General features: G+C 41.4%; 52 protein-coding genes and 1 pseudogene. 32 read left to right on the top strand and 21 right to left on the bottom strand.

What is annotated here, in order from left to right:
• Positions 1-259: 259 nt before the first annotated feature.
• The 5 genes from H6G97_RS18720 to topA form a co-directional block, all read right to left on the bottom strand.
• Entirely contained in the window at positions 260-2,971 is a 2,712-nt protein-coding gene (locus H6G97_RS18720) for an HD family phosphohydrolase (protein ID WP_190942220.1), read from the bottom strand.
• Positions 2,972-3,090: 119 nt separating this feature from the next.
• The gene (locus tag H6G97_RS18715) at positions 3,091-4,041 is read right to left on the bottom strand and encodes an ADP-ribosylglycohydrolase family protein (RefSeq protein WP_190942219.1); all 951 of its coding nucleotides are present in this window, start codon (positions 4,039-4,041) and stop codon (positions 3,091-3,093) included.
• A 72-nt stretch (positions 4,042-4,113) separates the two neighbouring features.
• Positions 4,114-4,563, bottom strand: a complete 450-nt coding sequence (gene aroQ, locus H6G97_RS18710) for a type II 3-dehydroquinate dehydratase (RefSeq protein WP_190942234.1) — start codon at positions 4,561-4,563, stop codon at positions 4,114-4,116.
• Between the two features lie 22 nt (positions 4,564-4,585).
• Entirely contained in the window at positions 4,586-4,726 is a 141-nt protein-coding gene (locus H6G97_RS18705; protein ID WP_012410890.1) for a hypothetical protein, read from the bottom strand.
• Between the two features lie 251 nt (positions 4,727-4,977).
• Positions 4,978-7,629: a type I DNA topoisomerase gene (gene topA, locus H6G97_RS18700; protein ID WP_190942218.1), complete on the bottom strand. Its 2,652-nt coding sequence runs from the start codon at positions 7,627-7,629 to the stop codon at positions 4,978-4,980.
• A 427-nt stretch (positions 7,630-8,056) separates the two neighbouring features.
• On the opposite strand from topA, the gene H6G97_RS18695 reads away from it, so the two are divergent.
• The 5 genes from H6G97_RS18695 (at position 8,057) to H6G97_RS18675 (ending at position 12,245) form a co-directional block, all read left to right on the top strand.
• Positions 8,057-8,350, top strand: a complete 294-nt coding sequence (locus H6G97_RS18695; protein WP_190942217.1) for a hypothetical protein — start codon at positions 8,057-8,059, stop codon at positions 8,348-8,350.
• Positions 8,337-9,440, top strand: a complete 1,104-nt coding sequence (locus H6G97_RS18690; RefSeq protein ID WP_190942216.1) for a DUF6745 domain-containing protein — start codon at positions 8,337-8,339, stop codon at positions 9,438-9,440. Before H6G97_RS18695 ends, H6G97_RS18690 begins: the two co-directional genes overlap by 14 nt.
• Before the next feature lie 361 nt (positions 9,441-9,801).
• Positions 9,802-11,328 (top strand): ferredoxin:protochlorophyllide reductase (ATP-dependent) subunit B, encoded by a 1,527-nt coding sequence (bchB, locus tag H6G97_RS18685; RefSeq protein WP_190942215.1) that lies wholly within the window; start codon positions 9,802-9,804, stop codon positions 11,326-11,328.
• Positions 11,329-11,560: 232 nt separating this feature from the next.
• Positions 11,561-11,875, top strand: coding sequence for a hypothetical protein (locus H6G97_RS18680; RefSeq protein ID WP_242054988.1), 315 nt, complete (start codon positions 11,561-11,563; stop codon positions 11,873-11,875).
• Positions 11,876-11,891: 16 nt separating this feature from the next.
• Positions 11,892-12,245 carry a hypothetical protein gene (locus H6G97_RS18675; protein WP_190942214.1) on the top strand — a complete coding sequence of 118 codons (354 nt, stop codon included), beginning with the start codon at positions 11,892-11,894 and terminating at the stop codon, positions 12,243-12,245.
• A gap of 182 nt (positions 12,246-12,427) precedes the next feature.
• Here H6G97_RS18675 and H6G97_RS18670 read toward each other — a convergent pair whose 3' ends face one another.
• The 4 genes from H6G97_RS18670 to H6G97_RS18655 form a co-directional block, all read right to left on the bottom strand.
• On the bottom strand, positions 12,428-12,853 hold the full coding sequence (locus tag H6G97_RS18670; protein ID WP_190942213.1) for a type II toxin-antitoxin system VapC family toxin: 426 nt from the start codon (positions 12,851-12,853) through the stop codon (positions 12,428-12,430).
• Positions 12,843-13,100, bottom strand: coding sequence for a hypothetical protein (locus H6G97_RS18665; RefSeq protein WP_190942212.1), 258 nt, complete (start codon positions 13,098-13,100; stop codon positions 12,843-12,845). The genes H6G97_RS18670 and H6G97_RS18665 overlap by 11 nt, the downstream gene beginning before the upstream one ends.
• Positions 13,101-13,577: 477 nt before the next feature.
• Complete coding sequence (locus tag H6G97_RS18660; protein WP_190942211.1) at positions 13,578-13,913, bottom strand: hypothetical protein; 336 nt, start codon at positions 13,911-13,913, stop codon at positions 13,578-13,580.
• A gap of 127 nt (positions 13,914-14,040) precedes the next feature.
• Positions 14,041-14,541 (bottom strand): hypothetical protein, encoded by a 501-nt coding sequence (locus H6G97_RS18655; protein ID WP_190942210.1) that lies wholly within the window; start codon positions 14,539-14,541, stop codon positions 14,041-14,043.
• A gap of 582 nt (positions 14,542-15,123) precedes the next feature.
• Between H6G97_RS18655 and H6G97_RS18650 the strand changes: the two genes are divergently transcribed.
• A complete protein-coding gene (locus H6G97_RS18650) occupies positions 15,124-18,291 on the top strand; it encodes a plasmid replication protein, CyRepA1 family (RefSeq protein ID WP_190942209.1) in 3,168 nt (1,055 codons plus the stop codon).
• A 231-nt stretch (positions 18,292-18,522) separates the two neighbouring features.
• Complete coding sequence (locus H6G97_RS18645; protein ID WP_190942208.1) at positions 18,523-20,340, top strand: tetratricopeptide repeat protein; 1,818 nt, start codon at positions 18,523-18,525, stop codon at positions 20,338-20,340.
• Between the two features lie 68 nt (positions 20,341-20,408).
• On the opposite strand, the gene H6G97_RS18640 is transcribed toward H6G97_RS18645, so the two are convergent.
• Together H6G97_RS18640 and H6G97_RS18635 are read right to left on the bottom strand one after the other, a co-directional pair.
• Complete coding sequence (locus H6G97_RS18640; protein WP_190942207.1) at positions 20,409-21,200, bottom strand: Crp/Fnr family transcriptional regulator; 792 nt, start codon at positions 21,198-21,200, stop codon at positions 20,409-20,411.
• A 266-nt stretch (positions 21,201-21,466) separates the two neighbouring features.
• Positions 21,467-22,678 (bottom strand): FAD-dependent oxidoreductase, encoded by a 1,212-nt coding sequence (locus H6G97_RS18635; RefSeq protein ID WP_190942233.1) that lies wholly within the window; start codon positions 22,676-22,678, stop codon positions 21,467-21,469.
• A 283-nt stretch (positions 22,679-22,961) separates the two neighbouring features.
• Between H6G97_RS18635 and H6G97_RS18630 the strand changes: the two genes are divergently transcribed.
• From H6G97_RS18630 to H6G97_RS18600, 7 genes are all read left to right on the top strand, one after another.
• Positions 22,962-23,672: a pentapeptide repeat-containing protein gene (locus tag H6G97_RS18630; protein WP_190942206.1), complete on the top strand. Its 711-nt coding sequence runs from the start codon at positions 22,962-22,964 to the stop codon at positions 23,670-23,672.
• 298 nt (positions 23,673-23,970) lie between these two features.
• Complete coding sequence (locus H6G97_RS18625; RefSeq protein WP_190942205.1) at positions 23,971-25,446, top strand: pentapeptide repeat-containing protein; 1,476 nt, start codon at positions 23,971-23,973, stop codon at positions 25,444-25,446.
• Positions 25,447-25,954: 508 nt separating this feature from the next.
• The gene (locus tag H6G97_RS18620; protein WP_190942204.1) at positions 25,955-26,320 is read left to right on the top strand and encodes a hypothetical protein; all 366 of its coding nucleotides are present in this window, start codon (positions 25,955-25,957) and stop codon (positions 26,318-26,320) included.
• 105 nt (positions 26,321-26,425) lie between these two features.
• Positions 26,426-26,665 carry a helix-turn-helix domain-containing protein gene (locus tag H6G97_RS18615; RefSeq protein WP_190942203.1) on the top strand — a complete coding sequence of 80 codons (240 nt, stop codon included), beginning with the start codon at positions 26,426-26,428 and terminating at the stop codon, positions 26,663-26,665.
• A gap of 4 nt (positions 26,666-26,669) precedes the next feature.
• A complete protein-coding gene (locus tag H6G97_RS18610) occupies positions 26,670-29,102 on the top strand; it encodes a PAS domain S-box protein (protein WP_242054987.1) in 2,433 nt (810 codons plus the stop codon).
• Positions 29,071-29,547 carry a response regulator gene (locus H6G97_RS18605; protein ID WP_190942202.1) on the top strand — a complete coding sequence of 159 codons (477 nt, stop codon included), beginning with the start codon at positions 29,071-29,073 and terminating at the stop codon, positions 29,545-29,547. The genes H6G97_RS18610 and H6G97_RS18605 overlap by 32 nt, the downstream gene beginning before the upstream one ends.
• Positions 29,547-31,514, top strand: coding sequence for a hybrid sensor histidine kinase/response regulator (locus H6G97_RS18600; RefSeq protein ID WP_190942201.1), 1,968 nt, complete (start codon positions 29,547-29,549; stop codon positions 31,512-31,514). Before H6G97_RS18605 ends, H6G97_RS18600 begins: the two co-directional genes overlap by 1 nt.
• A 37-nt stretch (positions 31,515-31,551) precedes the next feature.
• Here H6G97_RS18600 and H6G97_RS18595 read toward each other — a convergent pair whose 3' ends face one another.
• From H6G97_RS18595 to H6G97_RS18585, 3 genes are all read right to left on the bottom strand, one after another.
• Positions 31,552-32,808 (bottom strand): putative bifunctional diguanylate cyclase/phosphodiesterase, encoded by a 1,257-nt coding sequence (locus H6G97_RS18595; protein ID WP_190942231.1) that lies wholly within the window; start codon positions 32,806-32,808, stop codon positions 31,552-31,554.
• The gene (locus tag H6G97_RS18590; protein ID WP_190942200.1) at positions 32,763-33,533 is read right to left on the bottom strand and encodes a PAS domain S-box protein; all 771 of its coding nucleotides are present in this window, start codon (positions 33,531-33,533) and stop codon (positions 32,763-32,765) included. The genes H6G97_RS18595 and H6G97_RS18590 overlap by 46 nt, the downstream gene beginning before the upstream one ends.
• Before the next feature lie 660 nt (positions 33,534-34,193).
• A complete protein-coding gene (locus H6G97_RS18585; protein WP_190942199.1) occupies positions 34,194-35,141 on the bottom strand; it encodes an NAD-dependent epimerase/dehydratase family protein in 948 nt (315 codons plus the stop codon).
• Positions 35,142-35,726: 585 nt separating this feature from the next.
• Here H6G97_RS18585 and purD point away from each other — a divergent pair.
• The 4 genes from purD to H6G97_RS18565 all read left to right on the top strand — a co-directional run bounded on the left by purD (position 35,727) and on the right by H6G97_RS18565 (position 40,237).
• Positions 35,727-37,025: a phosphoribosylamine--glycine ligase gene (gene purD, locus H6G97_RS18580; protein ID WP_190942198.1), complete on the top strand. Its 1,299-nt coding sequence runs from the start codon at positions 35,727-35,729 to the stop codon at positions 37,023-37,025.
• 468 nt (positions 37,026-37,493) lie between these two features.
• Positions 37,494-39,440 (top strand): two-component system sensor histidine kinase NblS, encoded by a 1,947-nt coding sequence (gene nblS / locus H6G97_RS18575; protein ID WP_190942197.1) that lies wholly within the window; start codon positions 37,494-37,496, stop codon positions 39,438-39,440.
• Between the two features lie 181 nt (positions 39,441-39,621).
• On the top strand, positions 39,622-39,867 hold the full coding sequence (locus tag H6G97_RS18570; RefSeq protein ID WP_190727335.1) for a type II toxin-antitoxin system RelN family antitoxin: 246 nt from the start codon (positions 39,622-39,624) through the stop codon (positions 39,865-39,867).
• Positions 39,857-40,237 (top strand): type II toxin-antitoxin system RelE family toxin, encoded by a 381-nt coding sequence (locus tag H6G97_RS18565; protein ID WP_190942196.1) that lies wholly within the window; start codon positions 39,857-39,859, stop codon positions 40,235-40,237. The genes H6G97_RS18570 and H6G97_RS18565 overlap by 11 nt, the downstream gene beginning before the upstream one ends.
• Positions 40,238-40,378: 141 nt before the next feature.
• Here the strand turns inward: H6G97_RS18565 and H6G97_RS18560 are convergent, their stop codons facing one another.
• Positions 40,379-40,750 carry a zinc ribbon domain-containing protein gene (locus H6G97_RS18560; RefSeq protein WP_190942195.1) on the bottom strand — a complete coding sequence of 124 codons (372 nt, stop codon included), beginning with the start codon at positions 40,748-40,750 and terminating at the stop codon, positions 40,379-40,381.
• Between the two features lie 357 nt (positions 40,751-41,107).
• On the opposite strand from H6G97_RS18560, the gene H6G97_RS18555 reads away from it, so the two are divergent.
• Together H6G97_RS18555 and H6G97_RS18550 are read left to right on the top strand one after the other, a co-directional pair.
• A complete protein-coding gene (locus tag H6G97_RS18555; protein ID WP_190942194.1) occupies positions 41,108-42,490 on the top strand; it encodes an AAA family ATPase in 1,383 nt (460 codons plus the stop codon).
• Positions 42,490-43,206, top strand: a complete 717-nt coding sequence (locus H6G97_RS18550) for a ParB N-terminal domain-containing protein (protein WP_190942193.1) — start codon at positions 42,490-42,492, stop codon at positions 43,204-43,206. The genes H6G97_RS18555 and H6G97_RS18550 overlap by 1 nt, the downstream gene beginning before the upstream one ends.
• Before the next feature lie 209 nt (positions 43,207-43,415).
• Here H6G97_RS18550 and H6G97_RS18545 read toward each other — a convergent pair whose 3' ends face one another.
• The gene (locus H6G97_RS18545; RefSeq protein ID WP_190942192.1) at positions 43,416-44,363 is read right to left on the bottom strand and encodes a glycosyltransferase family 2 protein; all 948 of its coding nucleotides are present in this window, start codon (positions 44,361-44,363) and stop codon (positions 43,416-43,418) included.
• A gap of 206 nt (positions 44,364-44,569) precedes the next feature.
• Between H6G97_RS18545 and H6G97_RS18540 the strand changes: the two genes are divergently transcribed.
• Positions 44,570-44,890 (top strand): hypothetical protein, encoded by a 321-nt coding sequence (locus tag H6G97_RS18540; protein WP_190942191.1) that lies wholly within the window; start codon positions 44,570-44,572, stop codon positions 44,888-44,890.
• 207 nt (positions 44,891-45,097) lie between these two features.
• Here H6G97_RS18540 and H6G97_RS18535 read toward each other — a convergent pair whose 3' ends face one another.
• Both H6G97_RS18535 and H6G97_RS18530 read right to left on the bottom strand, forming a co-directional pair.
• On the bottom strand, positions 45,098-45,295 hold the full coding sequence (locus tag H6G97_RS18535; protein ID WP_190942190.1) for a DUF2283 domain-containing protein: 198 nt from the start codon (positions 45,293-45,295) through the stop codon (positions 45,098-45,100).
• A complete protein-coding gene (locus tag H6G97_RS18530; protein WP_190942189.1) occupies positions 45,292-45,552 on the bottom strand; it encodes a DUF4258 domain-containing protein in 261 nt (86 codons plus the stop codon). The genes H6G97_RS18535 and H6G97_RS18530 overlap by 4 nt, the downstream gene beginning before the upstream one ends.
• A gap of 518 nt (positions 45,553-46,070) precedes the next feature.
• On the opposite strand from H6G97_RS18530, the gene H6G97_RS18525 reads away from it, so the two are divergent.
• Positions 46,071-50,054 (top strand): magnesium chelatase subunit H, encoded by a 3,984-nt coding sequence (locus tag H6G97_RS18525; protein ID WP_190942188.1) that lies wholly within the window; start codon positions 46,071-46,073, stop codon positions 50,052-50,054.
• A gap of 251 nt (positions 50,055-50,305) precedes the next feature.
• Here the strand turns inward: H6G97_RS18525 and H6G97_RS18520 are convergent, their stop codons facing one another.
• On the bottom strand, positions 50,306-51,742 hold the full coding sequence (locus H6G97_RS18520; RefSeq protein WP_190942187.1) for a caspase family protein: 1,437 nt from the start codon (positions 51,740-51,742) through the stop codon (positions 50,306-50,308).
• A gap of 229 nt (positions 51,743-51,971) precedes the next feature.
• On the opposite strand from H6G97_RS18520, the gene H6G97_RS18515 reads away from it, so the two are divergent.
• The 10 genes and pseudogenes from H6G97_RS18515 to H6G97_RS18470 all read left to right on the top strand — a co-directional run bounded on the left by H6G97_RS18515 (position 51,972) and on the right by H6G97_RS18470 (position 55,841).
• Positions 51,972-52,193, top strand: a complete 222-nt coding sequence (locus tag H6G97_RS18515; RefSeq protein WP_190942186.1) for a hypothetical protein — start codon at positions 51,972-51,974, stop codon at positions 52,191-52,193.
• 85 nt (positions 52,194-52,278) lie between these two features.
• Entirely contained in the window at positions 52,279-52,488 is a 210-nt protein-coding gene (locus H6G97_RS18510; RefSeq protein WP_190942185.1) for a hypothetical protein, read from the top strand.
• Positions 52,475-52,693 carry a hypothetical protein gene (locus tag H6G97_RS18505; protein WP_242054986.1) on the top strand — a complete coding sequence of 73 codons (219 nt, stop codon included), beginning with the start codon at positions 52,475-52,477 and terminating at the stop codon, positions 52,691-52,693. The genes H6G97_RS18510 and H6G97_RS18505 overlap by 14 nt, the downstream gene beginning before the upstream one ends.
• Positions 52,677-53,006: a type II toxin-antitoxin system PemK/MazF family toxin gene (locus tag H6G97_RS18500; RefSeq protein WP_190891626.1), complete on the top strand. Its 330-nt coding sequence runs from the start codon at positions 52,677-52,679 to the stop codon at positions 53,004-53,006. Before H6G97_RS18505 ends, H6G97_RS18500 begins: the two co-directional genes overlap by 17 nt.
• A gap of 244 nt (positions 53,007-53,250) precedes the next feature.
• On the top strand, positions 53,251-53,475 hold the full coding sequence (locus H6G97_RS18495) for an addiction module protein (RefSeq protein WP_190942184.1): 225 nt from the start codon (positions 53,251-53,253) through the stop codon (positions 53,473-53,475).
• Positions 53,472-53,768 carry a type II toxin-antitoxin system RelE/ParE family toxin gene (locus H6G97_RS18490; RefSeq protein ID WP_190942183.1) on the top strand — a complete coding sequence of 99 codons (297 nt, stop codon included), beginning with the start codon at positions 53,472-53,474 and terminating at the stop codon, positions 53,766-53,768. The genes H6G97_RS18495 and H6G97_RS18490 overlap by 4 nt, the downstream gene beginning before the upstream one ends.
• A gap of 276 nt (positions 53,769-54,044) precedes the next feature.
• A pseudogene (locus tag H6G97_RS18485) lies at positions 54,045-54,191 on the top strand (toxin-antitoxin system HicB family antitoxin); the annotation flags it as partial.
• A gap of 269 nt (positions 54,192-54,460) precedes the next feature.
• The gene (locus H6G97_RS18480; protein WP_190942182.1) at positions 54,461-55,036 is read left to right on the top strand and encodes a Uma2 family endonuclease; all 576 of its coding nucleotides are present in this window, start codon (positions 54,461-54,463) and stop codon (positions 55,034-55,036) included.
• A gap of 1 nt (position 55,037) precedes the next feature.
• Positions 55,038-55,298: a hypothetical protein gene (locus H6G97_RS18475; RefSeq protein WP_190942181.1), complete on the top strand. Its 261-nt coding sequence runs from the start codon at positions 55,038-55,040 to the stop codon at positions 55,296-55,298.
• A 117-nt stretch (positions 55,299-55,415) separates the two neighbouring features.
• On the top strand, positions 55,416-55,841 hold the full coding sequence (locus H6G97_RS18470; RefSeq protein ID WP_190942180.1) for a hypothetical protein: 426 nt from the start codon (positions 55,416-55,418) through the stop codon (positions 55,839-55,841).
• Between the two features lie 69 nt (positions 55,842-55,910).
• Here the strand turns inward: H6G97_RS18470 and H6G97_RS18465 are convergent, their stop codons facing one another.
• On the bottom strand, positions 55,911-56,534 hold the full coding sequence (locus H6G97_RS18465) for a TenA family protein (RefSeq protein WP_190942179.1): 624 nt from the start codon (positions 56,532-56,534) through the stop codon (positions 55,911-55,913).
• Between the two features lie 36 nt (positions 56,535-56,570).
• Entirely contained in the window at positions 56,571-57,341 is a 771-nt protein-coding gene (locus H6G97_RS18460) for a pentapeptide repeat-containing protein (protein ID WP_190942178.1), read from the bottom strand.
• Positions 57,342-57,671: the final 330 nt, after the last annotated feature.

Here is a 57,671-nt window from a genome sequence, read left to right as displayed (position 1 = left end):
ATGTGTAGGTTGGGTTGAGGAACGAAACCCAACATTTTGCGGGGTTTGTTGGGTTTCACTTCGTTCAACTCAACCTACAAATATTCTTAACCGAACCGTATTGGTTGTGCCCCTACCTATCTGTCGCATTCTTTTTTCAAATTGGTATATATAAGTCCTAAAATAGTTTTTAATCGAACCCCTCCAGACGTGGAGAACATAGAGAGAGCAAAAACAGACATTTTCACAAATGATTTAGGACTGCTATATTTATGATGAATTACGAATTCCGCACAGCATTACTAGCCTTCAACTTCGGATAAGCAATCCGTTTGTGATGAAATTGCTGCCAAACATCTACAAATATCTGGGCAATTTTTGACATTTCTTCTCGTGTTAGTCCTGAATCTACCAGCTGATTGTCTTGCCATTTGGAACGCAGGATATTATTTAACATTGCTAAAGCTTGATCGGTGGAAACATCTTTGAGTGATGGCTTTTTTCCCAGAGGTTTCGCCGATGCTTCGAGCGATCGCAGCGCTGCTTCGCAAGAATCTGCTAACATAACAATTCCGGTTTCGCGTGATTGGGGAATTGGGCCATCGTAGCGAAAATCTGCGTCGTCTACTGTTAAACTTGAATCTTCTTGAGCCATTTGCTGCGCTTGATGATGGAAATAGGCAATCAGCATTGTTCCCTGATGCTCTGGAATAAAAGCTTGAATTGCTGTAGGCAAAAGGTGTTTACGTGCCATCACCAATCCTTCAGTTACGTGCTTTTTGATAATTTCTGCACTCTTCCAAGGGTCTTTAATCTCTGTATCATGTTTATTCGGCCCCCCCATTTGATTTTCAATAAAGCCAAGGGGGTCGTGCATTTTGCCAATATCGTGATATAAGGTGCCAGCCCTGACTAACTCAACATTGCATCCTAGTTCTTTGGCAGCAGCTTCGGCAAGGGTAGCGACAAACAGCGTGTGTTGAAAAGTTCCGGGAGTTTCAGTAGCGAGTCGTTTTAACAAAGGGCGGTTAGGGTTTGCCAACTCTGCTAGGCGGATTGGGGTAACTAAATCAAAAACTTTTTCTAGATAAGGACTCAAGCCCAAGGCGACAACACTCCAGCCTAAACCGGATAAAGCGAATAATCCGGCTTCTCGGAGGACGAGATACCAAGTTGAACCAAATACTTGACCAATTAAGATTTTAACAACTAGGTAAATGCCGCCCTGAGTTAAAGCGATCGCAACACCCAGTAATGCCAATTCCTCACGCGATCGCAATCGTTGCGCTATGTAACTACCTAATATTCCTCCTGCGGCACCAGCTAAAAGCGCAGCCTTGCTTATATCCAAGCTAATGCCTAATATTGGCAGCAGCAGTCCGACAACTGTCAACCCCAAAGTGGGGCCGTAAAAGCTTCCCAACAATAAACCAAGGGCACTCCAGGTGGTATAAGGCAATCCGATCACAATTACTCCTGGCACACTCAAAGTTAGCAATAACACCAATAGGCGATCGCGTTGTCGCAATTCGTAATCTACATGCCGTTCTACCCAGACAACAATGCCAATGGCGATCGCAATAACACCTGCTAACTTCCCTAACTCGTGCCATTTTACCTCCCGGCGAACCAGGTGATAATGCTCCAGCACCTTAAAGTTCCATGCAGTAATCTGCGCTCCTCTTTTGACAATCACCTCACCGCGTCGTACCTTCACCATCACGGGCGGCACACCAGCAGCTGCCTTTTGAGCGTTTTCTCTGGTTTGTTCTTCATCTTTTTGCAAATTCGGCTTGAGTACAGCTAACAACAACTTCTTTGCCAAAGTTTCAGCGGATTCTGGTACAAAGGTCTGCAATTGTAAACTCACCGCATCTTGTAAAATATTTTTTGGCAGCCCTTGCGGAATACCTTGGGTAAGAATCCGCTCTGCACTCTGATGGATTCCTGTTTGTGTTTTTTCCCATTCCACATCTGACAAATCCAAAAAAAGAGATTCCTCGTATATTGCTTCTGGGATAACAGTCTCTAACTGTAAAAGTTTGGCATTAGCTTGGGTGTATCTTTGGCGTGTTTGGGAAATTTGGGCAATCAGTAAGGACAAGCTTTTATCAGAACTAGTGACGCGGTAAGATTCTAGTTCTGCTACGGCTTGAGTAAAGTCAGTGTTTTGAGAAAAATCAACAGGGTTTGTCTTCTGTGGCGTTGTTGTACGCGGTTGGCGTTCCTGATTGGGTGCAGCTATAGATGATGGACGTGATGAGGCGGCGGTTTGTCTTTTTTGTTGATTTTTACTATTCTCTATAGTCAATAGCACTGCTTGCCATTCTGATTCAGGATAAGAGCGGAGGTAACGTTGGGTAGAGATGGACAAAATTACAGGATCAAAAAAAGGAAAAGCTCCAGCAACGGTGCGAATTTCGTTGCCATCATCCAGAAGTTTTTGCAAATTTTCATTGATTTGTTCGTTCATTCGCGCATCAAGCATCAGCACTTGTAAGGAGCTTGTACTAACAGCTTTGCGCTCGGCTTCTGTTTTTTTCTGATCTTCGATACTAGCTGCGTAAGGCGCTGTAATTGTCTGGGGCGCAGGATTTCCTACTTGGAGTTGCGTCTGGTTGTATAATCTATGCCCAATAACGCCAGTGAGAGATACTAGAGCGATCGCTAAAATTACCAAAGAACGCTGTTCATGCACCCAATCTAAACAGACTGCATAAATAGTACTTTTAGTTTTGACCGATTTTGTTTTTGACTGGAGCGCTATTTCTTGTTTTCGGCGATGCCTACGGCGAGCTACGTCTACGCTTTTATCGTTAGTTTTTGAGAAAAATAAGATTATATTCTTCAGCACAGTGCTTAGAAGTTCCCTTCTATGGCTTTTGCTTTTGGGACTTCTCATTAACTTTCCCTTACGGCGTAGTCCTTTGTACTGTCGCCGCGAGTTAGCCAATTGCTGGGTTAAGAACTGCAAAAATTGCTGCATTTTCATTATCTCTGCCTGCAATTGCCGACTTTGATACCTCAAAAAAAGACAATCATCAGGGAAATTTGATTTGCGGCTGCTGCAAATACGGTGGCGGGCGCTAATTACAAAATTACGAATTATTGTTAACGCGACCGAATAACGCGAGGAGCTGCATAAACTGAAAGCGGAGCCTCTTCACATCCCTCCTCTGTGAACTCCTTTGGATTTAAGGTAACATTATACACTCCTGACCACACTGCCACAAATCCATCGGTCAATTCTAACATTTGGGAAAAAGTAGTTAGTCCCCATTCTGGAGAATTCTTTTGCAAGAGCAAGACTTGCCAATTTACAGGAATTCCACTTATACCGTTATATGCTCCTGATAAAGCACCAGTAATTGCACCTGTAGCCTGGGAGATTAGAGACGTACCATTTTGCACTTGAGAATTGTCGTTGTAAGTAGCCCGCAAAACTGCAAGGCGAAAGTCCTCCAAAGTACTCAAAAAGCAATAAAATGCCATCGCAATAGTGTTACTGAGTTTTTCTTCCTTGGCAAACTCAGCCTGCGCCGTTGACAATCCAGCTCCTTGCTCTAATAAATTCTGGATTCTTAATAATTTTTTTGGTATTGATGTTGGTGTTTCTCCGAGAAAAGTGATTGTTTGCGGGATGAGGGTTAAAGGGTTGAGTTTTTCAGTTAAAGCAAGAGCGATCGCATATCCTACTGCTAGTGTTCCATCCCGTACTACTGGGTCATCCTCCCAGATTTTTAGCACACGCAGCAAATTTTGTTGCAGCTTAATGGGACTTTCATGAAAAAATAGTATTACTGGTAGCGTGGCAATAATTATTTTTATAGATATTGATATGTCATCAGTTGCTGCGAAATAAGGCGATTCTTCTTGCTGACGCTTTATCCAATCATCTAAATCTAATTTACCCAAGGCAATGAAACTCTGGATACCCAGAACCGTCATTTTGCCCAAATCTAGGCAACTTTGAAACTGTATTTCACCACCAGAGGCTAAACTTCCCCCCAGGAATGCTCCGAGTAAAGTACCTTTAAAGCGATTTATAGGAGAGTGACGCATAAATTATGTAGTTAAAAGTGAGGAGTTAATCAAAGATTGCTAATTCCTAACTTTACTACCAACTACCAATTGCTAACTCCTAACCCTTAAATGATCTACCAAAGCTTGTAAGCCCAACAAGTAACTTTGAACGCCAAAACCGCTTATTTGCCCGATCGCTACTGGAGCAATATATGAATGATGGCGAAAATCTTCCCGGCGATAGATGTTACTTAAATGTACTTCTACTGTGGGCAAATTAACAGCCGCGATCGCATCCCGCAATGCCACACTTGTGTGGGTATACGCGCCTGCATTAATCAGAATTCCCTGATGTTGCCCTAATGCGCCATGAATAGTGTCTACCAAAATTCCTTCATGATTTGACTGCACAGAAAAAACTTTCGCCTGTAACTTGAATGCTTTTTCTTCTAACAGGCGGTTAATTTCAGCTAGTGTCAACGAACCATAAATTCCGGGTTCTCTTTGTCCTAGCAAATTTAAGTTTGGCCCATGCAGTGCCAGAATGCTTAAGGGTTGCAAAGTCGAGTTCAGCACTTGGGGATTAGTGCCGACGGCGTGAGCGATCGTTCACAGGAATCGGAATCAGTTCCGGTTCCGGTTCAGCCTCTGGCCCTAACAGGCTCTCAATTAGCCTACGAGCTAATTCCTTAAGCTTTTCCAGCACCTTTTCTATATAGTCCATGAACAGACCGCTCCTGAGATACTACCTCAATTTTTGATTAACAGGTACGCAAAAAATGGCATATTTTCGCACCTCTGGCTTCCAATCGGGCTGATACACAATCCCGTATTTGGGACATAAGCCACTTCTAAAATTTGGCGTTGTGTTTTCCCTTACCTTTTAGACTATCATACTTGCAACCTATCGAACTGTATCCTATCAAGGATAAGTCTTAAGGGTCAAGAGTCAGACTTTGGACTCTTGACTTGCAACTAGCTTTCTGTAGCCTTTTTTTTCGCAGCAGTGGTTGATGATTTAGCAGTTGACTTAGATTTGGAACTGGTTGATTTACTCGTTTTGCGAGTCGATTTCCCGGTTGATGCCTTAGCTGCCAACAAATTCAGCGCCTCGGCCAGCGTTATATTTTCCACCGATTGACCTTCTGGGATACTTACATTAGTTTTGCCATGCTTAATGTAAGGGCCATAAGGGCCATCGTAGATGTTAATTGTTTCCCCGTCCTCTGGATGCGTACCCAATTCGCGTAAAGCTGCCTTAGACTTGCTGTTAGTGGAACTGCGTCCTTTTTTTGGTTCAGACAACAATTCCAATGCACGTTCCAGGGTAATTGTCAATACATTATCAGCAGCTTTTAGGGAGCGGTAATCTTTTCCCTCCTTACCCTGGTCATGAACCACATAAGGCCCAAAGCGTCCTAAACTTGCTTGGATTTTGCCGCCAGTAACTGGGTGCACTCCCAATGTTCGGGGTAGCGCCAACAGACCAACAGCCATTTCCAGGGTAACGGTTTCTGGGGTGACACCTTTGAGTAGGGAGGCTTGTTTCGGTTTGGGGTTTTCGTCGGTTTTATCACCCAATTGAACATAAGGCCCATAAGCACCAATTTTCACATAAATCGGTTCACCAGTTTCGGGATGGCGACCTACCTGGTCAGGGCCAGTAGTTTTTTGCCGCAGCAAGACTTCTACCTGTTTGGGGTCGAGGTCAGATGGTGTTAGGTCTTTGGGAATTGAAGCGGTGATCACTCCGTCGCCATTTACAACTTCAATGTAGGGGCCATATTTCCCAATGCGGACTTTGGCATCTAGATTCTCCAGTTCTACAGTCCTAGCTTTGGTGGCATCAATTTGACTTTCCCGTTCTTTTACCAGGGTTTCCAGCCCTTTTTCTCCTAAATAAAATTGCTGCAAGTAGGGCAGCCATTTCGCTTCACCCGTAGCAATGTCATCAAGAGTTTGCTCCATCTTCGAGGTGAAGCTGGGATCAACGATGTCTGGGAAATGTTTTTCCAGCAAGTCGGTGACGGCGAAAGCGGTGAAGGTGGGAATGAGAGCGTTACTTACCAAATGGGCGTAACCCTTGTCGATAATTGTGCCAATGATGCTGGCGTAGGTACTGGGACGACCGATACCTTCGCTTTCTAAGGTTTTCACCAAAGTTGCTTCGGTGTATCTAGCTGGCGGTTGAGTTTCGTGCCCAACGGCTTCTAACTCTGTACAATTCGGATGATCTCCCACTTTCAGATTCGGTAAAATTACTTCCTGATCTTCCAGTGCTGCTTCCGGGTCGTCTGAACCTTCGACGTAGGCACGTAAATATCCTGGAAATTCAATCCTTTTGCCAGAAGAACGGAATCCAGCATCCTCAACTTGCAATTGCACGGTAATTTGAGTTTGGCGAGAATCAGCCATTTGACAAGCGACAGTCCGCTTCCAAATCAAATCGTAAATGGCGAGTTCTCGACCGCCCAAACCAGTTTCTTGGGGGGTGCGGAAGCTGCTACCTGCTGGACGAATTGCTTCGTGCGCCTCTTGTGCGCCTTTAGATTTGGTGGTGTATTGCCGGGGTTGGGGACTAAGGTATTGTTGACCGTAGAGCTTTTCTACACAACTACGGGCAGCTGCGATCGCTTGATCTGACAAATGTACAGAATCTGTCCGCATATAGGTAATATACCCCTGCTCGTACAAATTCTGGGCAACCCGCATTGTGTCACGCGCTGAGAGGCGCAATTTCCGGTTAGATTCTTGTTGCAGCGTCGAGGTGGTGAACGGTGGCGCAGGTTTGCGCGTCACTGGGCGTTCCTCCATCTCGGTAACACTCCAGGTTTTACCAGTTAGGCGTTCCTTGAGCGCTACAGCTTGTTCTTCGTTGAGCAACAAGACATTGCGACCTGCGGTAATTTGTCCGGTGGCTGCATCAAAATCGCTGCCGTTAGCGATTTTGGTTCCTGCCAATGTTACCAATTGGGCACCAAAGGGGGTTTTTTCCTTTGACAAACTAGCTTTCAGATCCCAGTACGTACCCTCATGGAAAGCGCGACGTTGGCGTTCCCTAGTCACTAAAACTCGCACAGCTACAGATTGCACTCGCCCAGCAGATAATCCCCAGGCGATTTTTTTCCATAGCAGGGGAGATAGGGTATAACCGACCAGCCGATCTAAAATCCGCCGTGTTTCTTGGGCGCGAACCAACTGCTCATTAATATTGCGGCAGTCTTTCAGAGCTTTTTTGATCGCCTCTTGGGTAATTTCGTGAAACACCATCCGCTTAGTCGGAACTTTCGGCTTGAGCAGTTGGTATAAATGCCAACTAATGCTTTCACCTTCCCGGTCTTCGTCCGTTGCCAGAATCAGTTCATCTACATCTTTGAGGGCATCTTTGAGCTGGGTAACAATTTTCTTTTTGTCTTTCGGGACAACATACACCGGTTCAAAGTCGGCGTCTACATTTACCCCTAGCTGCGCCCATGATTCCCCTTTGACGGCAGCGGGAATTTCACTAGCCGACTGGGGTAGGTCACGCACATGACCCATAGATGCCTCTACCCGATAGCCTGCTGGCAGGTAGTTGCGAATGGTACGAGCTTTGGTTGGAGATTCGACGATGACGAGAGTTGACATGGAAATTTCAATAAAAAGAAGAGCTACTAAGCTAAACAGTCAAATTGAGGTAATTTTTGCAAATTGTCAAGATAAAAGGTCACGCTTAGGGCGGTGATTTAATCCTCACATAAACTGCCTGCTTGGGATAAAATCTGCTGAACTTATGGCCCAGTCTGTCCCAGAGGTTAGCGGAGGGGAACGCTGGGTGTGAAGTTCCAGCTATTTCAATCTTTAACTTATCTAACGCATAATTGGCGACTACAGTTTTCAAAATACCCCGCAAGTGTAATTTAATTGAGGAATAGAAGCAGGGGGAGCAGGGGAAGAAGAAATATTGAATTGACCTATGCACAATGGTCAATGCCCAAGAGCTTGTGCCAAAATTAAACCAAACTTGAGAGCAAAAGCGAAGTAGGGTTTGTACCCATGTCAGGAAAGCAAAACCATGCAACCAATTCGTCAAGGTGATGTAATTTTACTGCCTGTGCAGCAAATTGAAGGACAAAAAATACCTCACTTAACTTTGGCAGAAGGCGAAGTTACGGGGCATAAGCATCGCATTACTGAGGGAAACGCCGAATTATACGAAAAAGATAGCACACTTTATTTACGTGTGTTCTCAGAGTCGGCATTGCTAGCTCATGAAGAGCATAAAGCTATTTCTATTGCCCAAGGTGAGTGGATGGTGAAAATTCAACGGGAATACGAGCCTGAAGGTTGGCGATATGTCGCTGATTGAAAAGTTAACGCCTGAGCAAGAGGCTTTGATTCCAGTTTATCGCCAAAAGTGGAGAGCGATCGCGCTTTCAACTGAGAGAATTGATAGAGAGAAAGCGGCGGAAGCTGTAAAAGCTGCCTATATTGCAATTGACTTTGGCTATGAAGAGCCTGAAATCTTTTTTCAGGATAGTCCTTATGCAGCCTGCAACTGGATGCTAAAACGACTGTCACCTCAATTTATAGACAATTACCTCAATGAACCAAATAGTATAGGAAGCTTATTCGGGGTTCATTTCCTTCAAGAACTTTCAAATAAACTCAATCAACAGTTTGGAAGCCAAGTGGATAGGCAATTACGCAACTTTTTTCATCTTTATAAGGGAACAGATAATCTTTTAAATCATACAATATTCAACGATTTAATTGAAAAATTTAGCACTCAAATAAACGAAGAAGCAGATAATTTTTCGTGGTGGATTGAAATTCAACTTCATGACTGTTTCCAACCAGAAAATTACAGTAATTTAATGAGTGGTTTTGATTTATGTAGCTCTGTTTTGAACATTGTTCATCCTCAACAGGAATGGAAAGTATTTCAATCTTTAATTCAAGAATGTGGTTGGTTATTTGCGTATGATGACATTTGTATTATCTGCGATCGCCCCCTTCACCTACGCTTCGACAATCAAAATCGCCTCCACGCTGAAGGCGAACCCGCCATTGAATTTACTGATGGATATAGCCTCTACTCCTACCACGGTGTAAGCTTGCCTGAAAAATACGGTAAAATCCACCCGCAGCAATGGCAATCTCAATGGCTTTTAACAGAGGAAAACGCCGAACTACGGCGAGTGTTAATTCAGGGTATTGGTTACGCCAGAATTTGCCAAGAATTACAAGCAATTGAATTAGATTTTTGGAAAGAATATACTCTATTAAAAATAGATAATGATGTCGATGAAGAACCAATTTACTTATTAAAAATGACTTGCCCCAGTACAGGGTTTATTCACGCCTTGCGAGTTCCACCTGAGATGAACTCAGCGCGTGAAGCAATTCGCTGGGTAAATTGGGGAGTAGATCCAGAAGAATTTGGTGTGCAAACATAATTGCTAGACGATAGAGTTTTTTGGTAATTATTTTTTAAGTATCGTAATACACTGTGAAATGCGTAATATAGCCTTAATAACTAATGCATCGCCCCAAATTGAAAACTAATTTGCTGAAAAATTAAGATTTATTTAAATAAAACAGCAGGCATATTGTGAAAGCCAAGAGCTACACCCCAACCAGTAAAAAGGTTTGAGCGATACCTACGCCCATGCACCCCAGATAAAACCCTTACAACTCTTCACTTCTTGAGGGCTACAACTTTTGAGACAATCAGAAACGATTTAATAATAATCAAGCACTTATAGTCCACTCTTATCGGACTCCGTGTTATTTCTATTGAAAAGGGAGAACACAAGCATGAAATTGGCTTACTGGATGTATGCTGGCCCAGCCCACATCGGCACTCTGCGAATCGCTAGCTCTTTTAAAAATGTTCATGCGATCATGCACGCCCCCATTGGCGATGACTACTTTAACGTCATGCGCTCCATGCTATCGCGGGAGAGGGATTTTACTCCGGTGACAACCAGTGTCGTCGATCGCAACGTTTTGGCACGCGGCTCCCAAGAGAAGGTAGTAGATAACATTGTCCGCAAGGATGCCGAGGAACACCCAGATTTGATTGTGTTAACTCCCACCTGCACCTCCAGCATCTTGCAAGAGGATTTGCACAACTTTGTCGAACGGGCGCAGTTGGAAGCAAAAGGAGACGTAATGCTGGCGGATGTGAACCACTACCGCTACAACGAACTGCAAGCAGCCGATCGCACTCTGGATCAAATCGTCCAATACTACATTGAAAAAGCCCGGAGGCGGGGCGAATTGGCTGAGGGCAAAACTGCGAAGCCCTCGGTGAACATTATCGGTACTACCACCCTTGGTTTCCACAACAATCACGACTGCACCGAACTCAAACGGCTGATGGCTGACTTGGGAATTGAGGTAAATACTTTAATTCCCGAAGGTGCTTCGGTGAATGACTTGAAAAAGATGTCCCAAGCCTGGTTTAACCTAGTGCCTTACCGTGAACTCGGTTTGACTACAGCTCGTTACCTGGAAGAACAATTTGGCACACCTTATATAGACATTACTCCAATGGGTGTTGTAGAAACTGCCCGTTGTATTCGCAAGATTCAGCAAGTAATTAACGCTCAAGGTGCAGAAGTTGACTACGAAAACTTCATTAATGAGCAAACCTTGCATGTATCTCAGGCTGCTTGGTTCTCCCGTTCGATTGACTGTCAAAACTTGACTGGCAAAAAAGCTGTGGTATTTGGTGACAATACGCACGCCGCCGCCATTACCAAGATTCTGGCGCGAGAAATGGGGATTCATGTTGTTTGGGCTGGAACCTACTGTAAATATGATGCAGACTGGTTCCGTGAACAGGTGAGCGAGTATTGCGATGAAGTGCTAATTTCCGAAGATCATGGTGAAATTGGGGATGCGATCGCTCGTGTCGAACCCTCTGCCATTTTCGGCACTCAAATGGAACGTCACGTTGGTAAACGTTTAGATATTCCTTGCGGCGTAATTGCTGCACCAATCCACGTCCAAAACTTCCCCATTGGTTACAAACCATTTATGGGTTACGAAGGCACTAATCAGATTACAGATTTGATCTACAATTCCTTCACTTTGGGAATGGAAGATCACCTATTAGAAATCTTCGGTGGTCATGATACCAAAGAAGTTATTACTAGAGGAATTTCTGCTGATTCTGATTTGAATTGGACAAAAGATGGCCAAGCAGAATTGAATAAGATTCCGGGATTTGTTCGCGGTAAAGTGAAGCGAAATACTGAAAAATTTGCCCGCGATCGCGGTTTCAAAGAAATCAACGCTGAGGTTTTGTACGCCGCGAAGGAAGCTGTCGGGGCTTAGATTAGCGGTTAATCGAGAGGATTGAGGGGTGAGGAGTTATGTATACTCTTTACCCCATTTTTTTGCTTTAGTGATAAAAATTAAATTATGAGATATTATAGATTTAATATTAATTTTTATATATTTTTCTCAATAACTATTTAAAATAACTAAATTAAATATGAATGATGACAAAGCGGCATTGTTTGCGGCACTGTGTTAGGCTGGTATTAAGGACAGTCCAGAAAAAGTTGTGCGGATTGCCAAGCAAGCTGATGGCAAAATCGTATTTTTAGAAGAGGGCAAAGCTGGTAGAACAGGTAGCGGATTATCACACATCTTAAAGGAACATCAAGATGATTTTGCCAGACGCGGAATCTCTCAGAATGAAATCCCTGATGCTGTTATGGCTGCTGTGACAAGAGGAAAGTTTCTTGGTTATCAAGGAACGATAGAACCTCGCCGGAAAATCTATCAAGTAATTTTTAATGGACAAACACAATACATAGCAGTGAGTGTAGGCGATAATGGTTATATAGTCGGAGCTAATCCCGCCTCTTTACCATAATTCCACCTGAATAGCTATGGCAGTAAAGATAAAACTAATGGCTGATTATGGGTGCGACCCTTTATGGTGGGCAGATGCTGATAAAGTTGGTAACATCGATCCAGCAAAACTGCCCCTCAGTCAAAAAACCATTAGCCATCTGAGAAAATGGGCATCTGCTTACAATGCAACATTAAATTGGCAAGATCCTGCTAACTCACCAGATTTGAGTGCAGAGGCTGAAGCGGCTTTTGAAGAACAAGGAATTAGTCTTTGGAAGGAATTGCAAACAGAACTCGCGCCTAATTATCAAGTTGTTTATTTCAGTGAGCCATTAGGCAAAGTTTTAACTCATCCTAGTGAATTAGAAGTTTTACGTCCTATTCAGTAATGATTTCACGTAACAGAATATAAATCTAGTGCAGCACCAATAAATTTAATTGCGATCGCGGTTTCAAGGAAATCAATGCTGAGGTATTGTATGCTGCGAAGGAAGCTGTCGGGGCGTAGGTTAACGGGTTAGAGATTTTTAATAATAAAGGGCATATCTTAAGGAATGCCTTTTATTATTACTTATTCTGACTTCAGCAGACGAAGAAAGCCAGCCTGTTCAAAGTGGCGATCTGTGGTTAATGCCTCTTTAATGCCAAGCTGTTGCATGACTATAAAAGAAGTGCTATCCACCAAAGACCAAGCTTTATCTTCTCTAGTTTTGAGTAGCTCCCAAGCTGCTGAATCTATTGTTGGTTCAATATAAATCAAGTTGATATAAGGAGCAGTTCTGACAGCTTCTACGTATTTAAATAACTGCGGGCGAGGTACGCGTAAAGGGTTATTCAGCAAAGCCACCAGTTCAAGAACAACATAATTAGTTGTTACCATTACTTGATTTTGCTGACGTTTATGTTGAAACCACTGCTTTGCTTGTTCATGGTAGAACTCAGTTGCAATAAACAAATTAGCCCACCCGGATGTATCTATAAAGACTTTATTCGTCAATTTTTAACTCCTGCTGCAAAGTTTGCTGGAGATATTGATCGTGGTTTTCGCCTACATCAGAATTATCAAATTTTAATGTACCTAGTAAAGGTAAAATTGGATCTAATTCGGAGATATTTTCTTGTTTAGCTGATTGAGATAATGATTGCAGAATTAAATCTTCTAAAGATAGATTCAGTTTTTGCGCCTGAGCAGTTAATTTACTTTCTAAGTCATCTGACAACTGTATTGTTAATGTTTTAGCCATTTGATTCACCAATTACGAATTTAAAAAAACGATATATGAGTAATGAACACTAAATGAAATTCTACTCTTCATTACTCACTCTCATATTTTTTACGCTTACCTTACCTAAGAACCTTGCTTCACATTGTTAATAAAATAATTCGTAGAAGCCATATCATTATTAAATCTAAAAAAATCGCCTAAAAAGCTCGTTGTATTCTGAAAACTTAATTTCTTCAACATTTGCACCAATACGTTCGTAGTATTTAGAATCGTATGCAGTAGGATCTCTACCCGCACTGAGTTTAAATAAGACTACCTCTCTGCCGTGATAATCAATCAGTTTAGTCTCCCTTAAACTCAGACTTATATACTTTAATTCTTCGAGTATAGATTTAGTTTTTAGAAAGCGAGTGATACACAGGATAAAGTTCAGCCAGAGTGTAAGTTGAAACAAATCCTTTTATTCTGTTAGAACACGTTGCAACCAGAGTATACTCATTTATTAATTCGTTCCTCTCTTAAATCATGCACAACTGTTTCCCACTTTTTTGAGCCTTCAGATTGTACAATTAAGTTTCCCTCAACATACTTAACAGGCAAACCTTTATCTAGTTCACCGGGTTGCCAATCACAAGGTTCATACCCACCCAAATTTGATAAGTCAGTCTCTAGCCATCCTGCATCAGATTCTTCACTGACTAAAGATAACAGAGATTCCTGAATATTCTCCTTTTGCCACTCTAAAAACTTAACAAAATCTAGAACTTTCTGCTGTGCATTTTTTGGGAGGTGTTCTAGTTTTTCCAAAATCTTTTCTTTGAGAGAATCCATAGTTACAGCTACAATCTTTACTCAATAGTGTAACTCATAGCCCCTATCTTTCAAAATAGGCTTTTTTGTCCAGCTTTGAATTAGGTATGCTTTACAGATGATTTGAGTTGCTTTACTACACTCTTTGCTATTTAATTTCTTTGTGTGTAGTTCTGTTTATAGAATAGGTACTTCCCCTAAAGCTTAATTTATAGGTTACTGGTGGTGTAATTATTTCAGTCGATTGGGCATTAGGATCAGCACAAACAAAATAAGTACATCCCCGAAAGCTCAATTTATGGATTACTAATGGTATGGTTTCTCCATCTGATTTGCTATTAATATCAGGACAATAGCAAGCCCCACGGTAGATTAAGTTATAATCTGATTCAGATTTTGGAACTGGCTGTTGCGAATATTGTATTTCCCTGCTTACCACTTTGCTTGTGTAATATTCGTAGCTTGTACTGATAAGAATAAGAATTAATAGTAAAAGTAAAATTTGCCAAGGAGCTAACATTAAACCTAAAATCAGGCTAATAGCTGCAAAGACAGCTACTAAATGTGAAATTTCATTATTATTTTTTCTTAATAAAAAATAGCCAGTAATAAAACAAGCACACGGTACAATCAAAAAGTACAAAGCCATATTTCCTACATTCGGAACTAAAAGCAAAGAGTTTATAAAGCAGATTGAACTTATTTGGAGAGTTGTTGTCTATTTTACCTTCAATCAGCTTTTGAAGTTACCGTGTTACTTGAGTAAAAGTGTTACGTCAAGGTATCTGTATTAGCCTCTGGAACCTTTGTTCGCATACCTTTAGAGCGAGTTAAAGGATTCTGTAGAGTGAGGGGTTTTATTTTTATTCATCAAAGGGGTCACGCCCCAAACATGAGGCGTGGTAACAAGTTGATGCTCAGTGTAAAGTTCTTGTTGAAGTAAATGAAGATACTACCTTATATTAATCCCTGCTGCAACCCCTCTAGCGATCGCATTCCTTAACGCAGAAATTTACTGATAAATTCAAATTAAAATTGAACAAATATTACAATACAAAATTATTACTTTGGGGATCTAATAGGCAGGATAACCCACTAGGGTTTTAACCGATGTGTCTAGTGTAACGAAGTAAAAAAAGCATCCTAAAAGCCTCGCAATCTCTCTTATAGAAAAAAAGCAGATGCATGTTAATGTTTTAATCTCATTGACTTTCCCTTCGGGCCTTTCCCTATGCATCTGCACTATTTACACCCCCAACACCTTGAAGAATTAGTCAAGAGTAGTGGTATAGACTTACACTTAGTGCATCTTAATTTTAGGTCGCTCCAAGGCGTAACAGCTTATGAGTACCTATTGATTTCTGAGCTACTTCCCCGCACCAATACCGGAATGGTGAAAAGTAGTTGGTTGCAGCGTTATGCTCATATCACCGAAGGTGGTTGGTGGTGTTCGGGACTAGACCCTCTGAATAATTGGCAAATGATGGAATGGGGATGCTTTAAGCCAAACCAACCCCGACAGAATCACAATGGCAAGTCCATCAAGTACGAGCATCCCCCCAGCACGCCAACGCGAGTATTTTGTTTGCGGGTAACGCTGCAAGTGTGGCAGCAAGTCGCTGGGCGTTACAATCTGGTCATGCCTGACAATATTACCATTACTCCTGATGGCGAGGCTGGAGGCTTTTGGCAATGGGTGATGCAACAGAACATTCCCCTCGTCATCTGTGAAGGTGTAAAGAAAGCAGCTACATTATTAACGCAAGGATATGTAGCTATCGCCATTCCCGGAATTACCAGTGGTTATCGGGTTGTTAAAGATGAATTTGGCAAAGTTACCCGTCGTCAGCTAATTCCTGATTTAGCAGCATTTACAATTACAAAACGCAGCTTTTACATTTGCTTTGATTTTGAAACTCAACCCAAGACAATTGCTGCTGTTAACAATGCTATTTCTCAACTTGGTTGTTTATTTCAGCAAAAAAATTGCCCTGTTAAAGTCATCGAACTTCCAGGAGTTGAAAAAGGGGTTGATGAATTTATTATTGCTAAAGGTGCAAGTAGTTTCGAGAAAGTTTATCGCCAAAGTGTTGATTTAGAAATTTATCTTGCTCAAACCAAACCCCACACCGAATTAAGCATTCCAGCTGCACTCACCTTCAACCGTCCTTATATAGGTGAAATACCTTTCCCCACTTCTGGATTAGTAGGAGTAAAATCAGCGAAAGGAACGGGAAAAACTACGGCACTGCAAAGCGTTGTTCAGCAAGCAAAAAGTAGAAACCAACCTATTTTATTAATTACTCACAGAATCTTACTTGGACGATTTTTGTGTGAAAAAATTGGTATTCAATGGGGAACGCATAAAGAAGATCGGGAGAAAATAATTGATAAAACACTTACTCCTGCTCCTCCCATCCTCCGCTCTCTCTTTCCTCTGCCCTCACTCGGCTTATGTGTTGATTCGATTTGGAAACTTAACCCGGAAAATTGGCGCGGGGCAATAGTAATTTTAGATGAAGTAGAGCAATCTTTATGGCATCTGTTAAACAGTAATACTTGTAAGCACAAGCGGGTAAAAATATTAAAGTTATTCCAGCAACTAATTGCTACAGTTTTAAGTAGTGGAGGGTTAGTAATTGCCCAAGATGCTGATTTATCAGATGTTTCACTGGAATATTTACAGGGATTAGCAGGGATTAAATTAACGCCTTGGGTAGTTCTCAACCAGTGGAAACCTCAGCATGGTTGGGACCTGACTTTTTATGATTCGCCGAACCCAACACCGCTAATTCACCAACTGGAATTGGATTTACTTGCTGGACGTAAATGTTATGTTACTACTGATAGTCGGGCTGGGCGTTACAGTTGTGAAACAATTGAACGTTATCTGAAAGAGCGGTTACAAAAATTACGGCGACAATTTCCTAAAACTCTCGTAGTTAGTAGTCATACTACAAATACACCTGGTCATGCAGCCGTTGATTTTATCGCAGCGATTAATCAAAAAATATCTGAATATGACGGGGTTTTTGTTACCCCTAGTCTTGGTACAGGAATTAGTATTGATGTCCAACACTTTGACCGAGTTTATGGCATTTTTCAAGGGGTAATTCCTGACTCAGAAGCAAGACAAGCTTTAGCAAGAGTTAGGGATGATGTGCCGCGTGTTGTCTGGTGTGCTAAACGAGGTATTGGTTTAATTGGTAGTGGAAGTACAAATTATCGTTTATTATCTGATTGGTATCAAGAAAATCAAAAAGAAAACTTAGCTTTACTGAGTCCATTGCATAAAATAGATGTGGATTTACCTTTAGTTTATGACCCAATTCATTTGCGAACTTGGGCGAAGTTATCTGCGAGGGTAAATGCTTCTATCCGCCTTTATCGGCAATCGATGCAAGATGGTTTAATTGCGGATGGGCATCAAATTCAGATGCGAAGTAATGCGGTTCACAATAATATTATTCGAGATTTACGCCTAGCTTTTTTAGCAACTGATGCCAATGATTTAGCTACCCGCAGAAGATTAGTTTTAGAAATTATCAAGGTTCAAAAAGATTGGGCACAAAGTCGTCAAAAAGCTAAAGAAATTAAACGCAAAATAAAAGAGATTAAGCAGCAAAATCAATTATCGGTAGCATCTGCTGTAGCCAATGCTAAAGATATCGATTATATGGAGTATGAGCAATTGTTAGTTAAGCATTCCCTAACGGATGGAGAACGCAACCAAATCAACAAATATGTTCTTAGACAAAGGTATGGTGTAGAAGTTACTCCTTGGCTGAAATTACAAGATGACCAAGGATATTATCGTCAACTGTTAATTCACTATTATTTAACTCACGAAAGCGAATATTTTCACGTTAGAGATGAGCAAGAGTGGCATCAGCAATTGTCTTGGGGCGAAGGAAAAGTTTTTCTTCCAGATTTAAAAACTTACACGCTCAAAGTTGAAGCGATGAGAGCTTTAGGGATGCTTCAGTTTCTTGAAGATAAACGAGAATTTACTGAGACTGACCCAGATTTGATATTGCTAAAAAATGTTGCGTTTCAACATAGTAAGCATATTAAAAGAGCGCTTGGCATTAATTTGGTTGGGGAGAAAGAGCAGGTTTCAGCAATAAAAATACTCAGCCGACTATTAAATTTGTTGGGGTTGAAGCTGAAGCGAGTAAATGAGGTTTATCAAATTGATTTAGAAACGCTATGTAATGGTAGGGAAAAAATCTTTGCTGTTTGGCATCAACGAGATGAGTTGATGTTGGCTCATGTTAAGAGTGTTGGTTATGAGTTGCCTGATTATTCTTCAGACTGGAAGCTTGAAATTATGCAAACGAAGTCTGAAAATGCTAATCAGATGGTGTCTATGCCTACTCTTCCATTATCAAAGATATAGCAATTCTGAATTATTTATAAGAATTGCAAAGCTTTTAGAGACTGGGAACGAGATAGTCTCTGATTTATTAGTTAAGGGTTATTGGTATAGATGATTGGGCTTTCAAGACGCGATAAATTACGTCTCTACAAGTGGGTTTTGGTTTGTGCCTAATTGGAATAATTTTCAAAACATATCGTTAGCAATCCTAATGCTTTAGGCTAGAGAATGTCAAAAGCCAAAAAAAATTATATGAATACTGAAGATTTTTTTAACCAAGGATTAAACCACAATTTACAAGGGGACTATCAAGCCGCGATCGCAGCTTACACCCAAGCAATCAAGCTAAATCCTAACTACGCCGAAGCTTACCACAATCTAGGGCTGATTTTAAGTAGTCAACTCAAAGATTATCGCAGTGCGATCGCTAACTTTAATCGCGCCATCGAAATCAATCCCAATTTTGCCATAGCTTATTACAACCGGGCTAATGCTCGTTACTTTTTAGCCGATTATGAAGGTGCGATCGCAGACCATAACCAAGCATTAGAAATCGATCCAAATTTAGCTCAATCTTACCACAGCCGAGGAAACGCCTACTTTGCTTTGGAAAACTACGACAAAGCGATTGCAGATTATATCCAAACTATCGAAAATAGTACCCAATTAGCTGATAATATCAATATTGATATAGCCAACGCTTATCATAATCGTGGCGTAACTCGTTTTGAACGTGGCGATCATCAAGGGGCGATCGCAGATTTTCAGCAAGCTTTACAATGGCATCCCCATTTTGCCGGCGCTTACAGCAATCGCGGCAATATTCACCAGGTCTTAGGAAATTATCAGGAAGCGATCGCTGACCATAATCAGGCATTACAATTAGATCCTAATTTGGCGGAAGCTTATCATAACCGAGGTAATGCTCACTACGCTTTAGCAGATTATCAAAGTGCGATCGCAGATTACAACCAGGCTCTAAAAATTAACCCCAGCTTTGCCGGAGCATACTATAATCGGGGTCTTGTGCTTGCTCACATCAAAAATTATCATGAAGCAATTGAAGACTTTAACCAAGCATTGAAGCTGAATCCTGATGATGTGCAAGCTTATTGTGAGCGGGGCCTGGTTCGTAGTATTCTTGAAGACTATCAGGGTGCGATCGCAGATTATGACCAAGCGTTACAAGAAAATCCAACTTTAGCTTTAGTATATGGCTTTCGGGCCAATGCTCGCCGCCGATTGGGAGATTATCAAGGCGCAATTGAAGATAGCAATCGCCTATTACAACTTAATCCTAATTTAGCAGAAGGATATTGCGATCGCGCGGCGGCCCGTCGTTCTTTAGGAGATCATAAAGGTGCAATTAAAGATTATGATCGAGCATTGCAGATTAATGATAACTTAGCCGCAGCTTATTATGGTCGGAGTATTGCCCGTGAAGCTCTGCAAGATTTACAGGGAGCAATTGATGATAACACTCAAGCCATAGAGCTTGTTCCTGAATTTTCCCAAGCCTATTGTAATCGCGGAAATGCTCGTCGTCTTTTAGGAGATGAACACGGAGCGATCGCAGATTATAATCAAGCATTAAAAATTAATCCTGATTTAATTGAAGCATATTACAACCGGGGTTCAACCCACTATGCTTTAGAAGCTTATGAAAGTGCGATCGCAGATTACACCCAAGCATTACAATTTAATCCCCAATCTGCTGCATTTTACAGCGATCGCGCCAATGCTCGCTATGCCCTAGAAGATTATCAAAAGGCTATAGAAGATTACAGTCGAGCGATCGCACTCGACCCCAGCTTTGCCGAAGACTGGTATAATCGCGGTCGTAGCCGTTCACTATTGGGAGACTTAGAAGGAGCGCTTGCAGACTTAAATCAAGCCTTACAGCGTCAACCTAATTGGGCTTCAGCTTACATTCTTCGAGCAGATGTCTACCGCAATCTGGGAGACTCTCAAAGAGCAATTACAGATTTCCAGAAATCCGCAGACTTGTATTATCAAGAAGGAAATATCCAGTATTATCAACAAATTATTGAGTTAATTGAACAGCTTTGAAGAACTCCACCCCGCCAAAGCTGTACTTTGTCTCCCTTCCCGTTAGCTCTGTCCGCCTGGATATTGAGTCAAAGATTCTTGTGCAGGGAGAGGGGAAAATGATTTTCCCTCTCCCTGCTCCCTTTGTCAAGAGCAGGCTGACTCGGTACACTAAGCAATCGAGCGTATTCATCTTTAATCATGGAATAACATTCACAAGACTTATCTTCCAAGCCCGAGCGATTCAAAATATTAATAGTGCCACGCTTGTAGCTAATCATTCCGGCTCGGCTGAGTCTATTTGCTACCTCCGTAACCCCAGTGCGACGGCAGCCCAGCATTTTAGCAATATATTCCTGAGTTAGAAAGAATGTATCTGATTGCACGCGATCAGCAACGAAGAGTAACCAACGCGCAAGCCGTCGTTCTATACTGTGTAAGGTATTGCAGGCAAGTGTTTGTGTTACCTGGATAAGCAGCCGATGAGTGTAACGCAACAGCAAACCTTGAAGCTCTCCACCTCGGTTGAACTCGGCGATTAGCAACTCTGTCTTCATCATTAGAGAACTGCCTGAAATTTGGACAAATGCAGTTGTATTTGTAGTGTTGCTGCCCAAAATGACGGAAACGCCTACGATGCCGTCATTGCCCACTATACCAGCTTCGACAGTCAAGCCATTTTTTTGGGTAGAAACTAAAGAAACTATTGACTGATGGGGAAAATAAACGTGTGTTATTGGTTCATTAGCTTTATAAAGAACTTGCCCAACTTCAAGTTGGACTTGCTCTAGATGGGGAGCTAGACGTTGGTACTCTGCCATAGTCATGGCAGTAAGTATTTGATTTTCTATTGCGAGATGAGGTTGCTTAGATACTGACATTAAAACCTAGCGTCATTGTGTTGATTGAAGCAACGCTAGAGCAGCTTGAGAGCAGCCAGTAACTAGTCCCAATAGGTCAAAAGGTTGTTTTTATTCAGAAATTGTAAACTTCATAACTTACAACCGGAGCATCAAAGCATAGATTGATTAATGATGCCTTTAGGATTGATGCAATACTTTCTTTATGATTACACATTTAATGTAATGTTGCTTATCTGTCCGTTTGTGTACATGAACTTATCCCACTCAATTATCCAGACATGATATTATTCAAAGCGAAAGCGTTCCATGAAGCGGCGGTCAATCCAATCTTTGTAATGCCACAATAGTTTGTGAGGTGGTAAAGTAAAAGCGCCTCTGGTTGCGTAGGCGTTGCCCATCGCAGATATCGCTCGTTTGTCTCCTGTACCAATTAAACTTAAATATTGTTTCTGTGGTTTATAAGGTTTAAGTGACTTACCTAATAAAATTCGCTGCAAATTCTCAAATAAAGGTTTGCCTTGTCTAACTGCGAATACTCCAGCTTTCGGACGCGGATGATTCACCATTGTCGCAATGTCACCAGCAGCAAATACCTGCGGGTGTGTTTGAGATTGTAACGTGTCTTCTACCAAAATAAAACCTTGCTCATCAGTTCCTAGTCCAGCAGTTTTTAACCATTCGGGTGCTGATGCTTGTGTTACCCAAAAGATTTTATTGCACTCTACTATCAAGCCAGATTCACATTCTATTTCAAATACTTCTTTAGTTCCCTTGTGGGTGGTAGGTGCAATTTTACACACAGTTTCCCCAAGGTGCAGCTTAATACCTTGCTCAGTTAAAATTTGCTGAAGTTGATGCCGCACTGATTGATGGTAATTGGGCATCAGTTCTTGCTCACGCTGAAATAAATGAATTTCCAGGTTTTGAATAGGTTGTTGAGTTTGATGTAAAATCTGATGTAAACGCGATCGCATCGATAGCGCTAATTCTACACCGCCAGCACCTCCACCGACGATCGCAATGCTAATTGGTTCTTGAGGATTTTTACCTACGGCTTCAATTAATTTATCCCAATGCTCTAATAGCTGCGATACTGGTTTAGCTGCGATCGCATATTCTGCCGCACCTGATACAGATATTCTGGACGGAGTGCTGCCAATATCAATAGACAGCAAATCAAAATCTACCACCAGTCCGTTAGCACAAAGAACTTTGTTGTTTTCCAAGTCTAGGGCAACTACCGTGTCAATATATAACCGTGCTTGAGCAAAGTTCGCCAAAGGTCGCAAGTCAATATGGCATTCATCGTGGCTGTAAAATCCGGCAATGTGTCCTGGTAACATTCCAGAGTAGGCTGTGTCTGAGGCTGCGGTAATCAATGTCAAACGCACTCCGGGTAACGGTTTTATCCCGAACATTTTCATAACAATAGCATGACTGTGACCGCCACCAATTAACACCAGGTCTTTAACTATTGGTTGTAAGTTTTGTTGAATTTCAACAGTTATATTCTTCATGTTTTTATTGCATAACCATATTAAAATATTGACCACGCATGAAACAATATAACGTTTCCCATTTGTATGCAATACACTTTGACCTTTCTCCAAACCTCTCTCCTAAAACGAGAGGGCATTGAGACTTACTCCCTTTCTTTTGTAGGGGAGGGGGCGGGGGTTAGGCCTGTATTCCATCTGCCATAACATACGCGAATAAATTTTTCAGAAATATTGCGGACATTTCAGCATATTTTCAGTTATTATTGATTTTTTTCATACTATGAAAAATATTTCACCAATAAATAATATACAGCTATCAAAAATATCCCTCTGGATAAACACTTTCCAAGAAAAATTTAAAAATAATCAGTATTATTCGCCAAAGCAACGTTTAAGAATAGCAAGCCAACAGCTAGGATATAACACAATAGAAAGCAGTCTAGCTATAATTATTGAGCTAGAACGAATTGCCCAAAGTTATCCACAGTACCACTGGATAATTACAGACATTCTTGCTACTTTTGTACGAGAAAATGCACCTTGTATTCCCCAAGACAAAGTAACAAACAACCTGTCAGCAAAACTTCGTGTAGATATTCAAGCAGCTCTCACTGTTATCGCCAGAAGAGATGCAAACAAAGACCCAGAAGGTGAGCAGCTTGACTTGAGCTATACGGACATGAGAGAAGCAAACTTGAATGGGGCAAACCTAAAACAAACAAATCTTTATCAAGCTAATCTAGCCGGAGCCAACCTTAAAGAAGCTAATCTAGCAGGAGCAATACTTAGTGCAGCTAACCTCGAAGGGGCTAATTTACATTTAGCCAACTTAGAAGGAGCAATCCTCAGCGCTGCCAACCTAGAGAGGGCTAACCTTTGTGGAGCTAACCTGCATCGTGCAAGTTTATATCTAGCTGGGTTACATATCTCAACCCTCAATGATGCCATACTCGATGGGGCAAATCTTAGAGAAATCAAATTCTCTCAGTAAAAGACTAATATCATGTCTGCTTGATTACTTATTAAACACTAATTACCCCACCCCGCAAACCTACAGTGTACATACATAAGGCTTAATACTTTCACAGACAGAACTGGGGAATGCATTCATTGAGTCTCTAATAGGCAGCAACTCCTAATGAGCTTTGAAAATTAGGACATAATAATATTCCATATCATTCCTTTGTTCAAGGAGTGTTTGGACACCTATTATAATTTTCTGCTAAATGCTATACTATTTTTCCTCAACACCTAAGTAATAATTCTAAGTTGTAAGGAAAATTTTTACCATGTCTTCTAAAAAGACAGATACTCAGTTGAATTGGTTGATAACCATAACAGTTATATTTGGCTTCTCATTGACTATAATTTTTTTCGTATTGTCTAGTATTAAAGAATTGTCTATACAGGAAAAAATACAGTATAGAAACCAAGCATTAACCACTACTGCAATAATTTTTCTCGCATCGGCAGCAATGTTTAATACTTATTATGCGGCAAGGCGTGCGCAAGCGATGCAGAAAAATGCGATCGCAGCTGAGAAAAATCTCGAAATTGGTCTTCAAAATACAAAACTCAATCAAGACAGATTGATTGCAGAGCGCTTTATGGGGGCAATTGGCCAGCTTGGACATGAAAAAATCGAAACCCGGACAGGCGCAATTTATGCATTAGAAAGAGTTGCTCAGGATTTTCCGAAAGAACACTGGACAATTATGGAAATCCTCACTGCCTTTGTGCGAGAGAATGCACCTATCCAGCACGTAAAAGGGGAGCAACAAAAGCCGGAATATCAAGCAGAAATTTACTCAAGTAGACGTAGAACTGAGTCGCGTCCGACACAGCAGCTAGATCAAAATCTCCATGAAGAATTGCCAAAAATACGCACCGATATTCAAGCAGCCCTAACTGTTATCGGCAGGCGTAATTTACTCGAAGACCCAAAAGATCAGAAACTTGATTTACGTAACACCGATATTAGATTAGCAGACCTGTTAAAAGTTAACCTGCAACAAGCAGATTTACGTGGGGCTGACTTGAGTGGGGCTGACTTACGTGGAGCTGACTTGAGTGGGGCTGACCTTAGTGGCGCTAAACTCATTAGGTCTATTCTCTATGAAACCAAATTAGAAAAAGCTAGTTTATGTGGAGCTAACCTTTGTTGGGCTAACCTCAACCGTACCAACTTCACTGGGGCAAACCTGCGTTCAGCCAACCTATCTGGAGCAAGTCTGCGTGCAGCTAATCTGCAAGGGGCGAACCTTTATAAAGCTAACTTGCAACAAGCAACCTTAAAAGTTGCCAACCTTTCAGGGGCAAAGCTGTTTTTAGCTAATTTGCAAGGAGCAAAATTGGGGAAAGCCAACCTACAGCTAACGGGTTTGATTGGTGCTAATCTCTGTGGGGCTAATTTAAATGGTGCTAATCTTTCAGGAGCTAATTTGAATGCAGCCAAGCTTCATCAAACAGAAGTCTATTTTGCCAACCTCTCCGAAGCCAGCTTAACGGAAGCTGACCTGTTTCAGGCTAACCTCATTGGAGCAAATTTATATAGGGCAACTTTTTATCAAGCTAACCTGACTCAAGCAAACCTGATGGGAGCTAACTTTTCAGAGACTAACCTTAATGATGTCAAACTGGAAGGGACAATTTTGACAGGAGCTAAAAATTTAGAGTTGCAGCAGATTACAGACGCACTTGGCGATCGCACTACTCGTCTACCTGATTATATCGAAGCACCGACACATTGGCGGCAGTCTAGTTAAGTTATCTCAGCATCATTCGTTATTTGGGCGCATTCTACCAGTTTTACAAAATGATATGCTTTTACCAGGAGCATCTCAGCTTTTCAACAATTCGCGGGACTGCGGCAAAAACCCTTTAAAATTCTCTTCCCTTTGCGCTCTTTGCGTCCTTCGCGGTTCGTTAAAAAAACCTCTAGAATTTCTATATGTCTGATAACAAGACAGACCCTCTGAGAAATTGGTTAATAGTTCTACAATTTATATTTATTTTTTGCTTATTTATTGTTTTTTTAGCCTTTGTGAATGTTGAAGGTTTATCAACAGAGCAAAGGTTAGATTATGGAATTAAAGATTTAACAACTACTGGGTGCTGATCTTAAAAATGCGATCCTTACGGGAGCCGAAAACCTAGAACAACAGCAGATTGAATTGGCTAAAGGCGATCGCACAACCATCCTACCGGAAAATCTTCAACTACCCAAACATTGGAAACCTCAAGTTTCACCTTTAGATACTGAAACTTGAACCTTTGAGCATCATCGTTGAACCTCTGAACTTCATCGTTGAACCTCTGAGCTTCATCGTCGAACCTTTGAGCTTCATCGTCGAACCTTTGAGCTTCATCGTTGAACCTCTGAGCTTCATCGTCGAACCTTTGAGCATCATCGTCGAACCTTTGAGCTTCATCGTCGAACCTTTGAGCTTCATCGTTGAACCTCTGAGCTTCATCGTCGAACCTTTGAGCATCATCGTCGAACCTTTGAGCTTCATCGTCGAACCTTTGAGCTTCATCGTTGAACCTCTGAGCTTCATCGTCGAACCTTTGAGCATCATCGTCGAACCTTTGAGCTTCATCGTCGAACCTTTGAGCTTCATCGTCGAACCTTTTAACTAATACGGTTCAGTAAGAGACGGAAACAAAGAAAATCTTTCCTTAGTAGGAGAAAATCAATAAGACGCCTGTCCTATGATAATTATTTTATGAAAGTAAAATAGAGAAATGCCTGTAACAAAGCGGCTGGAAATTTTAGATTTAATTCGGGAGCTTCGGCAGCAACTTAATCTTTCTCAAAAACAGTTTGCTGCTAAAATAGGAGTTTCTTTCAAAACAGTTAACCGTTGGGAGAATGGGCATACAGAGCCTTCAAGCATAGCCCTAAAACTAATAGAAGAAATGTTACGCAAGATGGGCGAACCCGGCAAAAGACTGCTAAATCAGTATTTTCCAGAAGCAGATTAGGGTTATGAGTCGTAAGGCGAGGGCATCTGAATCCCAAGACATCTTTGCTGGCCGTAGAGACAAGGGCGCATTCATCCGAGAGCAACTGCTGCACTATGGTGTTGCTTTGCTATCCGTTGTTTTAGCACTGTGGGCAACCCTGCTACTAAATCCATATCTCACCCCAACGCCTGCGGCACTGTTTTTTGCTGCGGTGATGGTGAGTGCCTGGTACGGTGGCTTGGGGCCTGGTTTACTTGCAACCATTTTGTCTACTTTGGCAATCAATTACTTCTTTTTTAAGCCATTTTATGAGCTGAAAATTACAAATCTGAATCTTGTAATCCCCCTAATCGCGTTCATGCTGACAGCAGGGTTAATCAGCTGGCTCAACGAATCACGCCGCGCAGCCCAATGGCAAGCTGAGGCAACTTTGAAGTCACTACGCGAAAACGAGGTCAGGTTTGGTCGCATAACAGAGTCTAACGAAGAAGCACTGTGGCAACGAGAAACAGAACTTCGCTTAATTACAGATACTTTACCAGTACTAATTTCTTTTGTAGATGCAGAACAACGCTACCGCTTCAACAACCGAGCTTATGAAGAGTGGTTTGGGCATTCGACAGCAGAAATCTATGGAAAGTATCTTTGGGAAGTTCTAGGTGAATCTGCATATCAAATGCTTCGTCCCAATGTGGAACAAGTACTGGCAGGAAAGCAGCTAATATTTGAAGGTGAAATTCCTTATAAAGATGGTGGCACACGCTACATCAATTGTATTTATGTTCCTCAGTTTAATAGACAGGGAATCGTTGAAGGGTATGCAGCGTTGATCACTGACATCAGCGAACAGCAAGCCGCACTACGCGAGCGCAAGCTAGCAGAAGCAGCGTTGCGCGAAAGTGAAGCCCGCTTTCGCAATTTGGCAGACACCGCTCCCGTACTGATTTGGATGTCTGGCACTGACAAACTTTGTAACTACTTTAATAAACCTTGGCTAGATTTTACCGGGCGGACTCTAGAGCAAGAGATGGGCAATGGGTGGGCTGAAGGTGTTCATCCTGATGATTTTCAGCGTTGCTTAGACACATACACCAATGCCTTTGATGCCCGACAAAATTTTACAATGGAATATCGCCTCAGACGCAATGATGGCGAATATCGTTGGCTTTTTGATACTGGTGTGCCTCGGTTTGCACCAACGGGGGAGTTTCTCGGCTATATCGGCTCCTGTGTTGATACCCACGATCGCAATTTGGCAGAAAAAGCGCTACGTGACAGTGAGGAGCGATACCGAATTTTAACGGAGGTGTCACCGCAGGCTATTTGGATGGGCGATGTCTACGACGGGCTACGCCTACGCAATGGTGGTATTAGCTATTGCAATCAATACTGGTTAGACTTCACCGGACTGACAATGGAGCAAACCTCTGGCTATGGCTGGATTTATGCCATTCACCCTGATGATCGCGATCGCGTTTTGAAAAGTTCGATGCAGGCTATTGCTAATGGTACAAACTACGAAATAGAAATTCGCTTTCGTCAAGTTTCAGATGGTAGCTATCGTTGGCATATTGTTCGCGGTTTGCCATTTCGAGATGCAGCCGGACAGACTATCAAATGGGTAGGCATCGCTAGCGACATTCACGATCGCAAAGTTGCCGAAGCCGCCCTACAACAACTCAACGAAATGCTGGAGCAACGGATTCAAGAGCGCACTGCCCAACTTGAAGCCGCCAATAAAGAACTCGAATCTTTTTCTTATTCAGTTTCTCACGACTTGCGGGCACCGCTACGCCACATCGCCGGATTTATAGAATTGCTTCAGAAACGTAATAGCTCAACAAGTTTAGATGAAACAAGCCAGCGCTATTTGAAAATAATTGCCGAAACTGCAAAACAGGCAGGAATACTGATCGATGAATTGCTGACATTTTCTCGCATGGGGCGCACCGAAATGCGCTACATCAACCTCAATATGGAGGAATTGGTACAAGAGGTAAAACGCGATTTAGTCACAGAAACCCAAGAACGCAAAATCAATTGGCACATCAAGCCACTGCCAGAAATTCAGGGCGACCCCTCCATGCTGCGGCTCGTGTTTCGCAACCTGATGGGCAATGCCGTAAAATATACCCAGACTAAAAACCTAGCAGAAATCACCGTTGGAGGTATTGACAACGAAAACGAAGTTGTCTTTTTTGTTCAAGATAACGGCGTAGGCTTTAATATGCAATATATACACAAGCTATTTGGAGTATTTCAACGCTTACATAGCGACCCCCAATTTGAAAGCACTGGTGTTGGATTGGCAAACGTGCAACGCATTATTCATCGACATAACGGTCGAGTCTGGGCAGAGGCTGTAGTTGACAGTGGAGCCACCTTTTATTTCTCGCTGCCTAAGTTGTTGATAAATGAGAGTGATGAAAGAACTCAAGCGAATTCTGCTAATTGAGGACAGTGCCAATGATGCAGAGTTAATATTAGCTGCCTTGTCGGAAAACCATCTCGCTAACGAAGTGGTAGTAGTGCGTGATGGAGAAGAAGCACTAGATTATCTCTATCGCCGGGGATTGTTTCGGTTGCGAATGGAAGGGTATCCTGTTGTCGTCTTGCTCGATTTGAAACTGCCGAAAATCGATGGGCTAGAAGTACTAGCACAACTCAAATCAGACCCAGTAATGCGAGTGATTCCAGTTGTGGTACTGACCTCTTCCCGTGAGGAACCGGATTTAGTTCGATGCTACGAGTTAGGGGTCAATGCTTATGTTGTCAAGCCAGTGGATTACCATGATTTTGTCGATTCCATTAAGGGTGTTGGCCTGTTTTGGGCGGTAATCAATCAGCCTCCCGTTGGTGCTTTACCTCCAGCGCCTCATCCTCAAAAGGAGAGTAACTGATGAATTTCCTCCGTTTCCTCCTTTTGGAAGATAGCGCCTTAGATGCAGAGCTAACCGAAGCGATGCTAACCGAAGGGGAAATTAATTACGAACTGATCCGAGTCGAAACCGGTGCTGATTTCTTGGCTGCTCTGGAAACGGAGACTTTCGATTTAATTCTTGCCGATTATGCCTTGCCCTCTTTTGATGGAATTTCAGCTTTGGAAATTGCCCGAAATTATTGTCCAGAGGTTCCTTTTATTTTTGTTTCTGCTGCGCTAGGTGAAGAATTAGCGATCGAAGCTTTAAAGAACGGTGCAACCGATTATGTGTTAAAGCAACGATTAGAGCGATTAGTTCCTTCAGTGCAACGGGCATTGCGGGAAGCTAAAGAGCGGCGTGAGCGCAAGCAAGCAGAGGAGTCCTTACAGAAGAGTGAAGCGAAGTATCGCAGAATTGTTGATACCTCTTATGAAGGAATCTGGATGATTGACCAAGAAGCCCAAACAGAGTTTGTGAATCAGCGGATGTCTCAGATGTTGGGCTATCCGGCAGAAGAAATGCTCGGTCGTTCCATATTTGATTTTATAGATCGGACTGATGGCATAACAGATGAAGAGAAACTGGAGTGGCTGAAGCGAGAAAACAACAATCTTAAAGAAGCTCGATTGTGTTGCAAAGATGGTTCGTACATCTGGACACTGGTTTCTGCTAGAGCGATTTTTGATGAGCAAAATGAGTTCTTAGGGGCGATCGCTATGTTAACTGACATCAGCGATCGCAAACGCACAGAATCAGAACGCGATCGCCTTTTGCAACTTGAGCAATTAGCCAGGGCGGAAGCTGAGGCTGCTAATCGGATTAAAGATGAGTTTTTGGCGGTACTTTCCCATGAACTGCGATCGCCTTTGAATCCGATTCTCGGTTGGGCAAAACTTTTGCAGAGCCGTAAATTTGATGATATATCGCTCAGTAAAGCATTGAAAACTATTGAACGCAATGCCAAATTACAAGCTCAACTAATTGAAGACTTACTAGATGTTTCTCGCATCCTCCAAGGCAAACTCAGCCTCAACATGATCCCAGTCGATCTGGTATCTGCCATTCAAGCCGCAATGGAAACAGTACATTTGGCAGCAGAGGCTAAAACCATTGAGATTGAGACGATGCTTGATCCAACTACGGGGAAAGTTCTGGGTGATTCAGCTCGCTTACAACAAGTTCTTTGGAACCTGTTATCAAATGCTGTCAAGTTTACACCCACTGGGGGAAAAGTAAATGTGCGATTGGAGTGCATCGATTCTCAAGCGCAGATTACCGTCAGCGACACAGGTAAGGGCATTCACCCAGACTTTCTACCTTATATGTTTGACTATTTCCGTCAGGCTGATAGTACAACAACGAGAAAGTTTGGGGGGCTAGGGTTAGGTTTAGCGATCGCTCGTCACTTGATTGAGATGCACGGGGGAACGATTTGGGCTGAAAGTCTTGGCGAGGAGCAAGGAGCGATTTTCACAGTTAGATTGCCGCTGATCAAAGACAGTGCGAAAATCCCGGATGAGATAAATCCTGATTCCTCAGCTGCTGTTTTTGCCTCTTCTCCCCTGATGGGTTTACAAGTCTTGATTGTAGATGACAATGCTGATAGCCGCGACTTTTTCAGCTTTGTCCTAGAACAGTTTGGTGCGATCGTTACCGCAGTAGCATCAGGAGATGAAGCATTAAAAGCGCTCACGCAGTCAAAGCCAGATATCTTACTTAGCGATATTGGCATGCCAGAGATGAACGGCTATATGCTTATGGAACAGGTGCGGACTCTGGAAGCAAAAATCGGCAGAAAACAGATTCCCGCGATCGCTCTGACTGCTTATGCAGGCGAAATTAATCAGCAGTACGCGCTAAAAGCAGGATTTCAACAGCACATCGTTAAACCTGTAGCACCAGAAGAATTGCTCATAGCGATTTCTAATTTAGTCAAATATACTTAAGTCTTTGTTATAAATCTGAGTTATCAAAAAATAATCCTTACCATTGAGGATTTTCCATAATTAATGCCTCTGCTGCCAAGCTATTTAATGGAACAGAGAAAAAATGTCCTTGACCATATTTACAATTTAAGTTTCTTAAAAGTGCTAGTTGCTCTTCTGTTTCTACTCCTTCGGCAAGCACATCCACACCCAGCTTATGTGCCAAGGTGACAATTATCTCAATAATTTCTATATTTTTACTATTAGTGTTCATCCGGCTGATGAAAGAACGATCAATCTTTAATACACTAATCGGAAATTTATAAAGACCACCTAATGAAGAGTAGCCTGTACCAAAGTCATCAATTGATAAATCAATACCCATCTCTCGAAGTTGTAAGATTGCGGCAGTTACCTGATGACCATTTTCCACAATTACGCTTTCAGCAATCTCTAGCATTAGAGTGCCAGCATCAAGACCAGTTGAGTCCAAAATTTGCCCAATCTGCTCAATCAAATCCGACTGAGAAAATTGTTTGACGGAGAGATTAACACTAATTTTCTCTAGCAAGTTAGAACGATGATACACCCGCCAAGCTTGCATCTGTCGGCAGGCTTCATGCAATGCCCATTTACCAATGGACAAAATTAGTCCAGTTTCCTCTGCTACGGAAATAAAATCTGCTGGATTAAGCAGACCACGCTCTGGATGCTGCCAGCGCAATAGAGCCTCAAAACCTAAAATAGAGCCGCTGGTGAGCGAAACAATCGGTTGGTAATAAACCTGAAATTCTTCGCGTTCAATTGCTCGGCGCAAATCGGTTTCTAACTGCAATCTCGCCAGAACATTAGCATACATATCTGAGTTGAATAGCTCATAACGCGCTTTACCTAGCACCTTAGCTCGGTACATTGCTGTATCAGCATCCCTCAACAGTTCTTCTGGGTGTTGATAGTCTACTGTCGAACTTAATGCAATGCCAATACTTGCCGTAATGAAGACTTCTTGTCCGTCAAACTCAAAGGGTAATGCCAGTTCCTTCTGAATACGTTCAGCTACTACGATGGCATCTGCCACATCTTTGATTCCCTCAAGCAGGATTGTAAATTCGTCTCCCCCAAGCCGTGCGGCTGTGTCTATAGAGCGTATACATACTTTTAGCCTACTTGCAGTAGCAAGCAGTAACTGGTCTCCACTTAGGTGTCCAAGGCTGTCATTTATTACTTTAAACCGATCTAGGTCGATAAATAGCACAGCATATAGATAATCTAAATTTTTGAATAATTTATTGCATGTCTTAGACGCTTCATAAATGCAGCACGATTTGCCAGACCGGTCAGTGCATCGTGAAAGGCAAGGTGCAGGAGTTGTGACTCGACTCGTTTACGCTCTGTAATTTCATTTAGCAATTTCTGATTTGCTTTTACCAGTTCCGCCGTGCGTTCCGCTACCCGTATTTCTAACTCACTGTAAGCTTGCTGCAACATTTCTTCAGCTTGCTTACGTTCACTAATGTTGCACAGCAGCCAACGCCAGCCAAGCTGCTTCCCCTCAAGGTCGTATACTACAGACGCTTTCACACTAGCAGGGAAAGGCGTTCCTCTCCTTGGCTGTAGGTTAATTTCCCAGTTCAGTGCCTCCTGCAAATTGTTCATTTGAGAGCTAAAAGACTGGCGGTCTTGTTGAGCAATAAAGAGAATTAATGGTTTACCTACTAAATACTTTTGTGGGACACCGAGCAAAATTGCTGCTACATGGTTAGCCTCTTTAATTGTCCCAACAGTATTAGTTACCAAGTAACCCTCTGGAGCAAACTCAAACAAATCTTGGTAACGCTGGCGCTCTTTCTCTACTGCCGCTCGTGTTACCTCTAACTCTTCGCAGGCTGTCAATAGTTCTTCCATTGCGGTGTCAAGTTCTTCGAAAGCCTCTGTGATAATCTCCTGTTGTGAGTTTGGCTTAGTTCTATCACATTGCAATAGTTCCTGTATCTCTGAATGCAATTTCTCTATCTGTTGGCTAAATTTATCCACATTCATGTTGCTCAACTCACCAAACTATGAAGGCTAGCTGTGAATGAAGAAAGTAGGGAAGCAAACCCCATACCTTCTTCGAGGTTTCAGACCCTATTGAGCAAGCAGGGAGCAGGTTCCTTTTAAAATCAGACACATCGTAAATAAATATGGCAAAATTTATCTTTTTGATTTACTATAGCGTTTTCTAAGCAACTAAGGTATACCCAAATCTTTGTTAGCAAGGTTAGTAGTTTTGAAAACGTACCTCACTATATCGGGAACCGCTATAACTTATCTATTAATGATGAGGGAGAAATCAAATTTGTGCGCGTTCAACTTAATTTTTCGCCCTATTCAGTGCCACAAATTTGTCCATTAACGATCAAAATAAAAAGCTTTAGCAAGCCCTAGCATCTGAAGCTTTTATTTTATTAAATACAAATTATTAAAGTTAAAATTTTACCATAATTACTATATTTGTTTTACCTCTTTTGACCAATACTTCTTAAGATAGATTCTCTTTTATGAGTTAACAGCATATTACAAAACTTAACTGAGACAAATCTATTGATCTAGCCAATGTTTCGCAAGGAAGGTAAGCAGCATTGGTTATCGAAAAGCCTGTGTATAGTGAGTTTTATGACTGTTTATACCCAGGCTTTCTTATTTTTTAGTTTCTTACAGTCAATACAAAGATTTAATCCATTGCCATTCCTGCGTCAAACCTTCTCTGAGAGAGACTTGTGGCTGATATCCCAGAAATTTCTGTGCTTTAGATACATCAGCAGCAGTGTGGCGTGCATCTCCCATAGCCTTTTCTATATGGTTTTTTTTGATTTTTTTCCCGACAATTTCTTCAATCGTATCCAAAACTTCCGCTAAAACTACTCTGCTACCACCGCCAATATTAAAGATTTCTCCCACTGCTTGGGGTGCGCTGGCGGCAGCTAAATTGGCGGCGATGATATCACTAACAAACGTAAACTCCCGCGTTTGCTGGCCATCGCCGTAAATCGGAATCGCTTCATCCTGCAAAATAGATTTAAAGAACTTATTAAATGCCATATCTGGGCGCTGTTTGGGGCCATAAACTGTGAAGTAGCGTAATGCCACACAGGGCACACCAAAGTTTTTGTGATACAGTTCACACAAAAACTCCGCTGCTAGCTTCGTAATGCCGTAAGGAGAAACTGGTTGAGGACAAATTTCCTCATGAGTAGGTAATGTTTCCGCATCACCATATACACTTGATGATGAGGCAAACACTAATCTTTTCAGGTCTTTAGCATCCTTAGCTGCTTCTAGCAAAACTTGTGTAGCATTAATATTTCGTTCTGTATAACTACGAAAAGCTTTACCCCAACTTGCTCTAACACCTGCTTGGGCCGCTTGATGGTAAACTACATCAACATCTTTTAAGAGTTGCTGCCAATCTAAAAACTGCATATCTCCTTCAATTAATGTAAAGCCAGGTAACTGATGTAAGTGGGCAACATTCTTACGCTTTAACATAGGATCGTAGTAATCATTCAATTCATCAATTCCGATCACTTCTTCTCCTTGTTGCAGCAATGTTTCTGCAAGATGAGAACCAATAAAGCCAGCGGCTCCAGTAACAATAATTTTAGCCATGTTGTCTATTTTTTGATATTTTCATTAATCTCCAGCTTCACAAGTTAATACTTGTAATCAATAATCTTTATTAGCTGAAGATTATTTTTTACTCAATTATCCCAATGTTTGAAAAAATCATGATAAATACTTAAAAAGTATACTTGTAGTGGGAAAAATATAAGTAGATACATGAAAATATTCATATTAATAAAATTTATCATGTGGCTGACTGAAAAGCCTTGAAAAATAGTAACTAGCACAGCGTCGCAAACATCGGGAGAGTGTAAACATTATACTAAATAGGTAGGCATGATTAAATATTAAGATGTCATTGCGAGTGTTCGCGGAGCGTCTCGTAGAGAAGCGAAGCACTCGCAATGAAAGAACATATTATATTTATTTACGCCCATTTACTTAATGCACTAAGTTGGATTTTAGAAATAAATACAGTAGAAATTCCATAACTAGATTTCTTCTTGCACTATGCTCCTCAGTCTTTTTAGTCATGAGGGGGCTTGCACAAGTGTGAGAATTGATGAAAAAATTGATCTACGAGAGCCGAATCGGGCATTCTCGTTTCGCAAGGGACGCACGAGGAAATAAGTGAAAGTTTTAGTTGTAGGTAATGGGGGGCGTGAACACGCTCTGGCGTGGAAACTGTTGCAATCTAAGCAAATTGAGCAAGTTGTCTGTGTACCAGGCAATGGGGGCACAGCAAGTATGGAACGTTGCCAGAACTTGCCCCTAGCAGTAGATGATTTTGAGGGCATAAGCAGATATTCTCTAGAACATGGCATAACTCTAGTAATAGTTGGGCCAGAAGTGCCCCTGTCTAAGGGAATCACAGATTACCTTCAAGATAAAGGATTGATGGTATTTGGCCCAGTCAGAGCCGGAGCGCAAATTGAGGCGAGTAAAGCTTGGGCAAAAGCCCTAATGCAAGAAGCGGGAATTCCGACGGCACGGGCTGCGGTATTTACGGAGGCAGCAGCAGCTAAATCTTACGTGATAGCTACGGGAGCGCCAATTGTTGTTAAAGCTGATGGTTTGGCGGCTGGTAAGGGTGTAACGGTGGCTGAAACAATTGAACAGGCAGAAACTGCCGTTAATGCTATTTTTCAGGGACAGTTTGGCAGTGCTGGTAAGTTTGTCGTCATCGAAGAATGTTTGATTGGGCAAGAGGTGTCAGTTTTAGCTTTAACCGATGGGTTAACGATTCGACCCTTGTTGCCAGCTCAAGACCACAAGCGGATTGGTGACGGCGATACGGGGGAAAATACTGGCGGGATGGGAGCATACAGCCCAGCACCTATCGCTACACCAGAGTTGATGGCACGCATTCAAACAGAAGTCTTAGAAAGAGCGATCGCCACCTTACGAGCTAAAGGCATTGACTACCGAGGCGTACTGTATGCTGGGTTGATGATTGCACCCAATGGCGACTTGAAGGTTTTGGAATTTAACTGTCGTTTTGGCGATCCAGAAACTCAGGTAATTTTGCCACTGTTAGAAACACCCCTCGAAGAGTTGCTTCTAGCCTGTGTACAGCAGCGATTAAGTGAATTGCCGCCCATTGCTTGGAAAGCGGGAGCATCTGCCACTGTCGTTGCCGCTTCCGGTGGTTATCCAGGAGAGTATAAGAAAGACCAGGTGATTACTGGTATTGGTGAGGCAGAAGCAACAGGAGCAACTGTATTTCATGCAGGTACGAAGTTGAACCAGCAACAAGAAATAGTGACCGATGGGGGTCGAGTATTAAATGTGACTGGAATCGGCGAAAATTTTGAGCAAGCGATCGCTCAAGCATACTCTAGTATCAAATATATTCAATTTGAGGGCATATATTACCGAAGAGATATCGGTCATAGAGTGGTCAGCGTGAAGCAGGGGAAAACTCCATAAGCATCCAGTTTGATGTTGGCTTTAAGGCTGGTGCTGATTTTCATCAGGCAGCGAGGCAGACTTAATACTTTACCTTGCTGTCGATGTGATCGCTTATAGCGGCAGTACACAGATTTTGCAGTAGCATCGTAGCGGTGGCGCGTCGGTTTAAGTATCTTGGGCTGAGTTCAAGTTTACTAGCCACCGCTAACGTGAGCTAGATAACTTCAAAATCACGACAGGTGGGATTTTTGTTAGACTACTCATCTGTGCGTAAACAATAGTCACAAAAATGGGGTTTAACGCGTTAATCCTCAACTCGATATCAACTCCGATGGCTGAAATGGGGTAAATTCCTTAGGACTACCTTACGGAAATATTCCCTGCACTTTCTCATCTCCCTCTCTCCGCTAACATATTTGTCAAATTAACTGTTAATTTTTTAGTTGTTGGGCTTTATAACAAAGACTACTAACAACTTTATTTAAGATGCTAACTCTGTTAAAAACAATTCGAAATGCGATCGCAAGTTGGTGGTCTGAGTTCACACTCCAGACTAAACTGCTGGCTGTGGCTACATTGGTGGTTTCGTTGGTGATGAGTGGTCTGACTTTCTGGGCTGTGAATACAATTCAGCAGGATGCGCGGATGAATGACACCCGCTTCGGGCGTGACTTAGGGTTGCTACTTGCTGCCAACGTTGCCCCCCTAATTGCTGACAATAATCTTACAGAGGTTGCCCAATTTTCTCAACGCTTCTACAGCAGCACCTCTAGTGTGCGTTATATGCTATACGCTGACGAAAACGGGGAAATCTTTTTTGGCATACCTTTTTGGGAAGCCGAGGTAGAAAACTCCCTCACCATTAAACGGCGAATACAACTGCCAGAGGATTACCCTGGGGATGGGGAAAAGCCGATGGTGCGGCAACATACAACCCCAGATGGGACAGTTACCGATGTATTTATTCCTTTGATAGTCAATCAAAAATACTTAGGTGTATTAGCGATCGGTATCAATCCCAATCAGACTGCTGTCATCTCCACCAATTTTACCCGTGATGTCACCATTGCCGTTTTTATCACGATTTGGGTAATGGTGATTTTGGCAGGAGTGATCAACGCCTTGACTATCACTAAGCCAATAAAAGAACTGCTGGTGGGGGTAAAGCAAATTGCTACTGGTAATTTCAAGCAGCGCATTGATTTACCTTTAGGCGGCGAACTGGGAGAGTTAATTTTAAGCTTTAATGAAATGGGAGAGCGATTAGAGCGCTATGAAGAACAGAATATTGAAGAATTAACCGCAGAAAAAGCCAAGCTAGAAACCCTAGTTTCGACGATCGCAGATGGTGCTGTGTTGATTGATAACAATATGCAAGTGATTTTAGTCAACCCTACAGCGCTGCGAATTTTTGGCTGGGAAACCGCTGATGTCGTTGGCTGCAATGTGTTACATCACTTACCCCCATCGGTACAAATGGAAATCACCCGTCCTTTGTACGAAATGGCAGCAGGCGAATGCGAAAGCGCCGAATTCCGAATTTCTATTAACCAACCCGCGCCGCGAACGATCCGCATTCTCTTGACTACAGTACTCAACCTGCAAAGAGAAAGCATCAAAGGTATTGCGATTACTATCCAAGATATAACCCGTGAGGTCGAACTCAACGAGGCAAAAAGCCAATTTATCAGCAACGTTTCTCACGAACTGCGAACGCCTCTATTCAACATTAAAACTTATATTGAAACCCTGCACGACTACGGCGAAGACTTAGCTTTGCAAGAACGGCAAGAGTTTCTGCAAACTGTGAACCATGAAACCGATCGCCTAACCCGCCTAGTTAACGATGTTTTAGATTTATCAAAACTCGAATCTGGTCGCAACTACAGCTTCGATGGCGTAGATTTAGCCCAAGCGATCGAGCAAACCTTGCGTACTTACCAACTCAATGCAAAAGATAAAGGTGTTGAACTAGTTCAGGAAGTTGCTCCTAATTTGCCCCTGGTAATGGGTAATTATGATCTGTTAGTACAAGTATTTGGCAACCTGATTGGTAATGCCCTTAAATTCACCAAAGCCGGTGGTAAAGTGGCAATCCGCGCCTACCAGCTAGATTTTAAACCCAGTCACACCCAATCTTCTCCAGTGCGGATTGAAATTTCCGATACTGGGATTGGCATCGCCACAGAAGATCAACACTCAATTTTTGAACGCTTCTTTCGCGTAGAAAACCGAGTTCATACCCTAGAAGGTACGGGTTTAGGTTTATCAATTGTTAGAAATATTATCGACAGACATCGTAGTAAAGTCCATTTAGTGAGTGAAGTTGGTATAGGCACTACTTTTTGGTTCGACTTAGCCGCCTTTGAGGAAAAAGCGCCAGCGATACAAGTTGAACCTATTGCCGAAGAACCCAAAATCACCACAGTTTGAGATTGCGGCAGCATCCAAAATCATCACAGCCTGAAGATTAGGAATTGGTCATAGTTTGTTATTTTTGACTATTCCCTATAGTGGCGATTTTGGATGAAGCATTTGAGGGGATTGCCGGATGAATGGGGGATAGCTGCACTAGACTATAAGTAGGTTGAATTGACTCACACTATCATTATCTATGAAAGCAATTGAAACCACAGCGACAATTAATGAGAGTGGACAACTTACGCTCGATAAATCACTGGGATTCATTAAACCACAGCGTGTTCGTGTTATCGTCTTACTTTCCGAAGATGACGAAACCGATCCTGATGAAACACCTACAGAAGTTGTTATAGAAGGTATTCGCCAAGGTTTACACGAAGCTTTAACTGGACAAACTCTTCCCCTCTCAGAAATGTGGTCAGGTATCGATGCAGAGTGAACCATCGCCAATCCAGATCGCTCTTACACCTCGTTTCAAAAGGGATCTTCGAGAACTTGCCAAACGCTATCGTTCAATTCGTACTGATCTCCAACCCTTAATTGACCAACTTCAAGCAGGTGAAATCCTCGGTGATAGAATTGCTGGAGTTAAATATCAGGTTTTTAAAGTTCGTCTCAAAAATAGCAACATTCAAAAAGGAAAAAGTGGAGGCTATCGAGTCATTTATTATCTGAAAACTGATCAGGGAATTATACTCACTACAATTTATTCCAAATCCGATATTTCAGATGTTAGTAATGAAACAATTGAAGAAGCAATCGCGCAATACGAGCAAGAAATTCAAATAGGCGATAATTCAGATGCATAAACCCGGATTTCTCACAAGCAATAAAAAAATAAATTTCAATTTAGCTGGGGAGACAATTGAAATATAAAATCGGAACTATTTTAGGTCTATATTAGACTCAACACAAAAGCGTTATATTCACCACTCCCCAGAAAACCCAAATCAAGGTCTTAATATAACGAACAATAAACAGACCAATAATAAACCTAATAGCAACAGCAAAGCCTGATTGCGTTTTACCCAACTTTTCACAGTTACTGCAAAACCCTTAGTGTAACGCTGCTGTTCTAACTCTAACTTTGTCTCTTCAATATTTTGGTAGAGGGTACAGTTTTTGGCGTAGGGACGCTGGGGAAAATTGCAAGTATCATCAGCATGATAAGTGCAAGTCTCGCATAGATACCCGTCCCCAGTGGCGCGATGCAATGGAATACCGGGATGACCGTAAGCTTTGAGTATCGTCCGGCAATTGGGACAACTAATAGCTTGACTCTCAACGAGTTGATGGCAGCGGGGACAAGATACAGTAGCCAAAACCTTTAACGTAAATAGGTTGAGTAAACTCTTTGATTCTAGCCATTTACAGGAGCAATGGGTAAATACAGCAGATAGCAACTTGGCGAGTACAGATAATTGTAGGGGCACAACATGTTGTGCCCCTACGCATGTACTTCATTTACCTGAAATACGCTGTATATGCGTAGCCTGTTAATTTTGAATATGCCTAGCTCTCAGAATTGGTTATTTTATCAGTAAAAGTACTAATTTTATGATGATTTTTTATATTTTTCTAAGTGATTTCTATCACTCAACATAATTAAGGCTATGCCATAATCTAGCAAATATGAGGTTTCGTCTTAAGTCCAATAATTATTTAGAGGTAGAAAAATATTGCCTTTTAATCCTGAGCTGTGCCGTAACGAAAGCGAAGTTGAAAGCAAACTCATAGTGCAATATTTGCTACCACAGCTAGGTTATACTCCTGACACCTGGCATCAAGAGGTTGCCGTTGGTAGCATCCGCTTAGATTTCTTAGCATTTGCCGCACAAGTGATTCCCTTTGTCTTAGATGCCAACTCACCGCTGAGTGTCGTCATGGAGGCAAAGCATCCCAAACAAAACTTAAATAATCATGTCCCGCGACTCAGGCATTATTTAACCAGCTTGAATGTCAGGTATGGATTACTGACTAATGGCAAAGAGATTAGAATTTATCAAAAATTGCAGACTGATATTCAATTAATATTTCAATGTTCTGGGAAAGAAGTTGAAATAAAGTTAGATACGATTAAAAGTTTAATTGGTAGAGAGAGCCTGAAAGAAAGACAGTTAGTAGATAAACTAGAAGTTCAAATAACTGAAAAAAAATCAATTTTGGAAACAAAAAGGCAACATTCAATGAAAACAATTGCAATCTACCATCATAAGGGCGGCGTAGGTAAAACCACAGTTGCTATAAATTTAGCAGCTGCATTAAGTAAAAAAGGGAAAAAAGTTCTTCTAATTGATATAGATGCTCAAGCAAATACAACTTTTGCGACAGGATTGATTAAATTTCAATTTGAGGAAGATGATGATTTAAAAAACTGTAATGTTTATCATTTATTGGAAAAAAATGACATTAAATTTATTCCAGATATTGTTTGTAAATCTAAGTTTTTTAACAATCCAGAAATTGATGTTATCCCTTCACATATCACCTTGATTGCATTGCAGCAAAACCTTGTCCAATCTGGCCCAAGTCGTTTCAGACTGGCTAAAAAACTAGAAAAAGTAAAAAATGAATATGATATTGTAATTATCGACACGCCTCCATCTTTAGATGTGTATGCACAAGCTGCCTTAACTGCTGCTGATTACCTAATAATTCCTTCAGACTTAAAGCCATTTTCTAACCAAGGATTACCTAGTGTAAAAAACTTTATTCAACAAGAAATTAATGAGAATAAAGAAGGTCTAGGAAAGCCACCTCTTACTATTATGGGTGTTCTTCCATCTAAAATTTCTACTAATGCTCAGTATCTCAAATACACATTTGCAAAACATAAAAGTGTAATTAATGATCGTTATAATATGCCAATAATGGATAGTTTAATTTCAGAAAGAACAGCTTTATCTGCTTGCATTAATAAAACTATATTAATGGGAAATATGGAAATACCTGATCCTAAATCTATTCTTGATTTTGCTCTTAATGAACCTTCTGCAAATCAAGCCGCTGCTGAGTTTGAATTTCTAGCTATAGAAGTTTTAAGTAAAATGGGGATGCAATAATGATTAAGTTTTTTATGGTAGATGTTGAAAGTGTTACTTCTAATATTCCTCGTTCAAACTTTCAAGAGGCTGATTTAGAAATTCTTGCTGACCTGATACTAGAATCTGGAGGTATTTTAAAACCATTAGTCTTAAAAAAGACTGGCTTTGAACAATATGAGGTACTTGATGGGCATTTCGAGTACTATTCAGCTGTAAGAGCTAAAGAAAAAAACCCTAATGAAGGTGACATGGTTAGTGCTTTAATTATATCTTCTGAAAACGAGGATGTAGCTTTAAAACAAGTTGCATCTCTTAAAGGAATTGATTCTTCTATTAAACCAGTAACACCACAGCTTGAAACAACAAAGTTAGAACCACGTCTGGCAAATCTAGAATTACGGCTTGAGAAGCACTTTAATGATTTTAAGTCAGAAGTTATACAAGAAAAACAGAGAATAGATAATCAGTTCAAGGAACTTGAAAAACTTATCCCTCAAAAGGATGAACAGAATAATCCACTTAAATTATTGAACTCTTTGGAGAAAGACGAGTTATTTAGAAAGTTACAACGCTCTAGAATTCGTGGGGCTGAAAAACTTGCAAAAGATATATTTGATGCTCGACGCAAGAAACCGAAGCAAGAGTTTGAAGATTATCGTGATGTAGTAAAATCTGTTAAGAACTTGGGTGATAAAACAATTTTGACTATTATTGATGAGTGGTCAAGAAGTTAGTAGTTAGTCAAATAAGCAGCTAGTAGGTTGGGTTGAACGAAGTGAAACCCAACGATTAAGGCTTAATGTTGGGTTTCGTTCCTCAACCCAACCTACGCAGCTTAAAGTTTTTTGGGCTAACTGAACCGTATTAGGAGAAGTTCTTCACAGTGTTAAACCCTGCATAATTTTCTCTGCACTTCTATGTGAAACATTTCAATAACTATTTTCTAACCCCGCATCTGTCGCAGTGCATTAAACGCCTTACCTCGCAACCCAACTGGTAATAACGATAATCCTAAACCAGTCCAAGCTTTAGCAGTCGAAAAAGACTTTCCTGCTAGAACTAGCTCTCTGCCTTTTTGCGTTTCACCGTTTTCAATTAAACGCAAACCTAATAATAATTGCGTTTCAGTTAAACGATTTTTCCTGATTGTCTCTATTTTCTCAAACTCAAACTTATAATTTTCTAAATACCGGATTTTATCAAATAAATAAGGAATGGCTCTATTTATACCTTGCTGCTCCGCATGAGAGCGATATTCCATCAATAATTCTGGTAAATAATAGCCCTTTTTTCCAGCCAAAGCCAGACGCACAAATAAATCATTATCCTCACAGTTTTGCAGATTTGGCTGCATATATCCTAATTCTTGCAATGTTTTACGGCGAAATAATGTCGCCCCAACTTGAAAGCTTTGCTGAATAAATACCACTTCCAACAAATTATCTACAACACCTGCTGGTAAATTCTTCCTACCCCAGCGATGAGAATTTTCTTGAGTTTTTACCTCATCCCGCACATTGTTGATATCAATTATCCAATGGTCTGTACCAACAAAATCAATGCTAGAGTCTTGAGTAAGAATAGCTGCGGTACTTGCGAGAAAATCGGGTGTTAGTCGATCATCATCATCAAATTTAATAAAATATTCACCGCTGGCAGCATCAAAGCCAGAACGCATATTATTACTTTTACCAATATTTTGCAGATGACGGATATATTTAATTCGGTGGTCTGTATACTGTGACATTAACTCAGGTGTGCGATCGCTAGAGCCGTCATCACAAACAATTAGCTCAAAGTCTTGCTCAGACTGGTTGAGTACACTGTCAATGGCATAGGGGAGAAGATGAACACGATTAAAAGTAGGAATGCAAACGGTAATTTTAGCCATACTATATATTAATAACTGGGCAATCAGGAAGCTATTTTGGTTATAGATGATACTAATATTACGCGCTGTTTGTCTGCATTGGCAAAACCTGTGCTGTGGTATGGCTTCTTCCAAAAATGCCCTGTGCCTAATAGCTTTTATTATGTCGAAAACGAGGCGCGTAGGCGTAGCCCGTCGTAGACATCGCTAGCCAAATCAGTCCCCAAATGCCTGCCGCAGCCGTGAGTTTCACAACTTTTTTGGTACTTGAAGCGATCGCACAGCAGCCATTACTAGAACTGCACCTGTTTCGCAATCTTCAGTTGAGTATGGGGTTGCTAAGTGGCTGGCTAGCGTTCATTGTTATTGGCGGTTCGCTACTCATCGTCCGTTTCTTTTTAGAGGGAGTCAAGCAATATCCGACGGTAAAAGTAGGGCTGCTACTAGCCGTGTCGCCTGTACTTAGTGGGTTAATTGCCCCACTAGCTGGAACACTGTCAGATTGCTTTGGTGCTGCGATCGCATCCCATCCCATAAAGTTTAATTAACAATGTCTTATAGTGACTTCTCGCTGTCAAAAGTAAAACGCGATTTTAACTTAAATACAGTTGAAAATGGACGGTTTTTACCCGAAACGCAATCCTTAGACATAATTAATTACACAATATCATTGCGAATGTAGCGTCTCGTAGAGAAGCGAAATGAAGCAATCCCAACCGCAAGCGAATTGCTTCTCTTCGAGATTCCAAGCTTTATTATGTAGAAATCGAATACTCTAGGGAACGTGGATTATCGATTCTTCTGGAAGCTTCTAATATTTCTAGCCCGATAATATTTCCATCTTCGTCGTAATCTAAGATTATACCCGGCTTTTCTTCGTCACTATCTTCTATCGATACATCACTAAATATAATTCTTAATATATCTACTTCTGGGTCATAGTTAATTTTCATATTTCTCTCCAGTATTTTTCAATCTTACTAGTTTTATATACGGTTATTACAACTGCCGGGTTAATATCATTTACTACGGTAACGCGCAGTAAGAATGTTTTTCCACTACCAAAGTCAATTTTTGACTGGTAGACTTTTTTGCCTTCCTCTTCTAAGATTACTTGCCCAGGAGCATTAAGAACAGATTCAACTAAAAATTGAGATATATTTCTTCTCTTCATTTCTGTCTGTGCATGACGAGAAATTTTGTACTTCATTTTTATCCTATTTGCTTATCAAGTATGGTGTGATTTACGCAAAAGATAAATACTAATTGCTTTTATAATTATCTAAATTATTTAATTCATCTTCTAAAGAATCTAAATCTTGAGAACTTGGAATCTTACCCGAAAGAAACCTTACCTACTTAATAAATGGTATAAATGGCAACGACATACATAATTGGAGCCTGTCTATGCTGACTAAATATTTTTTAGTCAGCATAGGCAAGTTTCGTTAAATGGAGTTAAATCTCTAAATAGCTATTTAACTATTAAAAATAAGTATTACAAAAAATTTACAAATAAGTGAGCGAATACTTCTATGTAAAGTCAACAATTACAAAGAAATATTTCGTTTTTTATATCGATTTGTGTCAGATACACGATAAAATGCCCACTGGGCAAGCGTTTTCTGATAAAAAACACATATTGCCTAAAGATCACAAAGTTACCTGTGGCTGATGATGCCGCTAGGAACTTACAGAGAGAACACGCATCAAAGGAGCCGAAGAAGCATGTTCACACACGTCAAGTCCACCATTAGACACATTGCGCCTGATAATTTACGCGGACGTAATTTAATCAAGGTGGTCTATGTCGTGCTTGAGTCCCAGTACCAGAGTGCTTTGTCGCAAGCGGTTCGCACGATTAACGCGAACAATCCCAACTTGGCGATTGAAATCAGTGGGTACTTGATTGAGGAACTCCGCGACCCAGAGAACTATGAGGAGTTCAAACGAGAAATTGAGAGTGCGAATATCTTCATCGCTTCCCTCATTTTCATCGAAGACTTAGCACAGAAAGTAGTAGCAGCAGTAGAACCACACCGCGATCATCTAGACGTTTCCGTTGTCTTTCCCTCGATGCCAGAAGTAATGCGCCTGAGTAAAATGGGCAGCTTTTCTCTAGCACAGTTGGGTCAGTCAAAAAGTGCGATCGCGCAATTCATGCGGAAACGCAAAGAAAAATCAGGTGCAGGATTCCAAGATGGAATGCTGAAGCTTTTGCGAACGCTGCCGCAAGTGCTGAAGTTTTTACCGATGGATAAGGCACAGGATGCCCGAAATTTCATGCTCAGTTTTCAGTATTGGCTAGGTGGTTCTCCAGAAAACCTGGAAAACTTCTTGTTGATGCTAGCTGATAAATATGTATTTAAAGGTTTAGAAAAACAAATTGCACCTTCTACATATCAACAGCCAGTTGTTTATCCCGATTTAGGGATTTGGCATCCTTTGGCTCCGAGTATGTTTGAAGATGTCAGAGAGTACCTTAATTGGTATACAGCTCGTAAGGATATTTCTAGTGATCTAAAAGATCCCCTAGCTCCTTGTGTCGGGTTAGTATTGCAACGCACTCACCTAGTTACAGGGGATGATGCCCATTATGTAGCAATGGTGCAGGAGTTGGAAGCACTAGGCGCACGGGTATTACCTGTTTTTGCTGGTGGTTTGGATTTCTCCAAGCCTGTTGAGGCTTACTTCTATGAACCAAATACCAACACACAGTTGGTAGATGCAGTGATATCGCTGACTGGTTTTGCTTTAGTAGGTGGCCCAGCCAGACAAGATCATCCCAAGGCAATTGAGGCACTCAAACGCTTAAACCGTCCTTACATGGTGGCGTTACCCTTAGTATTCCAAACCACAGAAGAGTGGATGGATAGCGATTTAGGGTTACATCCTATTCAAGTAGCTTTGCAAATTGCGATTCCTGAATTGGATGGCGCAATTGAGCCAATAATTTTATCAGGTAGAGATGGGACTACAGGCAAAGCGATCGCACTGCGCGATCGGGTTGAAGCTGTAGCCGAACGCGCCTTAAAATGGGCTAACCTCCGCCGCAAGCCGAAGCTAGATAAAAAAGTCGCCATCACCGTTTTCAGCTTCCCGCCAGATAAAGGCAACGTGGGAACCGCCGCTTACTTGGATGTTTTCGGCTCCATTTACGAGGTGATGAAAGCTCTCAAAAATAACGGCTACGACTTACCAGAATTGCCAGAATCAGCCGAAGCGTTGATGCAAGAAGTCATCCATGACGCCCAAGCGCAGTACAACAGCCCAGAACTGAACGTTGCTTACAAAATGTCGGTTCCTGAGTATGAGGCACTTACCCCTTACTCTCAACGCCTAGAGGAAAACTGGGGGCCACCTCCGGGACATCTCAACAGCGATGGGCAAAACCTGCTGATTTATGGTAAACAATTCGGTAACGTCTTCATCGGTGTACAACCTACATTTGGTTACGAAGGCGACCCGATGCGGCTGTTGTTCTCCCGTTCAGCTAGTCCTCACCACGGTTTTGCTGCTTACTACACTTACCTAGAGCAAGTTTGGAAAGCTGATGCTGTACTGCACTTTGGTACACACGGTTCCTTGGAATTCATGCCAGGTAAACAAATGGGGATGTCTGGTGATTGTTATCCAGATAACTTGATTGGCTCAATTCCCAACTTGTACTACTACGCAGCGAATAATCCGAGTGAAGCGACAATTGCCAAACGTCGGAGTTATGCCGAAACAATTTCTTACTTGACACCGCCGGCAGAAAATGCTGGTTTGTATAAAGGTTTGAAGGAACTCAGCGAGTTAATTGCTTCCTACCAAACCTTAAAAGATAGTGGACGCGGTGTTTCCATTGTTAACAGCATCATGGATAAATGCCGGATCGTGAATCTGGATAAGGATATTAACCTGCCAGAAACCGATGCCAGAGACATGAGTACCGATGAGCGGGATAATATTGTTGGCAACGTCTACCGCAGGTTGATGGAAATCGAGTCTCGGTTGTTGCCTTGTGGGTTGCACGTTATTGGTAAACCCCCAAGTGCAGAAGAAGCGATCGCAACTCTCGTCAACATTGCTAGTCTAGATCGTCAAGAAGAAGGACTTCAAGGCTTACCGGGAATTATCGCTAACAGCATTGGGCGTAACATTGACGATATCTACCAAAATAACGATCGAGGCATTTTAGAAGATGTCCAGTTATTGCAAGATATCACTTTGGCAACCCGTGCAGCAGTTACTGCCCTTGTCCAAGAGCAAATCGACGCGGAAGGACGAGTTTCTCTGGTTTCCCGGTTGAATTTCTTCAACATGGGTAAAAAGGAACCTTGGGTAGAAGCATTGCATAAACTCGGCTATCCCAAAGTCGATGGCGCAGCCCTAAAACCCCTATTTGAGTATTTGGAATTCTGCCTGCAACAAGTTTGTGCCGACAACGAACTCGGAGCATTACTCAGAGGCTTGGAAGGTGAGTACATCTTACCCGGCCCAGGTGGCGATCCCATCCGCAACCCGGATGTATTGCCCACAGGTAAGAATATCCATGCACTCGATCCGCAATCCATCCCCACAACAGCAGCAGTCCAATCAGCTAAAATCGTTGTAGATCGGCTTTTGGTACGTAACAAGGCAGAAAACGAAGGAAAATGGCCAGAAACCATCGCCTGCGTCCTTTGGGGAACCGATAACATCAAGACTTACGGTGAATCCCTAGCGCAAATTATGTGGATGGTGGGTGTGCGTCCAGTTCCCGATGCCTTGGGACGGGTGAACAAGTTGGAATTGATATCTCTAGAAGAGTTGGGACGACCCAGAATTGATGTAGTAATCAACTGTTCTGGTGTATTCCGCGACTTGTTCATCAACCAAATGAACCTGCTAGACCAAGGGGTGAAGATGGCGGCTGAGGCAGATGAACCCTTAGAAATGAACTTTGTTCGCAAACACGCTTTGCAACAAGCCCAAGATATGGGGATTAATCTGCGTCAAGCAGCGACGCGCGTTTTCTCCAACGCTTCTGGTTCCTACTCGTCAAATATCAACTTGGCGGTAGAAAACAGCACTTGGGATAGCGAAGCCGAGTTGCAAGAAATGTATCTCAACCGGAAATCCTTCTCCTTCAATTCCGATAACCCCGGAATCATGGATGAATCCCGGCAGATTTTTGAAAGTACATTGAAAACTGCTGATGCAACTTTCCAAAATTTGGATTCTTCCGAGATTAGCTTAACGGACGTTTCCCACTACTTTGATTCAGATCCCACTAAGCTGGTGGCAAGTCTGCGGGGTGATGGTAAAAAACCAGCATCTTATATTGCAGATACAACCACAGCTAACGCCCAAGTGCGAACATTATCAGAAACCGTGCGTTTGGATGCGCGTACCAAATTATTAAATCCCAAATGGTACGAGGGGATGCTGTCTCACGGTTACGAAGGTGTGCGCGAACTCTCCAAGCGGTTGGTGAATACAACAGGTTGGAGTGCGACAGCCGGCGCTGTAGATAACTGGATTTATGAGGATACTAACGAAACCTTCATCAAAGATGAAGAAATGCAGAAACGTTTGTTGAACCTTAATCCCCATTCTTTCCGCAAGATTGTATCAACTTTGTTGGAAGTGAATGGACGCGGTTATTGGGAGACTAGCGAGGATAATTTAGATCGTCTGCGCGAGTTGTACCAAGAGGTTGAAGACCGAATTGAAGGGATAGACTAGGTTTAGATATTAAGCAATGAGCTAGAAGGCACGGTATTACCGTGCCTTCTGCATTTATCTAAGTTTTCACGGGATGTAGAAAAAAGATGTTGTGCGGAAAATTCTGGATAACACTAACAAGAATAAAGCTCATGTGTTGGTGTTAAAGGCTAAGTTAGAGTAAGGTTGTCGGTAAGTCAATGTTTTGGGATTGATAATCGGGTATTCGTTGAAGTTTAACCATTCAACTGTTTTAAGTTGTTCTCCTATCTTTAATCAAAATCATATTTAGCTCTCAACGGATCTAGTACAAAGGAATCAAATTTATTTAAAATATTAGATAAAGTTTCTTTTAGTTGATCAAAGTTTTTTATTTCAACTTCAATTGTTTGACGCTTGGAACTAGAATCATCAGAATACTTTTTCCAGTTCTCTAACTTGAAGGTGGAGTAAAAATAGAAAAATCTAATACTGGCTTGAGAAAAAACAAAAGCAATTTTACAATCACAACAATTTAGATTTGGGTATTTTGGATAAGCATAAATATGAATCACTTTAAATGGAACATCTACAGTTAATTCAAATCCAGATATTACAGTTTTATAGTTTTCATCATCTCCATCATCTCCATAAAAGACAGAAATATCAGCTATAGTTTGAGCAAGAGTTCTTATCCCACTTTTTTTAATTAATTCACGTCGATAAGTGACTTTTGAAAAATAGTTATTATTGTTGTCTTTAAGCCATTTTCCAATAGAGTCACTGTATTCCGAAATAGAGTTATAGTCACTCTCAAACTTATAATTTATGCTATACAAGTCAACCATATCAGATGAATATTGACAGTTTTCAACAAAGTTCTTCACTTTGTTTATAACTTCTAATGCTTCCTCCTCTGAACAGTATCTTTCAGCATCATTTTTAACCATGTTTACTAAAGATAAAACTTTCAAATCATCAGTTTCAGATTTGCTTTCTAATAAGTTATCCATCTGTATTGATAGCATGGTTCTTATTTTATGATTAACAGAACAAAAAATCTCTGTAAAGCTTGCTTGAGTCACAAAGAATGGATTTTGTAAAGAATTTTTTTCAAAATCATCAGAGATATAATCAACGATATGCTTGTATCTTATATCTGTAGACTCATATTTCAATACTGAATCAATGAAACTTTTTGTAAAATGACTAATTATATTATTTTGATATGATACCTGATCGCTCATTGAAGAGAACATAAAATAACAATTATTAAAACGCCGTTTTGAGTCATCTAAATGTTTAGAAAAAACATCATTATCTTTTATATAAGTAACTCCTGAATGGCAAGCATCTATAATTTTTATAGTCAAATTTGGATTTAGCTGTCTGAGAAGATTATCTAACTCAGAATTTGCTAGAGACGTTTGTCTGTAGGAATTTCTATTAAAATCTGACAAGATATAGTAAAACTCATTATTGTAAAAATCGCCATGCCCCGTGTAGTAAAAGAAGACTTCATCAAATGGTTTGCCCTGGTTATTTGTAATAAATTCAGATAGTTTTTCCTTAACTTTAATGCTATCCGTCCCCTGGTCAATAAAAAGAAGTTCGTCATATTTACCTGTTTCGTCCAACAAGCTCTTTATAAGCTGACCATCCAAAATACAACCTGGCAATGAGTTGGTATTTTGATACTCGCTAACTGCCAAAATGATTGCAATATTCATTGTTATTCATCTCATGATGTGTGCGATTATACAATAAGTATAACTAGGATATGCTAAATTTTTAGTATATTACTTCTGATTTAATTAAATTCTTATGTATGAGGGTTTTTGAAGTTTTCTGTAAGGCGTAGGCGTAGCCCGTCGTAGACGTTGCTCACTCCTTCACAACAGCGATGTCTAACGACAAGCCGCTACGCGTCTACGCTTTGTTTTTGAAGTTTTCTACACGGTGATCGCACTTACGCTTCCACAACAAGCGATCGCTTACTCTTGCGTACAGGCGATCGCATTATTTTTGAGGGTTTCTGCAAGGCGACCGCCTACAATGCCATCATCAAATCAGCGATCGCAACATACAAAAAAGACTCAAACTATGAGTGTATCCAACACTAACACGTTTATCAAAATAACTATTGCGATCGCTCACCCTTCCACAACAGGCGATGTCTAGCGACAAGCTGCTACGTGTCTACGCATAGTTTTTGAGGTTTTCTGTCAGGCGATACCTACGGTGAGCTTCGCTAACGCACTCACTCTTGCCCAACAGCGATCGGTATGTTTTTGAAGTTTTCTATAAGGCGATCGCTCACTCTTCCACAACAGCGATCGCTTTATTTTTGAAGTTTTCTACAAGGCGATCGCTCACTCTTGGACAACAGGCGATCGCTTTGTTTTTAAGGTTTTCTGTAAGGCGATCGCACCTCATAAACTATCAAAGCATAAAATTAAAGCATGACTATTCATAAAACAGATATGCTAAAAACGCTTTGGGCTACTGTTCGGGAAGGAAAAATCGAATTGCTGGAGTCAGAGGAATTACCGGAAGGGACAAGAGTGTTAGTGACGCTGCTTCCTGATGATGAAACTGAATTTTGGCTTCAAACCAGTCAAACATCACTCTCATCAGTTTGGGATAACGCTGAGGATGATGTCTATGCCGAACTACTCTAAAAATGACATCATTTTGGTTCAGTATCCCTTTTCAGATTTGTCCAGTTCAAAAGTTAGACCTGCTGTTGTTGTAAGTGCGCCACACGTTTCTCAAGATATCCTAATTACACCCTTGACGAGCAAAACTGGAGCATTGCTAGAAGGTGAGTTTGTCTTGTCTGAATGGGCAGCAGCAGGGCTAAACGTGGCTACAGCAGTCAAGAGAGGTTTATACACAGTGCATAAAAGCTTAGTTGTCAAAGTGATTGGCAAGTTAGCTGATGCTGATGCTGAACTTTTAGAGCAATCTTTGCGGTATTGGTTGGGGTTGTGATAGGAGCCTATGGCAGCCTCGCAAGATTGAGAATTGAATATTTATAAATAAAGCGATCGCTCACTCTTCCACAACAGGCGATCGCTTTGTTTTTGAGGTTTTCTGTAAGGCGATCGTTCACAGGCTTGTTATGAAGTTTTTAAACGGTCGGATTGTCAATTGCACCGTTCAATTTGATCGACAAAATCTTCTCCGTTATATTTGAGATATATCAGTCGCTTACTTTTCCTCCAAATTAATCAATATGGATATCACAGCTACTTTGAACGAGATTGCAACTCTGAGTGTTGAAGATAGAATCCGTATTGTGCAGGCAATTTGGGATAGCATCGCAGCAGAGCAAGTTTACCCTGATTTAACCGATGCACAAAAGCGAGAGCTTGATCGTCGAACTTCTGACTATAATTCAAATCCAGATAATGTGCTGACTTGGGAGGAAATCAAAGCATCAATTAAGGGGCAGCAATGAATTATGTCCTGGTGTTTCGCCCAGAGGTTCGAGAAGAACTTAATGAGGCGCACAGTTGGTACGAGACTCAGAAACCCGGTCTGGGTGACGAGTTTTTAGACTGTGTAGACGAAACGGTGAATCGAATTTCTCAGATGCCAGAATCCTATGTAATTGTCTACGGTGATATTCGACGAGCAGTAGTGCGACGATTTCCCTATGCTGTGTACTATCGGATTGTGTCGAGTCGAGTAATAGTGACGGCAATTTTTCATGGTCGCAGAGATCCAAAATCGTGGCAGAAGCGAACCTAACACTATAATTACGGGCGATGTCTAACGACAAGCCGCTATGCGTCTACACTTTGTTTTGAGGTTTTCTGTCAGGCGTAGGCGTAGCCCATCGTAAACATTGCTCACTCTTCTACAACAAGCGATCGCGTTATTTTTGAAGGTTTCTGCAAGGCGATCGCTACATTAGTTCCAACACAAGGAAAATCACCAGGCAAGCTATACTTTATTCAAAGTGAAACTTATATCCCTTTATGTTAACGCTTGAGCAAATTGAGTCCGCCATTCTTCAACTGTCGTAAACTTCCATTCCGCACAACACCTGAACACCACCGCAAAATATTTATTGCTGCTAAAAAGGCTGGCAAAAGCATAAATGCTTGGATGGATGAAATATTAACTGGTGCTGCGGATAAAATAATCAATACTTATACCAATTTTTTATGAAGTTGCATATAATTCGATCCCCCCTAGCCCACGCCAGTCGCTCATGGGGGAAACCCCCAAGACCGCGCTGGCTCCCCTTAACAACGGGGGAACCGGAAAAACATCTATCATAATATCAAAGTCCCCCTTTTTAAGGGGGATTTAGGGGGATCAAGATATATGTAACTTCACATTAAATTGGTATTATATTTAATCATTCTAAATATTTTTTTGCTAAAGTACATTCCCATTTGGCATTTTGATAAGAATATTCAAGTTTAAATTTTTCTATGGATGCCTTAACTATCAACTTTGCTCCTGTTCTTCAAATAACAGATGAGCAATTCTTCCAGTTATGTCAGATAAATGAATTAATCAGATTTGAGCGTAATGCTGATGGCACATTGCTACTAATGCCTCTAGTTGGAGGTTTAACCAGCAACCGCAATGCTAATTTAACTGCTCAACTTGGAGTATGGAATCGTGATGAATCACTAGGTATAGTTTTTGGTTCTTCGGTTGGGTTTATTTTACGAAATGGATCAGTGCGATCGCCTGACGCATCTTGGTTAAAACGTGACAAATGGAATTCTCTTACACAAGAGCAAAAAGAGAGGTTTCCGCCTGTATGTCCTGATTTTGTAATGGAATTGCGTTCTGATACTGATTGTTTGACAAGGCTACAAAATAAAATGCAAGAGTACCGAGACAACGGTGCTAGATTAGGTTGGTTAATTGATTTAGAAACTCGGCAAGTAGAAATTTATCGCTCTGGTAGATATATTGAAGTGCTGCAATCTCCTGCTAGTTTATCAGGAGAAGATATACTGCCTGGATTTATGCTTAATTTTGAAAATATATGGTGAATTGATTAAAAAGCAGCGATCGCATTTGCTTGTTGAGCGACAGCATTTGCTTGTTGAGCGACAGCATTTGCTTGTTGAGCGACAGCATTTGCTTGTTGAGCGACAGCATTTGCTTGTTGAGCGACAGCATTTGCTTGTTAAGCGATCACATTTGCTTGTTCGGCGACAGCATTTTCTTGTTTGGCGATCGCATTTGCTTGTTCGGCGACAGCATTTGCTAATTGCGTTCATCCCCAAACAAGAGACAGATACAACTCAATAAGTACAAACACAGGGCAAATCTTATATATTGCGTTTAAATTAAATACATAAAAATACTCTTATCACGCAGAAGCACACGCCATTATGTTGAAATAGAAGTATTCCAGGAATATCTCCCATGTCTTTAAAAACTCGCGGTTCTGCTGCTGTAGACAAAGCTCAACGCCGTCTCGCCCTGCTTAAATCCATCAATGGGAATCTAGATTTAGGGCATGGACTAAGCATTGAGGCTTACACCCGCCTTATCGATAACACCCGTGCCACACTAGAAGCTCATAACACGCTTTTGTCTAATCTTGAGGAATCTCGTAAGACGATGACTCAGATGGAGCAAACACTCTCGGAACTCTCTGAAAGGATGCTTACTGGAGTTGCGACTGTCTACGGCAGAAGCAGCATGGAGTATTCAAAGGCAGGCGGCTCTACCCGAAAGCGGAGTACTAGTCAAAAATCTATTTCACAAGTTCCTTCAGTTGTTGCAGTTCCCACAACTCAACCCACCCAAACTGCAACTAACGGCAAAGGCAGCTTGAGCAATGTCTAAGTTTATTTTACCTAATGGGGCAGGTATTATTCGTTAAGTTCATAAGGTAGCACAGCTAGTTGTGCTACCTTACTCCAAAATCCACGCAGCCTGAAAAAAGTCGCGTTCACAAAACATCGCATAACGATAGGTTGAATGCACAACAGAATTAGTAGTGGCATNATTGTCAACCAAATTTTCTAATTGTTGCGTTAGCGGTTGAAAATCTGCGCTGCTGTAAGTACGAATCCAGTCTGCATATTGATGATTAGGAATGCCGTTAGCAGCTAACTTTTCTCCCAAAAAGGCATACAAACGCATACAGGGAGACATTGCCGCAGCAGTTAAACCCACATCTCCACCCCAAGCAGTTGCTAACAGAAAGTCAGTATAGCGACGGGTAGCGGATGCAGGTTCCACAGAATGCAAATTTACTCCCCACTGGGAAGCATAGCCACTATGCAGCCGCAGTTCTTCTAAAACTCCACTAGCTAGGTTATGAAATGTAGTGAAACCTAACCAGTCTGGTGCTTTAGCTGCGGCAATACTGTACGCACGGGCAAAAGCTTCTAAAAAAAAAGCATCTTGCCCTACGTAGTAAGCAAATTTAGCTTGCTCAAGAGTACCATCGCCAATGCCTTGAACGAAAGGATGCTCTAGGCAAGCTTGGGCTAAGTCTTGATTTGCTGCCCATAATTCCTGAGATAAAGTCATTTGTTATTTGTCATTTGTCATTTGTTATTATCCCCTTTAAAAAGGAAAGAACTGGAGTAAAACTGAGCCTAGACTTCCTAAAAAGTCAACGAAACTGGGGCTACCAGCACTTACCTTCTCATTTACGGGTGTTTGCAGTTCTTTAATAAAAGCTTGGGCTGTTTGGGTTCCAGGGGTATTGCTTTGGGATGTAAACAACTTTTCAGCAATTTGGGCATCTTGAAATGCACCTTGTCTATCTAGTATTTGGTAACGGGCGACACCGCGAGCTAAATAAGCACCCGCAAATTCTGGTTTAATAGCGATCGCTTGATTAAAATAACTGATTGCTTGCTGTTGGTTGCCTTTTTGCCCTTCTGCTACACCCAAAGCATAAAATTCTTCTGGTGAAGCAATTTGTGATGGTATCCCAACTGCACCCTGAAAGTTAGCACCATTCAGGTAAGCACCAGTCAGTTCTGCATTTGCTAAATAACTATTTCTCAAATCAGCACCCGTCAAATTTGCTCCACTAAATTTAGCTTCGCTCAAGTTAACACCAAATAAACTAGCGCCACTCAAGTTTGCACCCCGCAAATCTGCGCCGCTCAAGTTTGCACGGCTGAGGTTAGCACCTGTGAGATTAGCACCGCTCAAATTCGCTCCAGATAAGTCAGCCATCACTAAACCTGCACTACTCAAATCACAGTTTTGACATTGTTTAGTTGCTAATAACTGTCTAACATGTTCAGAATTTGCTGCTTGTACGGTTGTTGTCAAACTAATCGTGGTTAAAAATGCAGCCGCACCTAGAATTTGCTTTTTCATAGTCGTGTAATATTTATTACTCAATATCAGCATTGACTGAGATGGATTTATACCTCAGCATTATGATATGAGCAATCTCAACAATTTGCCCTCTGTAATTGTCTATATTACTGATAAATTGGTGATACCTTTCCTGCAGAACGCTACGATAAAGGTTTGTAGAAAAGTAGCGAAGCTCTCAATTGAGTCAATATTAAGACTGATAACCCCAGTAATAATACCAATTTAATATGAAGCTGCATAGAATAAAGCTTCTAGAATAAAGTTGTAAGAAGAGACAGAAATTACCTGCTCAAAAGTAAGTTGGTCGAATATTTCTTGGATGCGCTC

Origin of the sequence: Nostoc flagelliforme FACHB-838, assembly GCF_014698065.1 — a bacterium.
GTDB lineage: Bacteria > Cyanobacteriota > Cyanobacteriia > Cyanobacteriales > Nostocaceae > Nostoc > Nostoc flagelliforme_B.
This window is presented reverse-complemented; position numbering and strand designations above follow the sequence as displayed.

Coding starts and splice junctions, on each gene's coding strand:
- H6G97_RS18720 (WP_190942220.1), bottom strand. CDS start 2,971: ATGAAAATGCAGCAATTTTTGCAGTTCTTAACCCAGCAATTGGCTAAC.
- H6G97_RS18715 (WP_190942219.1), bottom strand. CDS start 4,041: ATGCGTCACTCTCCTATAAATCGCTTTAAAGGTACTTTACTCGGAGCA.
- H6G97_RS18705 (WP_012410890.1), bottom strand. CDS start 4,726: ATGGACTATATAGAAAAGGTGCTGGAAAAGCTTAAGGAATTAGCTCGT.
- topA (WP_190942218.1), bottom strand. CDS start 7,629: ATGTCAACTCTCGTCATCGTCGAATCTCCAACCAAAGCTCGTACCATT.
- H6G97_RS18695 (WP_190942217.1), top strand. CDS start 8,057: ATGCAACCAATTCGTCAAGGTGATGTAATTTTACTGCCTGTGCAGCAA.
- H6G97_RS18690 (WP_190942216.1), top strand. CDS start 8,337: ATGTCGCTGATTGAAAAGTTAACGCCTGAGCAAGAGGCTTTGATTCCA.
- bchB (WP_190942215.1), top strand. CDS start 9,802: ATGAAATTGGCTTACTGGATGTATGCTGGCCCAGCCCACATCGGCACT.
- H6G97_RS18675 (WP_190942214.1), top strand. CDS start 11,892: ATGGCAGTAAAGATAAAACTAATGGCTGATTATGGGTGCGACCCTTTA.
- H6G97_RS18665 (WP_190942212.1), bottom strand. CDS start 13,100: ATGGCTAAAACATTAACAATACAGTTGTCAGATGACTTAGAAAGTAAA.
- H6G97_RS18660 (WP_190942211.1), bottom strand. CDS start 13,913: ATGGATTCTCTCAAAGAAAAGATTTTGGAAAAACTAGAACACCTCCCA.
- H6G97_RS18655 (WP_190942210.1), bottom strand. CDS start 14,541: ATGGCTTTGTACTTTTTGATTGTACCGTGTGCTTGTTTTATTACTGGC.
- H6G97_RS18650 (WP_190942209.1), top strand. CDS start 15,124: ATGCATCTGCACTATTTACACCCCCAACACCTTGAAGAATTAGTCAAG.
- H6G97_RS18645 (WP_190942208.1), top strand. CDS start 18,523: ATGAATACTGAAGATTTTTTTAACCAAGGATTAAACCACAATTTACAA.
- H6G97_RS18640 (WP_190942207.1), bottom strand. CDS start 21,200: ATGTCAGTATCTAAGCAACCTCATCTCGCAATAGAAAATCAAATACTT.
- H6G97_RS18630 (WP_190942206.1), top strand. CDS start 22,962: ATGAAAAATATTTCACCAATAAATAATATACAGCTATCAAAAATATCC.
- H6G97_RS18625 (WP_190942205.1), top strand. CDS start 23,971: ATGTCTTCTAAAAAGACAGATACTCAGTTGAATTGGTTGATAACCATA.
- H6G97_RS18615 (WP_190942203.1), top strand. CDS start 26,426: ATGCCTGTAACAAAGCGGCTGGAAATTTTAGATTTAATTCGGGAGCTT.
- H6G97_RS18610 (WP_242054987.1), top strand. CDS start 26,670: ATGAGTCGTAAGGCGAGGGCATCTGAATCCCAAGACATCTTTGCTGGC.
- H6G97_RS18605 (WP_190942202.1), top strand. CDS start 29,071: ATGAAAGAACTCAAGCGAATTCTGCTAATTGAGGACAGTGCCAATGAT.
- H6G97_RS18600 (WP_190942201.1), top strand. CDS start 29,547: ATGAATTTCCTCCGTTTCCTCCTTTTGGAAGATAGCGCCTTAGATGCA.
- H6G97_RS18590 (WP_190942200.1), bottom strand. CDS start 33,533: ATGAATGTGGATAAATTTAGCCAACAGATAGAGAAATTGCATTCAGAG.
- H6G97_RS18585 (WP_190942199.1), bottom strand. CDS start 35,141: ATGGCTAAAATTATTGTTACTGGAGCCGCTGGCTTTATTGGTTCTCAT.
- nblS (WP_190942197.1), top strand. CDS start 37,494: ATGCTAACTCTGTTAAAAACAATTCGAAATGCGATCGCAAGTTGGTGG.
- H6G97_RS18570 (WP_190727335.1), top strand. CDS start 39,622: ATGAAAGCAATTGAAACCACAGCGACAATTAATGAGAGTGGACAACTT.
- H6G97_RS18565 (WP_190942196.1), top strand. CDS start 39,857: ATGCAGAGTGAACCATCGCCAATCCAGATCGCTCTTACACCTCGTTTC.
- H6G97_RS18550 (WP_190942193.1), top strand. CDS start 42,490: ATGATTAAGTTTTTTATGGTAGATGTTGAAAGTGTTACTTCTAATATT.
- H6G97_RS18545 (WP_190942192.1), bottom strand. CDS start 44,363: ATGGCTAAAATTACCGTTTGCATTCCTACTTTTAATCGTGTTCATCTT.
- H6G97_RS18540 (WP_190942191.1), top strand. CDS start 44,570: ATGCCTGCCGCAGCCGTGAGTTTCACAACTTTTTTGGTACTTGAAGCG.
- H6G97_RS18535 (WP_190942190.1), bottom strand. CDS start 45,295: ATGAAAATTAACTATGACCCAGAAGTAGATATATTAAGAATTATATTT.
- H6G97_RS18530 (WP_190942189.1), bottom strand. CDS start 45,552: ATGAAGTACAAAATTTCTCGTCATGCACAGACAGAAATGAAGAGAAGA.
- H6G97_RS18525 (WP_190942188.1), top strand. CDS start 46,071: ATGTTCACACACGTCAAGTCCACCATTAGACACATTGCGCCTGATAAT.
- H6G97_RS18520 (WP_190942187.1), bottom strand. CDS start 51,742: ATGAATATTGCAATCATTTTGGCAGTTAGCGAGTATCAAAATACCAAC.
- H6G97_RS18505 (WP_242054986.1), top strand. CDS start 52,475: ATGACTATTCATAAAACAGATATGCTAAAAACGCTTTGGGCTACTGTT.
- H6G97_RS18500 (WP_190891626.1), top strand. CDS start 52,677: ATGCCGAACTACTCTAAAAATGACATCATTTTGGTTCAGTATCCCTTT.
- H6G97_RS18495 (WP_190942184.1), top strand. CDS start 53,251: ATGGATATCACAGCTACTTTGAACGAGATTGCAACTCTGAGTGTTGAA.
- H6G97_RS18490 (WP_190942183.1), top strand. CDS start 53,472: ATGAATTATGTCCTGGTGTTTCGCCCAGAGGTTCGAGAAGAACTTAAT.
- H6G97_RS18480 (WP_190942182.1), top strand. CDS start 54,461: ATGGATGCCTTAACTATCAACTTTGCTCCTGTTCTTCAAATAACAGAT.
- H6G97_RS18470 (WP_190942180.1), top strand. CDS start 55,416: ATGTCTTTAAAAACTCGCGGTTCTGCTGCTGTAGACAAAGCTCAACGC.
- H6G97_RS18460 (WP_190942178.1), bottom strand. CDS start 57,341: ATGAAAAAGCAAATTCTAGGTGCGGCTGCATTTTTAACCACGATTAGT.